The organism is Thioclava sp. ISO4, from assembly GCF_058105145.1.
Genome location: NZ_CM176571.1, coordinates 2,645,024 through 2,701,599, shown reverse-complemented (window position 1 = coordinate 2,701,599; position 56,576 = coordinate 2,645,024). Strand labels below are relative to the sequence as shown.

General features: G+C 65.3%; 53 protein-coding genes (2 of these 53 running past the window's edge). 35 read left to right on the top strand and 18 right to left on the bottom strand.

The window, feature by feature from the left end:
• Positions 1–1,600, top strand: partial view of a GMC oxidoreductase gene (locus AC2TZ7_RS13255; RefSeq protein ID WP_489864594.1) — the 3' portion only. It extends 59 nt beyond the left edge of the window; the window shows 1,600 of its 1,659 coding nt (coding positions 60–1,659); its start codon lies beyond the left edge, outside the window; it ends in the stop codon at positions 1,598–1,600.
• Positions 1,601–1,619: 19 nt separating this feature from the next.
• Here the strand turns inward: AC2TZ7_RS13255 and AC2TZ7_RS13250 are convergent, their stop codons facing one another.
• The gene (locus AC2TZ7_RS13250) at positions 1,620–2,792 is read right to left on the bottom strand and encodes a glycosyltransferase family protein (protein WP_489864593.1); all 1,173 of its coding nucleotides are present in this window, start codon (positions 2,790–2,792) and stop codon (positions 1,620–1,622) included.
• The gene (locus AC2TZ7_RS13245) at positions 2,789–4,051 is read right to left on the bottom strand and encodes an O-antigen ligase family protein (RefSeq protein WP_489864592.1); all 1,263 of its coding nucleotides are present in this window, start codon (positions 4,049–4,051) and stop codon (positions 2,789–2,791) included. Before AC2TZ7_RS13245 ends, AC2TZ7_RS13250 begins: the two co-directional genes overlap by 4 nt.
• Positions 4,052–4,414: 363 nt before the next feature.
• On the opposite strand from AC2TZ7_RS13245, the gene AC2TZ7_RS13240 reads away from it, so the two are divergent.
• Positions 4,415–5,572 (top strand): glycosyltransferase family 4 protein, encoded by a 1,158-nt coding sequence (locus AC2TZ7_RS13240; protein WP_489864591.1) that lies wholly within the window; start codon positions 4,415–4,417, stop codon positions 5,570–5,572.
• Between the two features lie 6 nt (positions 5,573–5,578).
• Here the strand turns inward: AC2TZ7_RS13240 and AC2TZ7_RS13235 are convergent, their stop codons facing one another.
• Entirely contained in the window at positions 5,579–7,042 is a 1,464-nt protein-coding gene (locus AC2TZ7_RS13235) for a lipopolysaccharide biosynthesis protein (protein WP_489864590.1), read from the bottom strand.
• A 130-nt stretch (positions 7,043–7,172) separates the two neighbouring features.
• On the opposite strand from AC2TZ7_RS13235, the gene AC2TZ7_RS13230 reads away from it, so the two are divergent.
• From AC2TZ7_RS13230 to AC2TZ7_RS13220, 3 genes are all read left to right on the top strand, one after another.
• Positions 7,173–8,303 (top strand): glycosyltransferase family 2 protein, encoded by a 1,131-nt coding sequence (locus tag AC2TZ7_RS13230; protein ID WP_489864589.1) that lies wholly within the window; start codon positions 7,173–7,175, stop codon positions 8,301–8,303.
• A 300-nt stretch (positions 8,304–8,603) separates the two neighbouring features.
• Entirely contained in the window at positions 8,604–9,311 is a 708-nt protein-coding gene (locus AC2TZ7_RS13225; protein WP_489864588.1) for a sugar transferase, read from the top strand.
• A 13-nt stretch (positions 9,312–9,324) separates the two neighbouring features.
• Positions 9,325–10,509, top strand: coding sequence for a polysaccharide biosynthesis/export family protein (locus AC2TZ7_RS13220; protein ID WP_489864587.1), 1,185 nt, complete (start codon positions 9,325–9,327; stop codon positions 10,507–10,509).
• Between the two features lie 52 nt (positions 10,510–10,561).
• Here the strand turns inward: AC2TZ7_RS13220 and AC2TZ7_RS13215 are convergent, their stop codons facing one another.
• Positions 10,562–11,545 carry a glycosyltransferase family 2 protein gene (locus AC2TZ7_RS13215; RefSeq protein ID WP_489864586.1) on the bottom strand — a complete coding sequence of 328 codons (984 nt, stop codon included), beginning with the start codon at positions 11,543–11,545 and terminating at the stop codon, positions 10,562–10,564.
• Between the two features lie 16 nt (positions 11,546–11,561).
• Complete coding sequence (locus tag AC2TZ7_RS13210; protein WP_489864585.1) at positions 11,562–13,205, bottom strand: GMC oxidoreductase; 1,644 nt, start codon at positions 13,203–13,205, stop codon at positions 11,562–11,564.
• Between the two features lie 118 nt (positions 13,206–13,323).
• Here AC2TZ7_RS13210 and AC2TZ7_RS13205 point away from each other — a divergent pair, with 118 nt between their 5' ends.
• Positions 13,324–14,244: an aldo/keto reductase gene (locus AC2TZ7_RS13205; protein ID WP_489864584.1), complete on the top strand. Its 921-nt coding sequence runs from the start codon at positions 13,324–13,326 to the stop codon at positions 14,242–14,244.
• A 3-nt stretch (positions 14,245–14,247) separates the two neighbouring features.
• On the opposite strand, the gene AC2TZ7_RS13200 is transcribed toward AC2TZ7_RS13205, so the two are convergent.
• Both AC2TZ7_RS13200 and AC2TZ7_RS13195 read right to left on the bottom strand, forming a co-directional pair.
• Complete coding sequence (locus tag AC2TZ7_RS13200; RefSeq protein WP_489864583.1) at positions 14,248–15,144, bottom strand: hypothetical protein; 897 nt, start codon at positions 15,142–15,144, stop codon at positions 14,248–14,250.
• Positions 15,145–15,326: 182 nt separating this feature from the next.
• Positions 15,327–16,472: a glycosyltransferase family 2 protein gene (locus tag AC2TZ7_RS13195; protein WP_489864582.1), complete on the bottom strand. Its 1,146-nt coding sequence runs from the start codon at positions 16,470–16,472 to the stop codon at positions 15,327–15,329.
• 216 nt (positions 16,473–16,688) lie between these two features.
• Here AC2TZ7_RS13195 and AC2TZ7_RS13190 point away from each other — a divergent pair, with 216 nt between their 5' ends.
• The 6 genes from AC2TZ7_RS13190 (at position 16,689) to AC2TZ7_RS13165 (ending at position 23,417) form a co-directional block, all read left to right on the top strand.
• The gene (locus AC2TZ7_RS13190; protein ID WP_489864581.1) at positions 16,689–17,498 is read left to right on the top strand and encodes a family 16 glycosylhydrolase; all 810 of its coding nucleotides are present in this window, start codon (positions 16,689–16,691) and stop codon (positions 17,496–17,498) included.
• 18 nt (positions 17,499–17,516) lie between these two features.
• On the top strand, positions 17,517–18,656 hold the full coding sequence (locus tag AC2TZ7_RS13185) for a glycosyltransferase family protein (RefSeq protein ID WP_489864580.1): 1,140 nt from the start codon (positions 17,517–17,519) through the stop codon (positions 18,654–18,656).
• Between the two features lie 15 nt (positions 18,657–18,671).
• Positions 18,672–19,676 (top strand): glycosyltransferase family 2 protein, encoded by a 1,005-nt coding sequence (locus AC2TZ7_RS13180; protein WP_489864579.1) that lies wholly within the window; start codon positions 18,672–18,674, stop codon positions 19,674–19,676.
• Positions 19,673–20,620, top strand: coding sequence for a glycosyltransferase family 2 protein (locus tag AC2TZ7_RS13175; protein WP_489864578.1), 948 nt, complete (start codon positions 19,673–19,675; stop codon positions 20,618–20,620). Before AC2TZ7_RS13180 ends, AC2TZ7_RS13175 begins: the two co-directional genes overlap by 4 nt.
• Positions 20,617–23,040, top strand: coding sequence for an AAA family ATPase (locus AC2TZ7_RS13170; RefSeq protein WP_489864577.1), 2,424 nt, complete (start codon positions 20,617–20,619; stop codon positions 23,038–23,040). Before AC2TZ7_RS13175 ends, AC2TZ7_RS13170 begins: the two co-directional genes overlap by 4 nt.
• 113 nt (positions 23,041–23,153) lie before the next feature.
• The gene (locus AC2TZ7_RS13165; protein ID WP_489864576.1) at positions 23,154–23,417 is read left to right on the top strand and encodes a hypothetical protein; all 264 of its coding nucleotides are present in this window, start codon (positions 23,154–23,156) and stop codon (positions 23,415–23,417) included.
• Between the two features lie 53 nt (positions 23,418–23,470).
• On the opposite strand, the gene AC2TZ7_RS13160 is transcribed toward AC2TZ7_RS13165, so the two are convergent.
• Positions 23,471–24,247 (bottom strand): PAS domain-containing protein, encoded by a 777-nt coding sequence (locus AC2TZ7_RS13160; protein ID WP_489864575.1) that lies wholly within the window; start codon positions 24,245–24,247, stop codon positions 23,471–23,473.
• Positions 24,248–24,421: 174 nt separating this feature from the next.
• Between AC2TZ7_RS13160 and AC2TZ7_RS13155 the strand changes: the two genes are divergently transcribed.
• From AC2TZ7_RS13155 to AC2TZ7_RS13145, 3 genes are read left to right on the top strand one after another with little or no spacing between them, the layout of a single operon-like run.
• Positions 24,422–25,360: a YicC/YloC family endoribonuclease gene (locus AC2TZ7_RS13155; RefSeq protein WP_489864574.1), complete on the top strand. Its 939-nt coding sequence runs from the start codon at positions 24,422–24,424 to the stop codon at positions 25,358–25,360.
• Positions 25,361–25,365: 5 nt separating this feature from the next.
• Positions 25,366–26,010 carry a guanylate kinase gene (gmk, locus tag AC2TZ7_RS13150; protein ID WP_078540803.1) on the top strand — a complete coding sequence of 215 codons (645 nt, stop codon included), beginning with the start codon at positions 25,366–25,368 and terminating at the stop codon, positions 26,008–26,010.
• On the top strand, positions 26,007–26,528 hold the full coding sequence (locus AC2TZ7_RS13145) for a gamma carbonic anhydrase family protein (protein WP_489864573.1): 522 nt from the start codon (positions 26,007–26,009) through the stop codon (positions 26,526–26,528). The genes gmk and AC2TZ7_RS13145 overlap by 4 nt, the downstream gene beginning before the upstream one ends.
• Here AC2TZ7_RS13145 and AC2TZ7_RS13140 read toward each other — a convergent pair.
• Positions 26,525–26,878, bottom strand: coding sequence for a hypothetical protein (locus AC2TZ7_RS13140; protein WP_489864572.1), 354 nt, complete (start codon positions 26,876–26,878; stop codon positions 26,525–26,527). The two genes, AC2TZ7_RS13145 and AC2TZ7_RS13140, sit on opposite strands and share 4 nt — an antisense overlap.
• 297 nt (positions 26,879–27,175) lie before the next feature.
• On the opposite strand from AC2TZ7_RS13140, the gene AC2TZ7_RS13135 reads away from it, so the two are divergent.
• From AC2TZ7_RS13135 to AC2TZ7_RS13115, 5 genes are all read left to right on the top strand, one after another.
• Positions 27,176–28,234: a sensor histidine kinase gene (locus tag AC2TZ7_RS13135; RefSeq protein ID WP_489864571.1), complete on the top strand. Its 1,059-nt coding sequence runs from the start codon at positions 27,176–27,178 to the stop codon at positions 28,232–28,234.
• 131 nt (positions 28,235–28,365) lie between these two features.
• On the top strand, positions 28,366–29,511 hold the full coding sequence (locus tag AC2TZ7_RS13130; protein ID WP_098411044.1) for a Ppx/GppA phosphatase family protein: 1,146 nt from the start codon (positions 28,366–28,368) through the stop codon (positions 29,509–29,511).
• Complete coding sequence (locus tag AC2TZ7_RS13125) at positions 29,511–30,245, top strand: RlmE family RNA methyltransferase (RefSeq protein ID WP_098412509.1); 735 nt, start codon at positions 29,511–29,513, stop codon at positions 30,243–30,245. Before AC2TZ7_RS13130 ends, AC2TZ7_RS13125 begins: the two co-directional genes overlap by 1 nt.
• A gap of 125 nt (positions 30,246–30,370) precedes the next feature.
• Positions 30,371–31,342, top strand: coding sequence for a GAF domain-containing protein (locus AC2TZ7_RS13120; RefSeq protein WP_078520769.1), 972 nt, complete (start codon positions 30,371–30,373; stop codon positions 31,340–31,342).
• A gap of 209 nt (positions 31,343–31,551) precedes the next feature.
• Complete coding sequence (locus tag AC2TZ7_RS13115; protein WP_489864570.1) at positions 31,552–31,794, top strand: hypothetical protein; 243 nt, start codon at positions 31,552–31,554, stop codon at positions 31,792–31,794.
• A 137-nt stretch (positions 31,795–31,931) separates the two neighbouring features.
• Here the strand turns inward: AC2TZ7_RS13115 and AC2TZ7_RS13110 are convergent, their stop codons facing one another.
• The 3 genes from AC2TZ7_RS13110 to dctP form a co-directional block, all read right to left on the bottom strand.
• Positions 31,932–33,287, bottom strand: coding sequence for a TRAP transporter large permease (locus AC2TZ7_RS13110; protein WP_489864569.1), 1,356 nt, complete (start codon positions 33,285–33,287; stop codon positions 31,932–31,934).
• A 3-nt stretch (positions 33,288–33,290) separates the two neighbouring features.
• Entirely contained in the window at positions 33,291–34,613 is a 1,323-nt protein-coding gene (locus AC2TZ7_RS13105; RefSeq protein WP_489864568.1) for a TRAP transporter small permease subunit, read from the bottom strand.
• Positions 34,614–34,705: 92 nt separating this feature from the next.
• The gene (dctP, locus tag AC2TZ7_RS13100) at positions 34,706–35,803 is read right to left on the bottom strand and encodes a TRAP transporter substrate-binding protein DctP (protein ID WP_098411040.1); all 1,098 of its coding nucleotides are present in this window, start codon (positions 35,801–35,803) and stop codon (positions 34,706–34,708) included.
• Between the two features lie 476 nt (positions 35,804–36,279).
• Between dctP and adh the strand changes: the two genes are divergently transcribed.
• Positions 36,280–37,806 carry an aldehyde dehydrogenase gene (gene adh / locus AC2TZ7_RS13095; protein ID WP_489864567.1) on the top strand — a complete coding sequence of 509 codons (1,527 nt, stop codon included), beginning with the start codon at positions 36,280–36,282 and terminating at the stop codon, positions 37,804–37,806.
• A gap of 105 nt (positions 37,807–37,911) precedes the next feature.
• Here the strand turns inward: adh and AC2TZ7_RS13090 are convergent, their stop codons facing one another.
• Both AC2TZ7_RS13090 and miaA read right to left on the bottom strand, forming a co-directional pair.
• A complete protein-coding gene (locus AC2TZ7_RS13090; RefSeq protein WP_489864566.1) occupies positions 37,912–38,805 on the bottom strand; it encodes an AraC family transcriptional regulator in 894 nt (297 codons plus the stop codon).
• Positions 38,806–38,913: 108 nt separating this feature from the next.
• Positions 38,914–39,798: a tRNA (adenosine(37)-N6)-dimethylallyltransferase MiaA gene (miaA, locus tag AC2TZ7_RS13085; protein ID WP_489864565.1), complete on the bottom strand. Its 885-nt coding sequence runs from the start codon at positions 39,796–39,798 to the stop codon at positions 38,914–38,916.
• A gap of 118 nt (positions 39,799–39,916) precedes the next feature.
• Here miaA and pyrH point away from each other — a divergent pair, with 118 nt between their 5' ends.
• The 14 genes from pyrH to AC2TZ7_RS13015 all read left to right on the top strand — a co-directional run bounded on the left by pyrH (position 39,917) and on the right by AC2TZ7_RS13015 (position 52,793).
• Positions 39,917–40,648: a UMP kinase gene (pyrH, locus tag AC2TZ7_RS13080; protein WP_078520757.1), complete on the top strand. Its 732-nt coding sequence runs from the start codon at positions 39,917–39,919 to the stop codon at positions 40,646–40,648.
• An 89-nt stretch (positions 40,649–40,737) separates the two neighbouring features.
• The gene (frr, locus tag AC2TZ7_RS13075) at positions 40,738–41,301 is read left to right on the top strand and encodes a ribosome recycling factor (RefSeq protein ID WP_098411035.1); all 564 of its coding nucleotides are present in this window, start codon (positions 40,738–40,740) and stop codon (positions 41,299–41,301) included.
• 135 nt (positions 41,302–41,436) lie between these two features.
• On the top strand, positions 41,437–42,111 hold the full coding sequence (gene uppS, locus AC2TZ7_RS13070) for a polyprenyl diphosphate synthase (protein WP_489866814.1): 675 nt from the start codon (positions 41,437–41,439) through the stop codon (positions 42,109–42,111).
• Complete coding sequence (locus tag AC2TZ7_RS13065) at positions 42,108–42,905, top strand: phosphatidate cytidylyltransferase (RefSeq protein WP_274962170.1); 798 nt, start codon at positions 42,108–42,110, stop codon at positions 42,903–42,905. Before uppS ends, AC2TZ7_RS13065 begins: the two co-directional genes overlap by 4 nt.
• A gap of 3 nt (positions 42,906–42,908) precedes the next feature.
• A complete protein-coding gene (gene dxr / locus AC2TZ7_RS13060) occupies positions 42,909–44,087 on the top strand; it encodes a 1-deoxy-D-xylulose-5-phosphate reductoisomerase (RefSeq protein WP_489864564.1) in 1,179 nt (392 codons plus the stop codon).
• A 3-nt stretch (positions 44,088–44,090) separates the two neighbouring features.
• Positions 44,091–45,431 carry an RIP metalloprotease RseP gene (gene rseP / locus AC2TZ7_RS13055; protein WP_489864563.1) on the top strand — a complete coding sequence of 447 codons (1,341 nt, stop codon included), beginning with the start codon at positions 44,091–44,093 and terminating at the stop codon, positions 45,429–45,431.
• 122 nt (positions 45,432–45,553) lie between these two features.
• Entirely contained in the window at positions 45,554–45,727 is a 174-nt protein-coding gene (locus AC2TZ7_RS13050) for a hypothetical protein (protein ID WP_166741394.1), read from the top strand.
• A gap of 289 nt (positions 45,728–46,016) precedes the next feature.
• A complete protein-coding gene (gene bamA, locus AC2TZ7_RS13045) occupies positions 46,017–48,269 on the top strand; it encodes an outer membrane protein assembly factor BamA (RefSeq protein ID WP_489864562.1) in 2,253 nt (750 codons plus the stop codon).
• Positions 48,270–48,278: 9 nt separating this feature from the next.
• Entirely contained in the window at positions 48,279–49,184 is a 906-nt protein-coding gene (locus AC2TZ7_RS13040; RefSeq protein ID WP_489864561.1) for an OmpH/Skp family outer membrane protein, read from the top strand.
• Positions 49,185–49,306: 122 nt separating this feature from the next.
• The gene (gene fabZ, locus AC2TZ7_RS13035; RefSeq protein ID WP_078520753.1) at positions 49,307–49,768 is read left to right on the top strand and encodes a 3-hydroxyacyl-ACP dehydratase FabZ; all 462 of its coding nucleotides are present in this window, start codon (positions 49,307–49,309) and stop codon (positions 49,766–49,768) included.
• 4 nt (positions 49,769–49,772) lie between these two features.
• The gene (gene lpxA / locus AC2TZ7_RS13030; RefSeq protein WP_098411031.1) at positions 49,773–50,570 is read left to right on the top strand and encodes an acyl-ACP--UDP-N-acetylglucosamine O-acyltransferase; all 798 of its coding nucleotides are present in this window, start codon (positions 49,773–49,775) and stop codon (positions 50,568–50,570) included.
• Entirely contained in the window at positions 50,567–51,382 is an 816-nt protein-coding gene (locus AC2TZ7_RS13025) for an LpxI family protein (RefSeq protein WP_489864560.1), read from the top strand. Before lpxA ends, AC2TZ7_RS13025 begins: the two co-directional genes overlap by 4 nt.
• The gene (gene lpxB / locus AC2TZ7_RS13020; RefSeq protein ID WP_489864559.1) at positions 51,379–52,530 is read left to right on the top strand and encodes a lipid-A-disaccharide synthase; all 1,152 of its coding nucleotides are present in this window, start codon (positions 51,379–51,381) and stop codon (positions 52,528–52,530) included. Before AC2TZ7_RS13025 ends, lpxB begins: the two co-directional genes overlap by 4 nt.
• On the top strand, positions 52,530–52,793 hold the full coding sequence (locus AC2TZ7_RS13015) for a hypothetical protein (protein WP_489864558.1): 264 nt from the start codon (positions 52,530–52,532) through the stop codon (positions 52,791–52,793). The genes lpxB and AC2TZ7_RS13015 overlap by 1 nt, the downstream gene beginning before the upstream one ends.
• Before the next feature lie 21 nt (positions 52,794–52,814).
• Here AC2TZ7_RS13015 and AC2TZ7_RS13010 read toward each other — a convergent pair whose 3' ends face one another.
• The 4 genes from AC2TZ7_RS13010 to AC2TZ7_RS12995 all read right to left on the bottom strand — a co-directional run.
• Positions 52,815–54,185, bottom strand: a complete 1,371-nt coding sequence (locus tag AC2TZ7_RS13010) for an aspartate aminotransferase family protein (protein WP_489864557.1) — start codon at positions 54,183–54,185, stop codon at positions 52,815–52,817.
• 47 nt (positions 54,186–54,232) lie between these two features.
• Complete coding sequence (locus AC2TZ7_RS13005) at positions 54,233–55,708, bottom strand: NAD-dependent succinate-semialdehyde dehydrogenase (RefSeq protein ID WP_489864556.1); 1,476 nt, start codon at positions 55,706–55,708, stop codon at positions 54,233–54,235.
• Between the two features lie 102 nt (positions 55,709–55,810).
• A complete protein-coding gene (locus AC2TZ7_RS13000) occupies positions 55,811–56,296 on the bottom strand; it encodes an Lrp/AsnC family transcriptional regulator (protein ID WP_152844310.1) in 486 nt (161 codons plus the stop codon).
• Between the two features lie 79 nt (positions 56,297–56,375).
• A protein-coding gene (locus tag AC2TZ7_RS12995; RefSeq protein ID WP_489864555.1) for an MFS transporter crosses the window boundary here: on the bottom strand, positions 56,376–56,576 show its final stretch. Its footprint extends 1,275 nt past the window's final position; the window shows 201 of its 1,476 coding nt (coding positions 1,276–1,476); its start codon lies off the right edge, out of view; it ends in the stop codon at positions 56,376–56,378.

The window sequence follows — 56,576 nt, the reverse complement described above, 5'->3', positions numbered from 1 at the left end:
TGCGATCATCGTGGGCGCGGGGGCGGCAGGCGGATTGGCGGCGGCGCTGTTATGTGCGGCGGGGCTGGATGTGCTGTTGCTGGATGCCGGGTTCGCCGCGCCGGCAATGCGGGCGCCGATGAAAAATCTGGTATCCTTCGGGCTGCGCAAGGTCGCGCGGCCCGGGCTGATCCGGATGTTGCCGCGCGCCGTCGTGCGTCGGGGCGAGCGGATGGTGCGCAAGGCGGGCGGGCAGCGCCAGCCGATCCAGACCCAATGCCACGCTTGGCCGACCGCGCCCGATCTCTTCGTGGATGATCTCGACAATCCCTACGCCACCGATCCCGACAAGCCGTTCCACTGGTTTCGCGTGCATGCGCTTGGCGGGCGGATGGTGGTGCCGACGCATGGGCGGCAATATCTGCGCCTCGGGCCGGACGATTTCGCGCCGCGCGACGGGCGCTCGCCCGCATGGCCGTTCGGCAGCGACGAGATCGACCCGTGGTACGAGATGGTCGAGCGGCATCTGGGGCTGTCGGGGGGCGCGACAGGCTCGCGCTGGATCCCGCCGAGCCTGCTGTCAGAGATCCGCAGCCCCGATCCGGCCGAGGCGCAGTTGATCGCGACGATCGGGGCGGCGTTTCCCGGAGCCGAGCCGATGCTGGGCCAATACGCCGCGCCGCTGCCTGCGCTGGAGATCGCCGCGGGCACGGGGCGGCTGAGCTGTCGGCAGGGCGCGGTGGTCGATCATGTCGAAATCGGCGCCGATGGCGAGATCGGCGCGGTCTGCTTTTACGACCGCGAAAGCGCGAGCATCCGGCGCGCCGTTGCGCCCAAGGTGCTGCTCGCGGCCTCCACCATCGAGACGACGCGGATTTTGCTGGCCTCCGAGCGCGGCGGGCAACCCGGCGCGCTGGGGCGGGCTTCGGACGCGCTGGGGCGCAATCTGATGGATCATGTGACGGTGCAGATCGAGGGCAATGGCGCGGGGCTGGTGGGCGATCAGGCGGTGCCCGAGGTCTGGCGCTGTCTTTATCTGCCGCATTTCGAGCAGCGCCACGGCGCGCAGAACACGCCCGAGCGCGGCTTCGGCGTGCGCATCTACCGGGTGCCGAAAACCACCGGGGAGTCGCATTTCACCGCCGTCTCGGACTCCGAGATGCTGCCGCGTCGCGAGAACCGGGTCACGCTGAGTGCGCAAAAGGATGCTTTCGGGATCGCGGTGCCGCATGTCTCGATCGAGCACAGCCCCGAGGAACGCAGCATGGCCGAACGCCAGATCGCGGCCTTGCGGGACTTGGCGGCGGCCTTGGAGGTCGATGTCACGCGGCTCTCCGAGGGGCCGGGGATTCCGGGCGCCTCGATCCATGAATGTGGCACGGCGCGGATGGGAACGGCGCCCGAGAATTCCGTCGTCGACCCGCAAGGCCGGGTCTGGGAGACGCGCGGGCTCTATGTCATCGACGGCTCGGTTTTCCCCTCCGAAGGCAACCAGAACCCGACGCTCACGATCATGGCGCTGGCCGCGCGGGTCTGCGGGCGGATCGCTGGGTTCGGGCCGGATATGCGCTTGCCGGACATGGTAGAACCGGAAGAGCTGCGCGCGGCGAAGATCGCCTGAACGCGGGCGGCGGTCGCGCCTAGGACTGCGCGGCTTCCCTTGCCGCCGCGCGGCGCCGAAACCCCACCAGTTTGCGCGTCGTGACCAGCGGCGAGGCGGTCCGCATGCCGCGGCTCAACCGGCGCGCGGGCGTCGCCGCCAGCGCATCCAGCCGCGCACCGATCTGGGCTATGTCGAACTCCGCGCGGCACCACGCGCCTGCTTGCATCGCCGCCAGACGGTGCCCGTTCGGAGCCTCGCGGATGCGGGCCACCACCTGCGCGACCTCCCGCGGGTGGCAATAAAGCGCGTGCGGCCCGAAGGTCGGGCGCAGCGCCGGATCGAGCACGCAGCGCAGCCCCATCATCATCGCCTCGGCCACGGTGCGCCCGAAGGCTTCGCGCCAGCGCGCGGAGTGGAAATAGGAAAACAGGTCGAGCCCGTCGAGGTACCCCGCCACATCCTCGGTGCCGAAGGGCAGGATGTCCCAGCCCGACACATCGACCCCGCGGCTGGCGAAGAACTCCACCTCTGCGCCGAGCACGCGCGGATGCAGATCGCGACGCGCGGGCAGGGAGGCTGCGATATCCTCCGCCGCATCGGGCCATTTATCCTCATGCGCGCGCCCGTGCCGCCCGATGGTCCACAGGCCCGGCTGGAGTTTCTCGCGCTTGGGCTGCCATTGGCCGGTGTCGAAACTGTTGGGCCAATCCTGCGCATGGAGCGCGAGGAAGGGCTGGAAACTGCGCAACTGCGCCCGCACCAGTCCCGAGACCGGCAGCCATTCGACGGTCTTCGGCTCGGGCAGCAGCCGCGCAATCGCCTGATCGGTGCCGAGCGGGTCATAGGCCAGCGCGCCATCGCCCAGGAAGGGCGGGTGATGGGCGACGACGAAGATCCGCTCGCTTTTCGGCAGACGCGGCGGGCGCGGTGCGCGGCCCAGCTGTGCCCGCCCGAAAATCTGCGGATTGTGCAGGAAGGTCATCGCGCTGCGATCGGGGCTCAGCACCACATCGTCGAGATCGGCCAGCTCCAGCAGGGTTGGATTGGGGACTTCGGTCGGCAGGTAGAAGGCACCGGCCTCGAAGAACTCGATGCCGACGCGCATGCCGCGCGCATGGCAGGCGAGCACATCGGTGCGGAAAGCCTGCGCCGTGCCGCCGGTGAAACGCGGGTCCATGACCAGCGTGATGTCGACAGTACGGGCGCTCATCGGGCAAATCGATCGGAGAAACGGGCAGGGCCCGTGATGGTTCGAGCAACTCCCGAACGGGGCGCGGGCGCGCGCAGCGACAGCTGGTAGCGCCGCGCCACCACGATCGCCATGAACATCAGCACCGTATCGGCGGCGAATTCGGCGAAGAACATCACCTCGCTGTTCACGAGGATCACCTCGCGCACCATGTAGCCCGCCCAGAACAGCGACTCGAAGCTGGGCGAGCGGATCGCCCAGAGCACCAGAAAATAAAGCGTGTAGAGGAACAGGCCCAGCTGCATCGCGCCGCCGATCAGCCCGATCTCCACCGTGTTCGAGATGAAGGTGTTGTGGAAATGGAAGCCCACCTTGTCGGCGATCCCGAACTCCGCCCAGAGCCGCTCGGCCAGCGGGTTGCCGACCACCCAGACGCCGCGAAACCCTTCGCCCAGCAGCGGATGTTTCGCGATCTCGTCGAAGGCGGATTGCCAGAGCGTGGTGCGCCCCGTCAGGGTCAGATCCTTGCCGGTCAGCCGGACCATCAGCTGCGAAAGCTCGTCGAAGAAGCCGGAAACCGCGATCGCGATCAGCGCGATCAGCAGGACCGAACTGCCCGCGACCAGTAGCCTCTGCCACGGCCCGAGCCGGTTGAGGAACTTGATCGCCACCATCGCCGTGCAGGCGCCCATCGCGGCGAGGATCGCGCCCACGGAATCGGCCACGATCAGCAGGAATGTCCCAGCCACCAGCGCCACCACGCCGGGCAGCAGGTAGCGCCGCCCGCGCCGGTCGAGCGTGATCGCCAGACCGACGAGCATCGGGATCATCGCGAATTGCGCCAGTTGGTTCTTGGAATTGTAGAGGCCGAGCCACGCGCCCGAGCCGCTGATCCGGCCGATCCCGAACTGGCAGACCGCCAGGATCAGCCCCGTCACCAGCAGCACCCGCAGCACCGTCGTCGTCGAGAGCCGCAAGCCCGCCGCGACCGCCATGCTCGCCGTCAGGGCCAGTTGCAGCCCGTGCCGGATCGTCTGCGAGGGGTAGTTCGACCACAGGAAAGACAGCAGGCACCAGCCGATCATCACCCAGATCGCGGCGGTGGCGTAGCCTTCGTCGAGGATGCGCTGCGGCTGCCAGAAGACCAGCGCCGCCATCGCCGCCAGATAGATCAGCGCCGCCTTGGATCCCATCAACGGAATCCAGTTCAGCGCGATCAGGCCGATCGCGAATGCGAGCGCCTCGGGCGAGAACGTGATCGTGTCGCGGCGGGAGATCATCTTGCGTCGAAACACCTCTGAGCGGGCGCGAGCGGCACCCCTTTCCCCGATCCTCGCGCGACCCGGCAGGGCGGGCCAGAGCTTTGCCGGCTCCCGGGCGGCCCTTGCCCCGAGTGGCGAAACTATCGGCGGGTTTCATGACGAGGTGATGATCTCGCGGGCAGTCGTGAAAGCCCGATTGATGCGCGCATCGGCCCGAAACCGCACAACAGCGCGTAAGAAACAGGCGCGCGGGTGCTGCGATGCAGAAAGCGGGCGGTTTTTCTTTGCTGGCGGGGCTTGGGCGGTCCTAGCTTGAACCCTGCGGCCCGCGAGGGGTGTCAAAGGCCGCGCAATGTGCCGTGACGAGTCGATGGGGGCGTCATGACTATCAAGACAGAATCGAGGCCGCTCAAGGTGCTCGCGCCGGTGGGCTATCCGTGGGATTTCAGCGGGCCGCGCCAGTCGCGTCACCGGATCGAGCGCAAGATTTTTGTGCCGTTCAACCGGATACGTTCGGAATATGACGGGGTGACGCTGTTCGATCCGGTCTCGGCGCATCGTTGCGACCTGATCCACGCCTTCAACCGTATCCCGCTCGGGCGCAAACCCTTCGTGATCGGCTTCGAATCCGACCTGCCGCGGGTCTTCGGGCGCGAGGGCTCGGGCTACGAGGCGATGTTGTATCGGATTTTGCTGTCGGATCGCTGCCGCGCGATCGTCGCGATCTCGCAATTCGCCTGCGAGAGCTTCCGGCAGACGGTCGCGAAATCCCGGCTGTCGCCCACCGATCAGGCACGGCTTCTGGACAAGCTGGAATGTCGCTACCCGTCGCTGCACCCGGGCAAGGACGCGCATGAGGAGATCGCGCTGGAGCCGCCCTACCAGATCACCTTCGTCGGCGGGCATTTCGCGCGCAAAGGGGGATGTTCTGTCGCGCGAATGGCGGAACTGGCCCTGAAACGCGGATTGCCGTTCCATTTCAACGTGATTTCCAGCCTCACCTGCGGCGGGTCGATCTGGAGCGATCCGGAGCGGCAGGAGGTGTTTCAGCCCTATCTCGATCTGCTCAACCTGCCCAATGTCACGCATCACGCGCGGATGCCGAACGCTCAGGTGGTCGAGCTTTTGCGCAATAGTCACGCGGCGGCGCTGCTGACCTTCTCGGACACGTTCGGCTTCTCGGCGGTGGAGGCGATGATCCACGGCACGCCGGTTCTGGCGACCGATCAGCGCGCGCTTCCCGAATTCATCGAGGATGGCGTCTCGGGGGCGCTGGTCGGGCGTCCGCGTACGCCGGGCGATGACGAATGGCGGCCCGAATGGTCGCAGCGCGGCACTGTCGAATGCGAGGCGATGTTCGTGGCCGAGACCGAGCGGATGGCGCAGGAGGGGATCGCGCGGCTCGAAGAGATGTTCGCCGATCCCGAAGCCTACCGTGCGATGCGCCGCGCCGCCCATGCGCAGGCGCGGGCGCTGTTCGATCCCGAGGATGCGGCGGCCTATTGGGATGGGCTGTATGAGCGGGCCGCGGCTGGCTGAACGCGGTCAGCTTGTGCGGCTTTTGCGGAAATGATCCGCCATGCCGAGGATGTCGCGCAGGAAAACGGGCGCGCCGAGCCGCAGCAGCCCGAGATAAAGCGCGCCTCCCGCCAGCACCAATACCGGCAGCGTGAACAGCGCGGGCAAACCCAGACCGTCGAACCACAGTTTCAGCACATAGACGCCCGCGGCCATGCCCAAAGCGGTGATGAAGCTCGGCAGCAGGCGCGCGAGCATCTGGCGATGGCCAAGGCCTGCGCGGCGGTTGATCTCCATCTGGAAGGGGACCAGCAGCACGATGCTCGCCACGCTGAAGAAGAGCGCGAGCCAGAGCACCGAGCCGAGATAGACCCCCAATGCGAAAGCGGGCACCAGCACCACCAGCCGGATGATCGCCCAACGCAGGATGCGGTCGGTGCGGTTGTCGGCCATCAGCAGATCGGTCCCGTTCACCACGAAGCTCTGGGTCATGCCGGTGAAGGTGAGCACCGCGAAGGTGGGGGCGATCTCGATCCATTTCGGACCGAGCAGCACGAGGATCAGCGGCTCGGCCGCGACCGCGAGGCCGAAGGTCATCGGAAAGACCATGAAGCCCACCGCGGTGATCAGCTTCAGGTAAAGCGCCGAGAGCCATTCCCGGTCATGCGTCACCCGCGCCATCGCCGGGTAGGCGGCAAAGGCCATGCCGCGCGCGATCACCTGCACGGGCAGCTGCATCAGCTGATAGGCGCGGCTGTAGAGGCCGACCGCGTCGGTGCCGAGGAATTTGCCGACGAGGATCGTGTCGGTCTGGGTGTTGAAATAGGACACGAGGCTGGAAATCGTCAGCCGCGTCGAGAAGCCCATCAGCGGCGCGATCTCTGCCCAGTGGAAACGCGGCGACAGCGGCAGTTTCGCGAAGACGAGGATGGTCAAGAATTTTGTCACCGCCAGCACGATCTGCTGCAGGATCAGCGCCCAGACGCCCGCGCCCAAAAGCGCCGCGCCGATGGTCACGACCGCCGCCACCGCGACCGAGAGGATATCGGCGATGGCGACATGGTGCAGCCGATGTTCGCGTTGCAGCCAGGCGACCGGGATCGACAGCATCACCTGAAACAGCATCGCGATGCCGATGGCACGGGCGAGGGGGGCGACGGCGGGCTCGTTATAAAAGGCGCTCAGCGGACCGGCCGTGCCAATGGCGATCAGAAGAAACCCGGTGCCGAGCAGCGCGGTCGCCCAGAACGCCGTGGACCACAGCATCTTCGAGGGATCGCGCGTGCGCACCAGCGCTGCCGAGAGGCCGACATCGCCGAACAGCAGCAGAAACCCGAACAGCGTCATCGCCATCGCCGCGAGGCCGAAACTTTCGGGGCCGAGGATGCGCGCCACGATCGGCGTGACGACGAGAATGTTCAGACCCATTCGAATGACGATCGCGACCATGTTGATCGCGGCTCCGCGTGCAGAGCTTCGGGCCAGACCCATGCGCATACCTCTCGGGGCAAGATGACCGGCGGCCCGGGTCATCGCGATCCGGGGCGGGATATTGCCTTTGACAATGTTGACTATGCAGGTGCAGAATTGTCTAGGTTTTTTCGATGATCGGAACGGTGCGGTGAGATCCAGGGTCAGTGTCATCATCCCCACCTTCAACCGCGCCGCGCTGATCGGCGAGACGATCGAAAGCCTTTTGTCCCAAGACCGTAAGCCCGACGAGATCCTCGTGATCGATGACGGGTCGAGTGATGACACACAGCAGGTTCTGGCCGGTTACGGCGAAATGCTGCGGGTGCATCATCAGGAGAATTCCGGCAAGGCGAAGGCGCTCAATCGGGCGCTGAAAATGGTCACGGGCGATCTGATCTGGATCGTCGATGACGACGATATTCTGCTGCCCCATGCCTGCGCGGCGTTGGCCGGCGCGCTCGAAGCGGACCCGCTCGCGATGTTCTGCGCGGGGCGGCATTGCGATTTCGAGCGCGATCCCGAGACGGGCGAGCATATGCTGCGCCCGGCCGGTTACATGCGCGACTCCGCCCCCGACGAAATTTTCCCGCATCTGTTGGAAGGCTGCCATATCTTCCAGCCCGGTCTGATGGTGCGCCGTGCCGCTTACGAGGCGGTGGGGGGCTTTCGCGAGGACCTGATGCGCTCGCAGGATTACGAGATGATCCTGCGTCTGTCGCGGCGTCTTCCAGGGGTGCAACTGGACCAGATCGTGTTTCACCACCGCGAACATGAGGGCGCACGGGGCGAGGCAGGCAAGGAATTCGCCGCGCAACAGAATGCCGAACGCTGGGCTGCGTTCAATCGCCGCATTTTCACCGAGATATTTGACAGTATGGCCGATCGCGAGCTGTTCGGGCCGACGCTCTGGGCGCAGATCCCCGACGCGGAGCGGCCCCGGCTGATCGAGATCGCGAAAGCCACGGTCTTTGCCCGACAGCGGATGTGGCCCGAGGCGATGGCCCATCTGCACGCTGCGGCCAAGCTGGGCGATGCGCCGCTCTCATCCGAGGAAACCGCGCGGCTGCAACGTCTTACGCTCTCGACGCTGGGCGCGCCCGAACTGATCGAGGACCCGGCGCTGCAGGCGCAGCTGCGCTCGCTCGGGCGGCTCGGTCCCACCGGAAAACGGATGCGCGCGATCCTCAAACGCTCGATGGTCTGGCAATTGCGCCGTGCCCTGCGAGAGCGGAATTTGCCCCAAATGTGGCGAATCGCGTCCTTCTTTCTCCGCAGCTGAACTGAAGCGTTCAGCCAGTATACGCGGGACTTGACGCCGATGACCCCGTCAAATCCGTTATTCGACCGCTGAATATTGCGTCAAAACTAAGGCAAGCTCCTATTTTCTGCGCCTGCATCGCCGCAGCTGCATTTTGCGACTGCAGAAAACCTCCATTCATCAAAAAAACGTTGGCCAATGTGATCGTCCGGTCAACATCATTAACCCAATGTAAAGAACATCTCAGAACGAGACGCGATCATGAGGCAAGACAGGAAGGGCGGGCATTAAGGGGGGAAAACTGAAACATGGAGTGGGGAAATGTCCTTCAGTTCGATACGAAACTTCGATGCCAATGCTGTCGTCATCAATCCGTCGGTGCCTCTACCTAAAGCGCCGCGTAGCTATGAGATCCCGGTGGGCGGGCGCGTGAAACGTGCTCTCGACCTTCTTATCGTCCTGGCGATTGCGCCGTTTTTCGCGCCGCTGTTCCTCGGGCTTTGCCTGATGATTAAGCTGTCCGACGGCGGACCGCTGTTCTACGGCCATCGCCGGATCGGCTTCGGCGGGCGGGAATTCCGCTGCTGGAAGTTCCGTTCGATGGTGACCAATGGCGATGAGGTGCTCGAACGTCACCTCATGCTGAACCCGGATCAGCGCGCGATCTGGCAAGAACAGCGCAAGCTCGACGACGATCCGCGGGTGACCTCGATCGGCGCTGTGCTGCGCAAGCTCAGTCTCGACGAGCTGCCGCAGATCATGAATGTGCTGACCGGCGAAATGAGCATCGTCGGCCCGCGCCCGGTGGTCGAAGACGAGCTGGAAAACTACGGCCAGTCGCGGTTTCACTACCTGCAAAGCCGCCCCGGCGTGACCGGAATGTGGCAGGTCAGCGGGCGATCCGATGTGACCTATCGCGAGCGTGTGCGGCTGGATCGCTTCTATGTGAGCAACTGGCGCCCGATGCTCGATATCTGGGTGCTGTTCATGACGATCCCGGCGGTGCTCTTTGCGAAAGGTGCGCGCTGAGGTGGTGCGCTCCATGAAACTCCGGCTGGCGCTGATACTGGGCATGGTTCTGCCCGCCAGCGCCGGCTTTTCCGAGACCATCGTCGCGGGCGACGCGCTGTCGATCCGCGTGATGGCGTGGGATCCGATCAGCGCGGTGATGCGCGAATGGGATAGCTGGCCGACCGAGTATACGGTCGACGAGCAAGGTATTCTCACGATGCCCTTTCTCGGTCCGATGAAGGCCGAGACCACGACCCCGTCCGATCTGTCGGAAGAGATCGCCAATCGGCTGATCCAGCAGCTCGGCATCACCGATATGCCGGGCGTCTCTGTCGCGATTGCGCAGCGCCCGCCGGTCTATGTGTCGGGGCTGGTGCGCACCGGCGGCAAGGTCGATTTCCGCGAGGGGATGACCGCGCGCGAGGCCTTGGCGCAGGCGGGCGGCATCCCGATGGCGGGCCTCAGCGACACCGATCCGCTGCGGGCGCGGCTGGAGGCGGAAACGCTGCTCAGCGATCTGCGGCAGAAGGAAGATACGCTCGGCGCACGTCGCGCCCGGCTGATCGCCGAGGTCGACGGGGCCGAGACGATCGACTTCCCGCCACTGCAGAACGATGCGAGCGGCGAGGTGCTGCGCGACCGCGAGCGCAAGATTTTCGAGCTCGACCGCGAAGAGACGAAGCGTCGGATCACCCTGATCGACGGGCGGCTGGAGCTTCTGAACTCCGAGATCGCGGCGCTCGAAAAGAAATCCGCCTCGCTCGAGGAGCAGCAGGCTCTGGCGCAGAAGCAGACCGATGCGATGAATACGCTGGCCGACCGGGGGCTTGCCGCCAATGCGCGGCTTCTGGATGCGCAGCGGGTCGCGGCGACGGTCGAGACGCAGGCGCTCGACGTGCGCAGCGCAATCCTGCAGGCGCGTCAGGACATCGCGTCCGCTGAAGCGGACCGGCTGGATGCGGTCGAAGGGGCGGCCGCGGCGCGGCTGGAAACCTTGCGACAGGTCGAGGCCGATCTGGACGAAATCCGCGGCAAGCGCGTCTTGCAGGAGCGGATCGTCGGGCTTCTGACCGCGATCGAGCGGCCCGAGGATGCGCTTCAGGTGCGGGTCCATCGCAAGGGCGCAAGCGACGCCGAGGTGCTGGCGATGGATGCGCCCTTGATGCCCGGCGATATCGTGGAGTTCCAACTGCTTCCGGCGCAGGTCAAAGGCTAGAAACCGAAGATATTCCAACGCGAAAGGCGGCTCATCACGGGCCGCCTTTTCCCTATTCCAGCGGCAGGAGATAGCGCTGATCGGGCAGGGGCGGCGCCTCCCTCTTGCGCAGGGCCGCCAGCTTGTCGCGCGCGACCCCGCCGAGCACAGGACCGAGGTTCGACAAGGGCCGCGCCGAATGACGCAGCGCCGCCGCCAGCCCGGCACGCCGTTTCACGTCGAGGAAATCGCGCAGCAGATAGCGCGCCCGGATCTCCGTCAGATAGGCGCGGAACAGCGGCGCGGCTTTCGGATCGCGTGCGACCATCGGGGCCAGTTGCTCGGCGGCGCTCAGCAGGTTTCCCAGATCTTCGGCCCTGTGGCGCCCGCTGAGACTGTCGCGGCGCACCCGCGCGACGTAGCCGATATCGCGCTGCAGCCGGAACCGCGCGCCATCGAGGAACATCCGCAAATACAGATCGCAATCCTCGCCGAGCCGCAGCGCCGCGTTGTAGCGCAGCCCGTGCCGGTCGAGGAACGCGCGCGAGATAACCGGTTTCAAAAAGCCCAACTCGCCGCGCGGCTGACCGGGCAGCGAGAGGTTGCCGCGAATGAAATCGGCCAGATCGAGGGCACGCGGCGGCTGATTGGGCGCTGCGGGCAGCTCCTCTGGCCTCAGCAGATCGGGCCGCGCCTCGGGCACGAAGACGATATTGTCGGCGACGATATCGGCCTTCGAGGTAAGATCGAGCCGCCCGAAACGCCCCGGCATCAGGTAGTCGTCGGCGTCGAGGACGCTCAGATAAGGCGCGGTGCTCTCGGCAATGGCGATATTGCGCGCCGCCGCCGGGCCGATGTTGTGGCTTTGCGAGATCACCGTCAGGCGCGGATCGCCTGCTGCCGCCTCCTGCGCGGTCTGCGCCGTGGCGTCGGTGGAGGCGTCGTCGATCACGCGAAGCTCGGCCACTTCGGGCTGCGCGAGCGCCGAGCGCACCGCGTCCGCGATCGTGGCCTCGGCGTTATAGGCGGGGATGATGACGCAAATTTCGGCGCTCAACGCTCTCTCCTTGGGCTCAGGCGGTGACGGTTTCGGCGGCAGGCATATCCGCCTCGGGCGACGAGTTGCCCGCGATCCGGGCGCAGGCCCGCGCGGTCAGGGCCATGATCGTCAGGGTCGGGTTCTGGTTGCCCTCGGAGGGGAAGGCCGCGCCGTCGATCACATGCAGGCCCCGCGCATCCCAGCATTCGTTGAACGGGTCGAGCACGGAATTCTCCGGTGCCGTGCCCATCCGCGCGGAGCCGCATTCGTGGATCGCAGCGCCGGGTACGCTCGGCCCCGTCGATATGCTCGTCAGACGCACGCCGAGGATTTCCGCGAGTTCCAGAACCGCGCGACGTTGCTCGGCGGCGCGGGCCAGTTCCTCGGGGGAATGGGTGACCTCGATACGGGGGATCGCGAAGCCATAGGCGTCCTTGCGCTCCGACAGGGTGATCCGGTTCTCGCGGCGCGGCAGCATCTCGGAATCCGACACGGCGGTGAAATAGGAGATATCGCCGTGTCCGGGCGTCCGGTAGAGGCGCACGCCATAGCCGCGATCGAGGGGGCTGTCCGGGGCATCGCGCCGCTCGAAATGCGGCAGGTAAAGGCAGCGCCCGACTTCCATATCGGCAGGTGCGCCCGGGCCGATGGCATGGCCGATCCCCTCCGCCTTGATCGAGACGTGATCCATCAGATAGCGCCCGAGCGCGCCCGAGGCCGCGCCGATCCCGCCGGGTCTCTCGGTCTGCGAGGCCAGCAGGATGCGCGTGCTCTCCACCGTCGAGGCGGCGAGCAGGATATGCGGCGCGCTGATCGTCTGCTGCGAGCGGCTGTCGCGGTCGTAGAAACTGACCGAACGGGCGCGGCCCGAGGCATCCACCTTGACATGGCTGACCACCGCGCCGCTGCGACACCACAGGTTGCCGGTCGCCGCCGCCTGATCCAGCGCGGGCATCGGCGGCGCGTAACGCCCGAGCATCGTCGTCACGCCGGGATAGGCCTCGTCGAGAAGCGCCATCACATCGGCCTCCGCCGCGTCGGGCTGGCGTTCCTCGGCCAGAAAGCTGTCGGGCACGAAAGGCGTGTTTTCGCGCCCGCCCGAGAGCCCCAAACGCCGCTCGACCATCTCATACCACGGCGTCAGCGCATCGGGCGCGAAGGGCCAGTTGGGCGAGGCCCCGTCGCTCGGGGCGAAATCGGCGGGCCCGTGGCGCAGGTATTGCCGCCCATGCACCGGCACGACCATCCGCCCGCCAAGCGCGCGCACCCGGATCCAGTTGAAGGGCGCATCGGGCGCGGTCTCGTAAGGGTTGTCCAGATCGTCGACGAACAGATCGGGCGCGGTGGGCCAGGCGTAGCATTGCGTCTGCACCGGCTGCCGCCTGCGGCCCAGATCACGCAGGAACCCCTCGCCGCGTTTCATCACCCGGTAGGGCAGCAACCGTGCCATGCGCGGGGTCGCGATCCGCCGCATCGCCGCCGAGACCAGCGTGCGCATCGGCGCTTCCGCCAGCGACGGACGATAGCCCGCATCGAGCACCAGAACCTTCATCCCGGCTTCGCAGAGCAGCGCCGCCGCCAGACCGCCCGCCGCCCCGGCGCCGACTATAATCGCATCAAAAGCGCCGCGTCGTTCGACAGTTTCGAGGTTTGTTTTTGCAATTGCAGCATCAAGCATCCCGAGCCCCCCGTTTTGCTTGGTTTTCTTCCCCACATTCGCAAGTCTCGAAACAGACGGGCCTCCGCGCAAGCAATCGCGCGCAAAGGCCCGGGGGTTTTCGCAAACGAGGTAATCGGTGGGCAGGATCGGCTTCGGAACAGCGCATCTTTACGCAGGAAAAGGACGCGAGGATGCGGTCGCGCTGCTGCGGGCGGCGCTGGAGGCCGGGATCACCTGGATCGACACCGCGCCGCTTTACGGGCATGGCGCGGCGGAAGCGATCGTGGGCGAGGCGATCGCGGGACGGCGAGATCAGGTCTTCTTGTCGAGCAAGGTGGGTATCGCACCGTCGCGGATCACACTTGGCTTCCGCGTTCACGGCAAGCTCGCCCATCTGGCGGGACGGGTGCCCGGGGGCGCGCGGATCGTGCCGCCGCCTGCACCGCGCAGCCCGCGTTTCGGGCGGTTCGGCCCGGAGCAGATCCGCGCCAGCGTCGAGGCGAGCCTGCGCGCGCTGCGGACCGACCGGCTCGATCTTCTGACTTTGCACGAATGCATGTCTGAGGTCGCCAATGACTCTGCCGTGCTGGAGGTTTTGCAAGAGCTGGTCACGGCGGGGAAGGTGCGCGAGCTCGGCACCGCGACGCAATTCGAGACAAGCCGCGCGATTGCCGGGCAGGGGGCGGGTTTGCCTTACAGCACTTATCAGATGCCCGCCCAAGGCTGGGAAAATCCGGTCGGTGATTTCGCCTGCCCGACGGGCGCGCAGATGGTCGTCCATTCGCTCATCGGGCGCGGGGTCGGGGCGCTCGAGGCGCGGCTTTCGCAGCCGGGCCCTGCGCGGGAGAAGGCCGTCGCGCTTGGCATCGACCCGGATGCGCCCGATCTGGGCGCACGGCTGATGGCGCATGCAGCGGGGATCGAAGGGATGCGCGCGGTGCTGTTTTCCTCAACCAACCCGGCGCGGATCGCGCGGATGGCGCAGGCGACCGAGATCCCTTCAGAGGCGGCCCTTGCAGGCGCGCAGCTGATGGGCTGGGCGCAGGCCTCCTCCTGAGGGTCAGGACAAGGCGGGCCGTCCCATCGACTGCAGCTTGCCGCGCACCCGCGCCCGCAGCTTGTCGAACTTCCAGCCCGCATGGATCGCCTTGCCTTCCAGGGGCTTGAGCGGCGCGCCGCGTTCCAGCATCCGGCGCGCGATCGTGTAGGTCGGATGGGCCGCGTAATCGCCGCAGAAATGGACGATCGCGGGCGAGACGTCGCGGCCCTCCTTCACGAAATGCGCCCGGCCACGGATCGGGTCGATCTCGATCTCGCCGGTGGAGTTCAGCGGCGTGCGCATCAGCCCCGCCGCGTCATTGTAGAGATCGGTCGCGCCCATCTCGACCAGTGCCAGCCCGATCAGCGTCTCCTCGCCCGGACCGGCCTTGTCGAAATCGAGAATGCCCAGTTCCCGCTGGCGTTCCAGCAGCAGCCGCGCGCGCGAGAAGACCTCTGCCGCATGGGGGCTCTTGCGGAAGAAATAGACCCCGCCATTGTATTTCGGAAAGACCTCGCCGCCGAGCTTATCGAGGGCTGCCCCCACATCTTCCAGCCACAGATCCTGATCGCCGCGCTTGAGATAGGTGTCGCAGACCGGCGTGAAATCCCAGTCCTGCATCGCCGAGATATGGTCGTGGAACGGGCGCACCGCGATGCAGTCGCTATCGATGAACAGGGTCTCGGCATAGGGCGAGTAATCGTAGAGCATCGTCTTGAGCAGCGTGCCGGGCATATCGAGCCGCTCGATCCCGATCTGGGTGTCGTAGAGGTCGGTCATGCGCACCTGATCGGTCACGAGGCAGATCGGATGACCCGGCATGTGGCGTCTGAGGGACCGCGCCAGCGCATCGGCCTGATCGAGATAGCGCTGCGCGCCGAAGGCCATGGTAATGAAGCCAACCGGTTCCTTCAGCATCCCGCGTCTCCCCGTTCCTGTCGCTGCGCCGTTTCGTATTGGGAAAGCGTGGGAGGGCGGTGGCGATTCCTGCAAGCGGCAACGCCCCGGAGGGCCGGTCGGGCGCGGTTTTGCGCGGTAACTGCCCAACCACGCGGCGATTTTGTGGAAATTGCGTAGAATGCAGGTGCAGAACGGCTGGCTCAGTCCTGACCGGAGGCGATCCAGCCGAACCATGCACCTGCAGCATCCTGCGGGTCGACGTGCAGCTTGTGACGCGCCATCAGCGCCGATATCTCGGCGGCCGGATCGGCGGGAGGCGCGGGCCAGCACGCGCCTGCGGGGGGCGGTTCGGGCACCACCAGTTGCGCGCCTTTTCCGGTCACGCCAAGGCTCAGGTCCCGCGCATCTCGCGGCGTGGCCTGCGGAGCCTTTGCGCGACGCCGAGCCTGCAGGCTTTCCACGAGATTGCCGAACAGCCCCGGAGCCCGCGCCAGACGTATCGTCGCCGGGCCCCAGCGATGCGCTTTCAGGTCATCGACCAGCCGCTGATAGCGCAGCATATGCTCCAACGCCCGCCTGCGGGTCTCGAGCGCTTCCGAGAGCGACGGCGGGCAGCGCTGGCTCAGCCGCGCCTGCGCAACCAGCATCGCTTCGAGCGCCTTGCAGGACAGCCGGTAAGACAGCGAGGCCGAATGCCTGCGATAGAGATACATCGGGTCCGGCAGCGCCATGAGACGCGCGCCGCCGATCAGCAGGCGCAGGTAGAAATCCAGATCCTCGGAGATCGAGAGGCTGGTGTCGTAGCGCAGATTTCCTATGGTTTTCCGCGCGATAAGCGGTTTGAGATAGCCCAGTGGCGGCAAGGGCTTGGCCGGATCGTCGGAGGCCAGCATGTCGCGTGCGGTGACCTCGCGCGGGCAGGTCAGCTGCAAGGGCTGCAACAGCGTGCGCCCGGCGGCATTCGGCGTCTGGGAAAAGAACACCATGTCATCCGCGACCATCTGCGCATCGAGCCGGGCCGCCGCCGCCAGCAGTCGCGAGAGGCGCTGCGGATGGATCAGATCGTCGCTGTCGACGATCGCGACCCATTCGCCCCGCGCCATGTCCAGCGCCTGATTGCGCGCCGCAGCCGCCCCTCCGTTGCGCGGCATTTCGTGAAAGCGCAGCCGCGCGTCGCGGGCGGCCCAGTCGCGGGCGATCTCGGCCGAGCCATCGCCCGAGGCATCGTCGATCAGCAGCAGTTCGAGATGCGTATGATCCTGTGCCAATACGGAGGCGATGGCGCGATCCAGATAGGCCGCACCCCGGTAGTTCGCCATCACGATCGAGATCAACGGAGCAGTCATGGATTGGACATTAGGAACGGAGTCGGGCCGCGCCAAGTGAGGTCGAATGCTGCGCCTGCAAAATGCATCGCCATTCGCGCATTGCCCCCTTTCGGTGCTCTATTTTTGGGCGGATGGTGAAAATCATGCGAAAAAGCGATGCGCGGGCCCGAAGGTGCTTAGCTGGAGGGGGGCCGAGGGCCACGTTTGAAGCAGATGCTGATGAAGGGGATCTGCATGTTTCGTGGGATGATCAGGCGCGGCCTCGTGGCCGGGTGCGCGCTGGCTGTGGCCATGGGGGCGACACGCGCCGCCTCGGCCGAGGACGCGGACAGAAAGGGCCTCGTGACCACGCCCTTCGAGGAAACCTTCGCCCGCGTCGCGCCAGCGCGCTGGTATATCTCAGACGGCTGGAGCAATGGTGATCATCAGAACTGCACCTGGTCGCGGCGCGCCATCGGGCTTGCGCCGGAGGGCGGGGCCACGCTGAAATTTCTGCCGCTCGCGAACGGGTCGATGCCCAATCTCTGCGGCGAGATCCAGACGCAGGGCTGGTTCAGCTACGGCACGTTCGAGGCGCGCGTCCGCAGCGGCGCGGGGGCGGGGTTCAATGCCGCTTTCTTCACCTATACCGGGCCGGTCCACGATCAGCCCCATGACGAGATCGATTTCGAGATCCTGACCAAGCAGCCGGATTACGTCTGGACCAATCGTTACGTCTCTGGCGACGAGGGAGACGAGGGCGGGCGCGGCATCGACATCACGGCGCCCGCGCAGGACGGGTTCCACGATTACGCGATCATTTGGGAGCCCGACCGGCTGCGCTGGTTCGTCGATGGAAAACTGGTGCGCGAGGCCACCGATCACATCCCGACGCATCGGATGAAGGTCTATTTCAGCCTCTGGGCGACGGAGACGCTCGACCGCTGGATGGGGCGGTATGAGACGCCCGACAAGCCGGTCGAGATGGTGGTCAAACGCTTCCGCTACACGCCGCTGGGCACGGGCTGCAGTTTCGACGGCTCGATCCTGTGCGATCTGAAGTGACGAGGGATAGGTGGGGCGATGAAACTTCTCTATCTGGCGCATGATCTGGACGATGCCGCGATCTGGCGGCGGGTGCAGATGTTGGAAGCGGCAGGGGCCGAGGTGGTGATCGCGGGGTTCAAGCGGCTGCCCGGTGCGCCGCAGCGGCCCGCCGAAATCCTCGGTTGGACGCAGGATGGCAAACTTGCGGCGCGGGCGCTGAGCGTGGCGCGCGCCTATCCGCAGATCCGCAGGCGGGTGCGGGCGCTGGTCTCGGACGGGGTGGATGTGATCCTCGCGCGCAATCTGGAAATGCTGGCGCTGGGGCGGCATGCCCGAGCGGCCTTCGCGGATAAGCCCGCACTGGTCTACGAGTTGCTCGACATTCACCGGATCATGCTGGGTCAAGGCACCGCGTCGCGGGCGTTGCGGCGGATCGAGCGGGGACTCTTGGCCGAGACCGATCTGATCGTGACCTCCTCTGAGGCCTTCGAGAGCCAATATCTCGAACCTTATCAACACAATACGGTGCCGGTGCATCTGGTCGAGAACAAGCCGTTCCTTCCCGAGAGCCTGATCCCGCAGGGCGCGCGGCTTGCGCCGGTCACGCAGGGCCAGATCACCATCGGTTGGTTCGGCATCCTGCGCTGTCGCTGGTCGCTGGAGACGCTCGACGGGCTGACGCGGCGCAATCCGGGGCGCTACCGGGTGGTGATCAGCGGGCGGCCCTCGCTCGACGTGATCCCCGATTTCCATGCGGTGATCGAGGCCAATGACGCGCTGGAGTTTCGCGGCAGCTACGCATGGCCCGACGATCTGCCCGAGATTTACGGCGCCTGCGATCTGGCTTGGCTGCTCGATCGCTTCGATCCGGGCGGAAATTCGGATTGGCTGCTGCCCAATCGCCTTTACGAGGGCGGGCTGTTCGGCGCGCCGCCGATCGGGCTGGCGCATACCCAGATCGGGCGGCGGATGGCGCGGGAGGGGATCGGCGTTCAGGTCAGCGCGCCCGAGATCAGCGCGGTCGAGGATGCGCTTGCCCCGATCGGCCCCAAGGAACTCGAGGCGCTGCGCTCCGCGCTCGCGGCCCGTGAGCGCGCAAGCTGGCTGGCGAGCGCGGCGGATGGGGCGGCGATGCTGGCGGCGTTGCGCGCGCCGATCCAGTCCCATGCGGCCTGAGCGAAAGGAAAGACGATGAGCGATCCGAAAGTTCTGGTGATTGTGCCCACGCTGAACGAGGCGGCCCATATCGGGGCGGTGCTCGATCAGCTGACCCCTTTCGCGAAGACAGGCGAGGCGCTGGTCGTGGTGGTCGATGGCGGCTCGCACGATGGCACGCAGGGCATCGTCACGCAGCGGATGGCGCAGGCCGGCTGGCTGCGCCTGATCGACAATCCGCTGAAATATCAAAGCGCTGCGATCAATCTCGCCGTGGAGGCGTTCGGGGCGGGGTGCGACTATCTGATCCGCATCGACGCCCATTCGATCTACCCGCGGGATTATTGCGAGACGCTGATTGCGGAGGCCGAGGCGACGGGGGCGGCCTCGGTCACGGTCACGATGAACGCGGTCGGGCAGGGGCTGCTGCAAAAAGCGATCGCGGTGGCGCAGAATTCGCGTTTCGGCAATGGCAGCTCGGCCCATCGCAACCGGAGCGAGGGCGCTTGGGTCGATCACGGTCATCACGCGCTGATGCGCTGCGATGCGTTCCGCGCGGTGGGCGGCTACGATCCGGGCTTCACCCATAACGAAGATGCGGAGCTCGATCACCGGCTGCGGATGGCGGGCTACCGGATCTGGCTGAGCGCGCGCACCGGGATCGATTACCTTCCGCGCCAGAACCTGCGCGCCTTGATGCGGCAATATTACCTCTTCGGGCGCGGCCGGGCGCGCAACCTAGCCAAGCACCGGATGCGGCCCGCGAAGCGGCAGATGATCGTCGCGGCGCTGCTGCCCGGGCTGGCGCTGGCGGTGCTGTCGCCGCTGCATTGGGTCTTCGCGCTGCCGCTGCTGCTCTGGGCGCTGGCCTGTGTCGCGGTCGGCGTGATGCTCGCCCGCGAGACGCGCAGCCTGACCGGATTTCTGGCCGGGCCCTTGGCCGGGCTGATGCAGGCGGCATGGTCGGCAGGGGTCTGGGCGCAAAGCCTGACGGCGGGCGCCAAGGCGCAGCGCTGGACTGCGAAGGAGGGCAAGGCATGAAGGCACCCCGGACCGTCATCATCGGCGTTTGCACCTATCGCCGCGCTCAGCTGCGCGACACGCTGGCCTCGCTTGCGGCACTCGCCTCCTGCCCCGATCTGACGATTCAGGTGATCGTTGCGGATAATGACGACACGCCCTCCGCGCGGCCGGTTATCGATGCGATCGGCGAATGGTTTCCGCATCCTCTGATCTATCTGCACGCCCCGGCCCGCAATATCTCGGTCGCGCGCAACGCGATTTTGCAGGCGGCGCGGGCGCAATGCGCCGATCTGCTGGCCTTTCTCGACGATGACGAATGGGTTGAGCCCGACTGGCTGATGCGGATGGAGCGGCGGATGCACGAGGCCGCGACCTCCGCCGTGGTGGGCCCGGTCCGCGCCAAGCATCTGGAGACTGCGCCGGGCTGGATGCGCCGCTCGGCGATCCATGACACGACGCCGGATGTCGATGCGCGCGGGCATGCGCATACCGGCTACACCTGCAACATGCTGATCCATCTGCGCGCGCCTGCGTTCGACGGCTTGAGCTTCGATGAAGCGCTTGGGCGCAGCGGCGGCGAGGATACGGCGTTTTTCGCAGCCTATCAGGCGCGCGGCGGCGAGATCGCCTTCGCGCCCGATGCGGTCGCGCATGAGATCGTGCCCGAGGCGCGCGCGACGATGCGCTGGCTGATGCGGCGGCGCTACCGGATGGGGCTGACCCATGGCGAGGTGATCGCGGCCGGACGCCCGCTGTCGGGACGGCTTGCACAGGCGGGGCTGGCCGGGGCCAAGAGCGCAGCCTGCCTCGGTCTCATGCTTGCCGGAATTTTCTCCGAAACGGCGCGCAATAAGGCAATCCTGCGCCTGAGCCTGCATGTCGGGGTCGTTGCCGGTTGCCTTGGGGGCAAGCGCCCCGAACATTATGGCGGGGCGGCTCCTGCAGTCCGGAGGGCGGAATGACGCGAGAAGGTTTTCGATACCAGTCGGGCATGGACCCGTTGCGCGACCCGATCTCCGCGCCAACCGCAACGATCAACCTGTCGCGGGTGCTGGCCGCGCTGCGGCGCAGGCGGCGCTCGATCGCGTTCTCGGTGGCGGGCTGGCTCTGTCTGGGGATGTTCTACCTCGCGACGACGCCGCGCTATTTCGATGCCTCCTCGCAGGTGCTGCTCGACGCCAATATCGACCGCACGATCCGGCAGGTCTCCACCACCAGCGACATGAGCACCACCGACGGTGCGATGGAAAGCGCGCGGCTGGTCATCACTTCGGATGCTGTGATCTCGCGCGTGGTCGACCGGCTCGACCTGCAGAACGATCCGGCCTTCATGAGCCCGCCGCAGCCGCTGACGCGGACGATGATCCGGGGCGCGATCGACACGGTGGCGACGCCGATCCGCAAGCTGCGCGATCTGTTCGATCCGGGGATGCAGGATACGGACGCGACCGCTGCGGACGGGCAGTCCGCGCCACCCGCTCCGACCAAGACGGTCGAGGCCCAGAACCGCGAGGCCGCCATCGACGCGCTGCGCCGCTCGATCGTGGTGTATCGGGTGGGGCGCAGTTCGGCCTTCGCGATCAATTACCGCTGGACCGATCCGAAGGTCGCCGCCGAAATCGTCAACGCGTTCGCAGATGTCTATGTCTCGGACGTGCTGAACGCCAATTACGCCGCGACCGAGCGGATGACCGAATGGATGAGCGCGCGGCTCTCGCAGCTCGAAGAGGACGCCCGCGCGGCCGGTCAGGCGGCGGAGCAATTCCGCGCCCGCAACGGGCTGGTCTCGGCCCGCGACAGCACGATCTCGCAAGATGCGGTCAGTTCGCTCAATGTCGATCTGTCCGAGGCGATTGCCGAACAGGCGCGCGCGGCGGCGCAGGTCTCGTCGCTGAAGAAGATCGTCGAGGGCGGGCGCGACGGGCTGGTGGTCGATGACGTGCTGGTGGGCCTGCCTGCCAGCGACGATCCCGATTTCACCAAGCTGCGCACTGCGATGATGGGGGCGCTGACGAACCTCACCCGCGCCAAGCTGGTCTATGGCGACGACGCCGCACAGATTGCCGCCAGTCAGAAGCGTGTCGACAATACCGGCGATCTTCTGTTCGCCTCGCTGCGCCGGCTTCTGGGGCAGGCGCGCAGCGATCTGACGCTGGCCTCCGCCAAGGTCGACGCGCTGCAATCGAGCCTCGACAAGGCGGTGGGCGACGATGCCAAGAACGGGCCCGCGCTGGTCCGCCTGCGGGCGCTGGAGCAGCGCGCCGATACGCTCTCGGCGCTCTATCAGAGCTTCCTGAGCAAGTTTCAGGAGATCGATCAGCAAAAGAGCTTCCCGGTCTCGAATGTGCGTATTCTCAACCTCTCCGAAGTGCCGCTTTATGCCTCGGGGCCCAGCACCAAGACGATCCTGATGCTCTGCATCGTGCTGGGGCTTCTGACCGGGCTGGTGATCGCGGCGACCCGCGAATGGAGCGATCGCTTCGTGCGCACGGCGGAGCATGTGACCGAACATCTCGGCGTGCATTTCCTCGGCTACCTGCCGCGGATCGAGAAGCTGTTCGAGAAGCCGCGGTTTTCGGTGCGCACGCTGACCGCGCGGCTCGAACGCGAAACCAAACCGCCGCAGCAGGGCAAGAGCAACACGAAAGCCGCGAAGGTGATCTACGCCCCCGAGGCCACGATCTACTCGCTCAGCAACATGCGCTCAAAATATACAGAGACGCTGCGCAATGTCCGGCTGGCGAGCCGTCTGTCTGCGCCGCGCGACGACAGCTGTCTGTTGGGGCTGACCTCGGCCAAGCCGGGCGAGGGGAAGTCGATCACTTCGCTCAATCTCGCCGCGGTGATCGCCTCGACGGGCAATTCGGTGGTGCTGGTCGATGCCGACCCGCATCTGAGCGGGTTGAGCCGCCATCTTGGGCTGAAATCCGAGAAAGGTTTGCTGGATATCCTGACGGGCCGCTGCACCTGGGAAGACGTGCTGCTGCGGATCGGCGATACGCAGGTCGATCTGATCCCCGGCCTCGTGCCAAAGGATTTCCCGCATTCGAGCGAGATCATGGGCAGCGCCGCGTTCCACCAGATGCTCGAAGCGCTCAAGGATCAGTATGATTACGTCATTCTCGACCTCGCGCCGATGGCGCCGGTGATCGATGTGCGCTCGATCCTGAAAGACCTCGACCAGCTCGTGATCGTCTCGGAATTCGGCCGCATCAGCCGCGGTCTGCTGGAACATCTGATCGACTCCGACCCGCTGATCCGCGCGAAACTACTGGGGATCGTGCTCAACAAGGTCGATTTGACGCAGCTGAAAGCCTATGTCGACGACAGCGACACCGAGGCCCATGCGAATGATTATGAAGCCTATTACGGGCGGTCCTGACCGGATGCAGGCCGCGCCGGGGCGATCGGAGGCGCGCTAGGCCATTGTTGTCACATTCACGGTATTCGTATATTCTGAAATACCTATTCAACTTTCGAGAGTTCGTCGGCGGGATGCGTTTTTCGAATTACCTGGTCGGTCTTGTCATCTACCTGACGTTCCAAAGCGCTCTCGCTTATCTCGCCGGGCTTGGCGTCTGGTGGATTCTCGGGCTTGCTCTGGCCGCTCTCCTGCTGTCGCAAATTCTCTATCTCGGGGTCGTGGCGATGATGGCCCAGAAAGAGGCGATGCGCCGCCGCGAAAGCGATGCGTCGCATGACGAGGCGTCGGAACTTGGCGAGAACGCCAAGTCCAAGGTCGACGCCTACAGCGAATAATCCAAGCAAGACATGGCGTTGCAGGCCGATGTTGAGAGCCTGCGCGGATCGTCTTACCCCTCCTGACGCACCACCCTGAACATCGCGCGGCGCTCGTCCGGCGTCATCTCCGCCAGATGCTCGGCGCGGGTTTTCTGGCGTGGCGTGTACGGCGTCTGACCCTCCGCAAAGCCAGAGCTGGCGGGCATCGGTGCGGGCTGCTCGAATTGGGGCGCGGCGCGGAAATCGCGTCCGGCAGGTTTGGGCTGGGGCTCGTTCAGCGGCGGCATTTCCAGCGGCTTGATCCGGGCGCCCGTGACGGTGAAACGGCGCGGGGCGCGGCCTGCATCGTGAATGTCTTCCGCCTCGCCGGTATTGCGCAGAGGCTCTGCCACGAAACATCCCAGCACCCGCGTCACCGCCCCGAAATCATCCGTCAGCGGCAGCATCACCAGATGGCCCGCCAGCCCCGGCTTGCCGATCCCGGCCTCCGAGACCAGCTGCGCCTCGGCGATGGCGGGGCGCGCGAAAACGGCCTCGGTCAGATCGGCGATCTGCTTGCGGCCGTCGGGTGCGAAAAGCGAGGTCAGGGGCATTCCGCGCACCTCCATCCCCATCAGGTCGCAAATGTGCTGCCCTGCGAGACGAAACCGCCCCATGCCCGGCGCGACCCGTTCGAGGATGAAGGCGAATTCCAGCGCGCGGTCGATGCCGCGCGGATCGATATCGGCGCGCGTGGGCATCGGGCGCCCGGCCAGCAGCGCCTCCCAATATGCGCGCAGCTCGTTGCCGATCCGGCGACCTTTGGCCGAGGCGGGGGATGCGGCGTTGCTGTCGGTCTCGCGATCCATTTCAATCACCCTTGCTTCGTCCCGCGCGGCACGGGCGCGGGGTGGCTGTCTCGCGCCCGGCGATCCGGCGGCACATGCCGCGTTGCGGTTGACCGTCAGGGCGAAATCGTTACTGAACTCTTACCGGGGCCAAGTTAGGCCATTTTTTCGTCATATGGGGAAAGAAACTCTTAAATGGTTAAACCCGCTCCAGAGCCGCGCCCGGAGGGGGCGCCCGCCGCCGCCGCGACTGTTTCGATGACCGGATTTGCCGCCGGACAGGGGAGCGGCGCGGGGCATGACTGGAGCTGGGATCTGCGCTCGGTCAACGGAAAAGGGTTCGACCTGCGGCTGCGGCTGCCCGATATCGAGGGGCTGGAGCCCGCGCTGCGCAAGGCGGTCGGCGACCGGGTCGCGCGGGGCAATGTCACGCTGAACCTCAAGCTCACGCAGGCCGCAGGCAGCGCCGCGATGCGGATCGAGCCCGACGTGCTCAATGCCGCCCTTGCCGCCGTAGACAAGGTCGAGCGCGCCGCCGAGCGCAAGGGCGTGGCGCTGGCGCCGCTCAAGCCGAGCGATCTGATGGCGATGCGCGGAGTGGTCGATCACTCGGGCGGCACGATCGAGGATCCCGCGGCGCTGCTGGCCGCGCTGCTGGAGAGTTTCGAGCCTGTCCTCGAGAGCTTCGTCTTGATGCGCCGCGAAGAAGGCGCCCGGACCGGCGCCTTGCTGGCCGCGCGCATCGACGAGATCGCCACGCTGACCGACGAGGCCGCTGATGCCGCCGCGGCGCGCGCCCCGAAAGCCGCAGAGACATTGAAGGCCGCCCTTGCGCGGGTGATGGAGGCCACCGAGGCCGATCCCGACCGGGTCGCGCAGGAACTTGCCCTGATCGCGATCAAGGCTGATGTCACCGAAGAGATTGAGCGGCTCCGCGTCCATGTCGAGGCGGCTCGTGCGCTTCTCGCCGAGACCGGGCCCGTGGGCCGCAAGTTCGAGTTTCTCGCGCAGGAATTCGTCCGCGAGGCCAATACGCTGTGCTCGAAATCGGGCGATGCGGAGTTGACGCGGATCGGTCTGGCGTTGAAATACGCGATCGACCAGCTGCGCGAGCAGATCCAGAACGTAGAGTAATTCCGATGCCCGATACCAGCCGCCGCGGCCTTCTCATCATCCTTTCTTCGCCCTCCGGCGCAGGCAAATCCACGCTGGCCAAGCGGCTGATGACCTGGGATCCGACGCTGCGCTTCTCGGTCTCGGCCACGACGCGCGATCCGCGCCCGGGCGAGAGCGACGGGGTCGAGTATTTCTTCAAGTCCCGCGCCGAGTTCGAGAAGATGGTCGATCAGGGCGACATGCTGGAACATGCCGAGGTTTTCGGCAATTTCTACGGCACGCCGAAAGGCCCGGTGGAGGCCGCGATGGGCGAGGGGCGCGATACGCTGTTCGACGTCGATTGGCAGGGCGGGCAGCAGATCCGCAACTCCTCGCTGGGCAAGGACGTGGTCTCGATCTTCATCCTGCCGCCCTCGATCGCGGCGCTGGAAGAGCGGTTGCGCAGCCGCGCGCAGGACAGCGATGCCGTGATCAACGGCCGGATGGAAAAATCGCTCGCCGAAATCAGCCATTGGTCGGAATATGACTATGTTCTGGTCAATGACGATCTCGACCGCGCCGAAGAGCAGTTGCGCACGATCCTGACCGCCGAGCGCAGCCGCCGCGACCGTCAGACCGGACTGAATGAATTCGTGCGAAAACTGAACAGGGAGTTCGAGACGAGATGATTTACGAACTGGACGGGATCGCGCCCGAAATCGCCGAAGACGCATGGGTCGCGCCGGACGCCAATCTGATCGGCAAGGTAGTGCTGGAGGCCGAGGCCTCGGTCTGGTTCGGCGCCACTCTGCGCGGCGATAACGAGGAAATCCGCGTGGGTGCGGGCTCGAACCTGCAGGAGAACGTCGTCTGCCACACCGATATGGGCTTTCCGCTGGTGATCGGCGCGAATTGCACGGTCGGGCACAAGGCGATGCTGCATGGCTGCACGATCGGGGACGGCTCGCTGATTGGCATGGGGGCGACGGTGCTCAACGGCGCGAAGATCGGCAAGGGCTGCCTGATCGGCGCGGGCGCGCTGATCACCGAAGGCAAGGAAATCCCCGATGGCAGCCTCGTGATGGGCGCGCCGGGCAAGGTGGTGCGCCAGCTCGACGAGAAGGCGCTGCAGGCGCTTCTGGGCTCGGCCGCGCATTACCGCGAGAATGCCGCGCGCTTCTCGAAGGGGCTCAAAGCGATCGGCTAATTGTCGCGAAACTGATCTATCGGCAGGGTGAATATGTCGAAGTCGATCTCGGGATGCGCGGCGCGCACCTCCTGCCGGATCGCGGCGATATTCGGCAGCGGGCGGGAATAGGCCCGCAGCTTGCCGGTGAAGCCGAACGCGTCGAGCCGGTTTGCGAGATCGAGAATGTCGAACCTCTCCGACAGAAGAGGGGCCAGCACCAGTTCGGGGCGTAGCTTCACCATCTTTTGAGCTGTGATCTGGTCGTATTGCAGCACCTGGATCGCCTGGCCGGAGATCTCTTTGAGCGAAGACGGCAACTCACGCGCGGGGTCGACCAGCAGCAGGTTGCTGGTCTCAGACGCCTTCACGCATTGAAAGAGAACGGCTTGTAAAGCGAGACGGGAACGGGGGGTCCTTGACATAGTAATAGTGCAAACCTCATCGCCCCCGCGGTGTAAGTTACTGGGCCCGGAAAGGACCCTTGAAATACACGCCAAGGTTTAACTTTTTTCCCTCCTCTCCACAAGCTATTGATTGCGAACTGCGAAGCGTGAGTTGCAAAACCACTGTGCGCTTGGACTTTTTGGGCATGGCAAGGCTTTACAGCTCGCGCCGCTTCGCTCAAACCTTGCCGCGACAGCGATGGCAGGTTGGGAGGCATGGCAATGAGCCAAGGGGCGATCGGACAGGTTCTCGATGCGCTGCCGAGCGCGGTTTTGCTGATCGGGCGCGACGAGCGGATCGCGCAGGGCAACCTCGCCGCCAACCGGCTTTTCGGCACGCAGTTTCTGGGGCGTCCCTATGTGACGGTGCTGCGCCAGCCCGGTTTCGGTGCGGCGGTGAGCGCGGCACTTCGCGGCGCGCGGCCCGATCCGGTGCGCCTGCGGCTGCATCCCACGGGTCAGGCCGAGACGATCACGCTGGTGCATTTCTCGCCGCTGCCGCCCGCACCCGAAGGCCCGCTTTCCACGAATTCGGTTCTGGCGAGTTTCGAGGACATCACGGCGCTGGAGACCGCCGAAGCGATGCGGCGCGATTTCGTGGCCAATGTCAGCCACGAGCTGCGCACGCCGCTGACCGCGCTGATGGGCTTCATCGAGACGCTGCGCTCGAGCGCGCGCGACGATGCGGCGGCGCGGGATCGGTTCCTGTCGATCATGGAGCGCGAAGCCGCGCGGATGAACCGTCTGGTGGGCGATCTTCTGTCGCTGAGCCGCGTCGAGGGCGAGGAGCGGATGCGGCCCACCGGCAGGGTCGATCTGGCGCTGGTGCTCAAGGGGGTCACGCAGACGCTCGAACCCGTCGCCGAGGCGGCACAGGTGAAGCTGATCTCCGAGGGCGAGACCGGGGCCTTGCCGGTGCAGGGCGACCCCGATCAGCTCACGCAGGTCTTCTCGAACCTCGTGGAGAACGCGATCAAATATGGCGGGCAGGGCGGCGAGGTGCGTCTGCGCGTCTCGGCGATCGCGCATGAGCCGGTGCTGCGCGGCAAAGCCTATCGCGTCGATGTGATCGACCGCGGCGAGGGGATCGACGAACAGCATCTGCCTCGCATCACCGAGCGCTTCTACCGTGTCGACACCCACCGCTCGCGCGAGAAGGGCGGCACCGGGCTGGGGCTCGCCATCGTCAAGCATATCGTGGCGCGCCACCGTGGCCGGTTCCGCGTCGACAGCAAGAAGGGCGAGGGCAGCTGCTTCACGGTGATCCTGCCTGCGGTCTGAGGGCGCGCTGGCGCGACCCGGTTGCGGCCCGCGAAAAGCGCGGAGCTTCTATCACTTCCGCGTCGCGCTCCCTTGAACCGGGAGGCGCAAACCGATAGCTTTAGAGCAACTTCAAATCGGAGGGCGTAATCATGGCGCCCAAGCGTCCCCGGTCGGCGGGCGCGCTCCCGACAGCTGCATCGCCCGCGCGGGCGGTGAAACCGGCTCAGGTCGAGTCCCCCGCGACCAAATCCGCCAAGTCCGGCGAGGGGCTATATGCCGCTCTCGACCTTGGCACCAACAGTTGCCGGATGCTGATTGCCCGTCCAAGGGGTTCTCAGTTTCAGGTGGTGGATAGCTTCTCAAAAGCCGTCCAGCTGGGCCAAGGTCTTGAAACCTATGGCCGTTTGTCGCGCAGCTCGATGTCGCGCACCGTTCAGGCTTTGCAAATCTGCCGCCGCAAGATCGAAACGCACGGGGTCACCCGGATGCGGCTGGTGGCGACCGAGGCCTGCCGCCGCGCCAAGAACGCGCGCGATTTCATCCGCTATGTGCGCCGCGAGACCGGCCTGCCGCTGGAGATCATCCCGCCCGAGGAAGAGGCGCGGCTGGCCGTGATCTCCTGCGCCTCGCTGGTGTCGCCCAATTCCGAGCAGGTGCTGGTGGTCGATATCGGCGGCGGCTCGACAGAGCTGGTCTGGATCGACCTCGAGGACGTGCCGCCCGGCGACCGCGCCCGCGCGATCATGCGGCTCTCGAAAGGGTTCAACCAGCCCGACGGCCCCGATCCGGCAGCGCGGGTGGTGGACTGGATTTCGGTGCCGCTCGGGGTCGCGACGCTCAAGGATCAATTCGCCGATGTCGAGGACGATGCCGCGCGGTTTGCCCTGATGAGCTGGTTCTTCGAGGAAAAGCTCGCCGATTTCACGCCCTATGCGGCGGGCAGCCCGCAGGATGGCTTCCAGATCATCGGCACCTCGGGCACGGTGACCACGGTCGCGGCCTGCCACCTCAACCTGAAGCGCTACGACCGCAACCGGGTGGACGGGCTGACGATGACCTCGGGAGAGATCGACGCGGTGATCCGCTCCTTCCTGCAGCTCGGACCTGCCGGGCGGCGCTCGGATCCGCGGATCGGGCGCGACCGGCACACGTTGATCATGTCCGGCGCAGCAATTCTCCAGGCCCTGATGCGGGTCTGGCCCACCGACCAGATGTCCATTGCCGACCGTGGCCTGCGCGAGGGGCTCCTCTATGCGCAAATGGCCGGAGACGGCGTGTTAGAAGAGATGAAATGATGGCGAAGACACCCAGCGGCAAGAACACTTCCGGACGTGGGCAGCGCGACCTGCGCGTGCGTGTGAAGACGGCGAGGGGGCGCAAGCTCTCCTCGACCCTCTGGCTGGAGCGGCAGCTGAACGACCCTTACGTGCAGCGCGCGAAGAAAGAGGGCTATCGCGGCCGTGCGGCCTACAAAATCCTCGAGCTGGACGACAAGTATCGCTTCCTCGTGCCCGGCGCGCGGGTGGTCGATCTGGGCTGCGCGCCCGGCGGCTGGTGTCAGGTGGCGGTCAAGCGCGTGAACGCTCTTGGCGAGAAATCGGGCAAGAAGGTCGGCACCGTGCTCGGCGTCGATCTGCAGGAGGTCGATCCGATCGCGGGCGCCGAAATCCACGTGCTCGATTTCCTCGAAGAAGGCGCCGACGACAAGGTCAAGGAATGGCTCGGCGGGTCTGCGGATGTGGTGATGTCGGATATGGCGGCCTCCTCCTCGGGGCACCAGAACACCGACCACCTGCGCATCATCACGCTGTGCGAAGCGGCGGCGGAGTTCGCCTTCGACGTGCTCGAAGAGGGCGGCACTTTCGTCGCCAAGGTCCTCGCAGGTGGCGCAGAGCAGGGGCTGATGACGATCCTGAAGAAAAACTTCACCAAGGTCGCGAATGTGAAGCCGCCGGCCTCGCGCTCGGACAGCTCGGAGAAATTCGTGGTCGCACAGGGATTTCGCGGGCGGCGGCACGAGGAGGACTGAGCCGCGACTGTCTCACCCCCGAGACAGGTGTCGGCCCGCTCAGCGGGAATTTACGTTGTGTAAGGTCCGAATCGGCCTAACCTGCTTGAGCTTTCATAGGCTGCGCAAGAGAGGGAGGCTTTCGCATGCCGTCACTGCATACAGGCGTTCCGCGCCAACATGCCGATATCGTGCGCGAGGTCGTCTCTTCGCCGAAATCCGCCACGCGGGCGGGGTTCGCGGCCAGCTGGCGCCGCTCGATGATCCATCACCGTATCGACCCCGAAACCGGCGGGCGCAACGAGCGCCTGACCCAGGCCGAGATGCGCGAGCGGCGCGAGCGGGCGGGTCTGATGATGCGGATCGCCTCGCCGGTGCTCGACCGGCTGTCGCGCGCGGCAGGCGATGCGGGCTGCACGGTGCTTCTGTCGGATGCGGGCGGGCTGGTGCTCGATGAACGTCTGCGCGACGCGGATGTCGATGATTTCCATTCCTCGAACCTAGCGCCCGGCTCGGACTGGTCCGAAGGGGTCGAGGGCACCAACGGCATCGGCACCTGCGTGGCCGAGGCGCGCCCCGTCACCGTCTGGCGCGATCAGCATTTCCGCACCCGCAACACCGTGCTGACCTGCATGGGCTCGCCCATCTTCGGCGCGCAGGGCGATCTGGCGGGGGTGATCGACGTCAGCTCCGCGCGCTCGGACATGACCGAGGGCTATGCGCGCCTCGTGGCGCTGACCGTGCAGGACGCGGCGCATCGGATCGAGGCGGACCTGTTCCGCGCCTCCTATGACGGCGCGCGCATCCTCTCGACCGGCTCGGGCGAGACCGGGGCGCAGGGCGTGATGCTCCTGGCGCTCGACCGCGACGATCTGGTCGTCGGCGCGACCCGCGCCGCGCGGCGGCATCTCGGGATCGAGGCGGGGCAGATCGGCCAGCTTCCGGCGTCGGACCTGCTGGAACACGGCATCCGCAACGGGCTGGAAGAGGCGCAACGCTCCGAAATGGCCCGCGCGCTGGCCCGCAACGGCGGCAATGTCTCGGCGGCGGCGCGCGATCTCGGCATCGGGCGGGCGACGTTCTATCGCAAGGCCAAGGCGCTCAATCTCGGCGTCTGAGATAAGACGTGAATCGGGCAGGGGCCTTTGTCGCGCTTGACGTCGACCTTCGCGAGACCACCTCATCCAAGAGGGTCATGTCACACTGTTTGTCGAAGGGCTCGAACCCGGATATTGATGTCACCGTGCCGTCGAGGTGACGAGACGTGGAGCCACAGATCGTCCGCCTTTGCCGATAAGCCCGAAGGAGGTCCGCCATCACTGCGCAAATGCTTGCTGCCCTCATCCTGTTGCCGTTCCTGTTCATCGCGATCTACGCGGGCGTCCACGAGTTCCTGCGTTACAAATCGCAGGGCCGGGCGAATTACGGCCTGATCTTCGATGAGGAGACGGGAACCTCCTATGTGACCGGGATTGATGACGCCGAAGAGGGGTTCGACCCTGAAGATTTCGATCCCAACGACTACAACGATCCCGAGGTGGGCGGGGCAACCGATGAGAGCAAATCCTGAACGTTGCCGCCCCTGAGCCTCGCCGATCGAGCTCTGATCGCTGGTGATGCGAAAATTCCGCGGCAGGTCACGCAGATAGAAAAAGCCCCGCGACACGGCGCGGGGCTTTTCGTTTGTTCTCAACTGAGGTCGAGCGATCAACCGTAGACCAGTTTCGGCAGCCAGATGATGATCTCCGGGAAGAACATGCACAGCAGCAGGCCGACGATCTGAAGCGCCAGGAACGGCAGCGCCGAGCGGAAGATATCGCCCATCGGAATTTCCGGCGGCGCCACCCCGCGCAGATAGAACAGCGCATAGCCGAAAGGCGGCGACAGGAAGCTCATCTGCATGTTCACGAGGTAGAGCACCCCGAACCACAGCACGAGATCGTCGGGATCGCTCAGCCCGAAGGCCTCGGCCCCGAGCGCCTTCACGATCGGCACGAAGATCGGCACGCAGAGCAACAGGATGCCGACCCAGTCGAGGAACATCCCGAGAATGATCAGCACGAGCTGCATGATGATCAGGATGCCCCAAGGCCCGAGCCCGGTCGCCTGCAGCGCGTTCTGCACGAATTGCTGGCCGCCCTCGAGCACGTAGAGCCCGACGAAGATCGTCGCCCCGAACATGATCCAGATGACCATCGCCGAGGCCTTGAGCGTCGTGACCGCGGCCTCGCGGATCGTCTGCCAGTCGAGCTTGCGGTGAATCGCCGCCACGATGATCGCGCCGAACGTACCGATGCCTGCGGCTTCCACCGGGGTCGCGACGCCGGTGAAGATCACGCCCAGCACGATCACGATCAGCGAGATCGGCGCGGACATGTTGCTCATCAGGCGGATTTTCTCGCGTCCCGAGATGCGCTCTTCCATCGGGATGGGCGGGCCCATCTCGGGGTTGATCGCGCAGCGGATCAGCACATAGGCCACATACATGCCCGACAGGAGAAGGCCGGGAATGACCGCGCCGATGAACAGCTCGCCCACCGATTGCTCGGCCACGACCGCGTAGATGATCGCGAGGATCGACGGCGGGATCAGGATGCCGAGCGTGCCGCCCGCCATGATCGAGCCCATCGCGATCTTCGCGTTATATCCGCGATCGAGCATCGCCGGCAGCGCGATGATCCCCATCGTGACCACGGCTGCCCCGATCACGCCCACCATTGCGGCGAGCACGGTCGAGGCGATGATCGTGGCCGCAGCCAGACCGCCGCGCACCCCGCCCAGCACCTTGTAGATGACGTCGAACATCTCGTTGATGATCCCCGCCCTCTCCAGCATTGACGCCATGAAGATGAACAGGGGGATCGCCGAAAGCTGATAATTCGTCATCAGCGGGAAGATGCGGCTCGGCACGATGTTGAGCGCACGTTCGTCGCCCAGCACGAACAGGAAGACACAGGCCAGACCGCCCGTGACGAAGGCCAGTGGAAGCCCTGCCATCAGCAGGACGACCAGCGAGCCGAACATGATGAGTGTCAGCCACTCGATTCCAATCTCAAGTCCCATTTATCAGCCCCTGCCCATTACGATCCGCAGATCTTGTGCGAATTTCGAAATGCCCTGCAGAACAAGCAGCAGAGCGCCGATCACCATGACCCATTTCATCGGCCACAGAGGCACCTCCCATTCGTTGAAGCTGATCTCGCCCCAGCGGACATTCGCATCGGTCCACTGTGCGAAGTTCCAGTTCGCCAGCATCTCGCCGGTCGGAATTTCGCCGCGCGCCCATTGCGAGATGAGCCCGTTGCCCGTGGGCACGGCGATCGCGTCCATCGCGAAGATCCACGACGTTACGAGCAACGTGCCCGCGAAGATGAAGAAGAAGACCGAGGTCAGCAGGTCGACCCACGCTTTGCGCGGTTTCGACAGCGGCGCGTAGAAGATGTCGACGCGCACATGGCTTTCGGTCAACATCGCATAGGCGCCCGAGATCAGGTATTGCATCCCGAACATCAGATACATCGCCTCATGCGCCCAGTTGGTCGGGCTGTTGAAGACGTAGCGGCTGATGACCTCGAAATAATAGACGAAGACCGCGATGATCGCCCAATAGCTGACGAATTCGCCCGCCTTGAGCGACAGCCGGTCGATCCAGCCCGTCCAGCCTTGCGAGATGTGACGGGAGTCGTCTTTCATCTCCTCGTCTTCGAGCGCTTCGAGGCGCCGCTCGATCTCGCTTTCCTCCTCATGCTCGGGCAGCGTGGCATTCGCCCGCCGCACCAGCATCGGAAGCAGGAGCGCATCGATGACGATCCCTGCGAGCAGCACCCAGAAGGCATATTTCGAGATGCTGCGCCATTTCGCGAGCACGGCTGCAGCCGCCTCCCTCTTCGGGCGCGCCTCGACGAGATCGGCCTGCGCCTGTTCGATCACGGCCTCGCCATCGGTGATCCGCTTCTCGGCGCGATCGACATTTCGCTGCGCGCGCTTCTCGGCAAAGCTGCCCTCTTCGGCGGCGGCGAGTTCCTCGCGCAGCTTGGGCAGATCAGCCTTTGCAGTGTCGACGCGTTCCTGTTCGCGCTCCAGCGAGCGCTCGGCCATGCGCACCACGTTCGACATGTCCGAGACTGTGCCGCGCGCGTCGTGACCTTGCGCATTCGCATAGAGAATGGCGATGAAGACCGGGATGAAGAGAAAGCCCAGCAGGCTTTTCACATAGAAGCGATGCAGTCCCAGCATCCCCCCGGTCACGAGAATGAAATAGCCCAAGGAGAGCGAATAACGCCGCTCCGTCTTGCGTGGCCGGTTGGCCAGCGTGGCCGCAATGATCGGGAAGAGGATCAGCCCCGCCCAATAGGCCCAATGCGGTAGAGTGAAGTCGATACTGGGCATTGCCCACCCCCTGTTGCCGGGACGCGCCCGGCCATCAGTTGAACCGGGCCCGCGCCAAAGGGCGGGCCCGTCAGACTGTCTTTGCGATCAAATCAGAGCTTCAGTTCCAGACCGTCGACCAGATCGGGCGTCACATAGCCCAGCGAGCCGGACATCATGTAATCGAGCTGCGTCTTGAAGATCCGCGCGCTGTCCTTGTCGCGATTGGCGTATTTGAACCAGATCGGAACGGCGACTTCGGTCATTAGCTCCACATCGTCCTGGCTCAGGCGCGTGACCTCGGTGCCGTCGGCTTCGAACTTGGCCCAGGCCTCCTGGTCGGCCTTCTGGATCGCCGCGTGATGCATGTCGGAATAGACGTGGGTCTCCATCTCGACGAATTGCTGCATCTGCGGGCTGAGCTTGTTCCAGGCATCCATGCCGACGGTGATGTCCATGATGTCCACCGGCTGGTAGAGCGACATCATGCCGGGCGGGCCCATCGAGATGTAGCTGGTCACCTGGCTGAAGCCGAGCGCGTAGTTCACCGCCGGGCCCACATAGTCGGCCACGTCGATCGTGCCTTTTTCCAGCGCCGGGAAGATTTCCGAGCCCGGAAGCACGGTGGTCTCCGCGCCGATCTCGCCAAAGACATCGGCGACCATGCCGCCCGGAAGGCGCATCTTGCGGCCCCGGAAGTCGTCGATCGAGCGGATCGGCACCTTGGAGTGGATGATGTTCGGGCCGTGATGGACGGGGCCCACGAAATACATGCCCTGCGCCGCATAAAGCTCGCGCGCCATCTCCAGCCCGCCGAGGCCGTAATAGAACACGTCGAATTCATGCGGGTTGCGCAGACCGAGCGGATAGGACGTCAGGAACACACCCGCCGGGATGATGCCCTGCACGTAGATGGTGAACGGGTTGACCGCGTCGAGCACGCCGTTCTTCACCGCGTCGTAAAGCTGGAAATCCCCCACGACGTCATTCGCGCCGAAAGGCTGGAAGGCGAGCTCGCCGCCGGTCTTTTCCTGAATCGTGGCGCACCAGTCCTTGAAGGTCTGAAGGCCGACGCCGCCCGGCCACGACGTCTGGATTTTCCAGGTCGTGCCATTGGCTTGGGCCGAGGCGATATGCGGCGCGGCAAGGCTGGCAGCGCCCGCCGCTGCGAGCGTACGCAACGCATGTCTGCGAGTGGTCAGATTTTTCATGGTTCCTCCCCGTTTGGTTGCGACCCCGACAGATGCGGGGCCGAAGTGAGAGAGAGGTCGAAAACACGCGATGGCTCTCCTCCAAGAATATCGCGCACCCGTGAGGCGGCGTGATTAACCTGCTTCCGGCTTCTCCTCAAAAGCGGAAACTCTCTTTCCTCTCCCTGTACATGCGAGGTTTGCACGGGATTTGTCTTTTCGCAAGTATTCACGAAATTGCGTGTGTTCGTGATTACGGTGCGGCGTCGGGCATGATCATTCTCAAATCTCGCCATCTCTGCCCGTCGGAATGACCGCCGCGGGCGAGGGCGCCACCCCAGCAAATCTTCAATGCTGCGGCTGCACCTGTCTCAAGCGCGAGACAGATGATACATTCCACCAGCGCAGACCGGCTATGCGCAGGGCGCGCGGTTGGGCAGTCTGATCTCCATGGCGCGCAGCCCTGTCGGCTGCGTTCAATTCTGGGAGGAAGACCAATGGCCAACGACATGACGCCCGAGTTCAAAGGCGTTTCGGTGTCGCCGTTCCGCGACCGTTACGACAACTTCATCGGCGGCAAATTCGTGCCCCCGAAAAACGGCAAGTATTTCGACAACATCACGCCGATCACCGGCGGCAAGGTCTGTGAAGTCGCGCATTCGTCGGCGGAGGATATCGAAGCCGCGCTCGACGCAGCCCATGCCGCGAAAGACGCGTGGGGCAAGACTTCGGCTGCCGAGCGCTCGAACGTGCTTCTCAAGATCGCCGACCGGATCGAGGAAAATCTCGACCTGATCGCCGCCGCCGAGACCTGGGACAACGGCAAGCCGATCCGCGAGACCACGGCGGCCGACATTCCGCTCGCCGTCGACCATTTCCGCTATTTCGCGGGGGTTCTGCGCAGCCAGGAAGGCACGATGTCGGAAATCGACGCCGATACCGTGGCCTATCACTTCCACGAGCCTCTGGGCGTTGTCGGCCAGATCATCCCGTGGAACTTCTCGGTGCTGATGGCGGCGTGGAAGCTGGCGCCGGCGCTGGCGGCGGGTAACTGCATCGTGCTGAAACCGGCCGAGCAGACGCCGGCGGCGATCCTCGTGGTGATGGAAGTCATCGCCGACCTGCTGCCCGATGGCGTGCTGAATATCGTCAACGGCTATGGCGCGGAAGTCGGCGCGGCGCTCGCGAGCTCCTCGCGGATCGCCAAGATCGCGTTTACCGGCTCCACCGCGACGGGTCGCAAGATCATGCAGGCCGCGACCGAGAACCTGATCCCGGTCACGCTGGAACTGGGCGGCAAGTCGCCGAACATCTTCTTCTCGGACGTGATGGCCGAGGATGACGCCTTCCTCGACAAGGCGGTCGAGGGCTTCGTGCTCTTCGCCTTCAACCAGGGCGAGGTTTGCACCTGTCCGAGCCGCGCGCTCATTCAGGAAGACATCTACGAGAAGTTCATGGAGCGCTGCATCGCCCGCGTCGAAGCCATTAAGCAGGGCGATCCCCGCGCGATGGAGACGATGGTCGGTGCGCAGGCCAGCCAGGAGCAGCATGACAAGATCATGTCCTATCTGAGCATCGGTCGCGAAGAAGGGGCCGAGGTGCTGACCGGCGGTGATGCCGCGCGCTTCAATGGCGATCTGGCGAACGGCTTCTACATCCAGCCGACGATCCTGAAGGGCCACAACAAGATGCGGGTCTTCCAGGAGGAAATCTTCGGGCCGGTGGTGTCGGTCACGACCTTCAAGGACGAGGCCGAGGCGCTCGAGATCGCCAATGACACGATGTACGGCCTTGGCGCCGGTGTCTGGACCCGTGACGGCTCGCGCGCCTATCGCTTCGGGCGCGGCATCGAGGCCGGGCGTGTCTGGGTCAACAACTACCACGCCTATCCGGCCCATGCGGCCTTCGGCGGGTATAAGCAGTCGGGCATCGGGCGCGAGACCCACAAGATGATGCTCGATCACTACCAGCAGACCAAGAACATGCTGGTCAGCTACAACCCGAACAAGCTCGGGTTCTTCTGATAGGGTTTACCTCCCCAAACCCCCGGGCCGCGTCTGCAAAGGCGCGGCCCTTTTTTGTGTCACCGGGTCGGGGAAGATCGGGCAGGCGGCCTATCGCGGCGCGGGTCAGCTCGCGCGGCGGAAGGCGTTAGGCGTGCTGCCGGTGCCCGCTTGGAAGGCGCGGGAGAAATAGCCCGGGCTGCGATAGCCCAGAAGCTGTGCGATATCCTTGATCGGGACGGGCGTGTCGCGCAGCAGGCGGCGCGCCTCGTAGAGGCGTCGCTCCTGCATCAGTTCCAGCGCCGATTTCCCGCAGGCATCGCGGCAGGCGCGCGACAGATGCGTGGGCGTGACGCCCAGTTCGCGCGCGATATCCGCGACCGGCGTTCCCGCGCGATACTCGCGCTCGACCAGAACGGCGTAGCGCGTGACCAGCCGGCGCGCGGCGCTCGGGCGGATCGCCTCGTTTGCATTGCTCGCGATCTGCCGCTCAAGCCAGACGCTCAAGAGGCCCAGATGGCTGCGCAGCGCACGGTCGGCGGCGGGGCGCGTGCTCTCGCTCTCGCGCTGGATCGCCTCCAAGATCGACCCGATTTCGCCCTGCGCGATCGCTTCGCGGATGCGCAGGTGATGGGCGGCGGGCGGCAGGGCGATGTCGCTGTCGCGGCCGAAGAACAGGGCCTGACCGTGGGTCTGGTTGGAAATCTCGAAACCGTGCATCACGCCCGGCGGGATGAAGATCGCGTTATTGGGGCCGTAGCCGCGGGTCACGCCGCCCAGCGTGATCCGGCCTTGCCCGCGCGAGAACCAGAGCAGGCAGGGCTCGGAATGGGCGCGCATCGCCTCCACCCGCCAGCGCCCACCCTTTGCCAGATGCGCGATCTGCACCAGCCGCGGCTCGCTCGGGGGAGCAGGCAAGTCGGTCGCGGTCTGCGCCGGGCCGGGCGTGCCGCTTGTACCGGGCTTCACGGTTTTGGCCTGCGACATCTGGGAGAGGGGCGGTGTCGAGAAGAGCTTCACGATGCTTTGATCCTACGCGATTTCGGCGGGAGGATAGACCGCAACGCTCTCGTGGACCAAGGAGTTTTCCACAGAAGTCCGGGTGCGCAGTTGCCGCAGGGTCACAGTCTACGCGATCTTGTGCCACGCCTTCATGCGGCCACGAAACCAAGTGCGTTGCCGCTTGGCATATTGGCGACTTGCCGCTTGTGCGCGCTCTCGCGCCTCGCTCAGATCGAGCTCGCCATGCAGATGCGCGATCAGTTCCGGCGCCCCGATCGCCTTCGCCCAGAGCGCGTTCGGATCCCAGATCGGCTCTACCGCGCGGACCTCGTCGAGCGCGCCCTGTTCGAGCATAAGATCGAAGCGGCGGTCGATGCGCTCCGCCAGCCAGTCGCGATCCGGATCGAGGTGAAGCGGCGCCACGGTGTCGAGCGGCAGGAGCGGTGGCGGGGTGCGGGCCTGCCACGTGGCAAGCCCCTCGCCGGTGGCGCGCTGCACCTCCCACGCGCGCTGCACCCGCATCGGGTTCTGAGCGTCGATCTTCGCGCGGGTCGCGTCGTCCAGCTCTTCCAGCATCCCGGCATGGCCCTCCGAGAGCCGCCGCTGATCGGCCTCGGCACGGATTTCCGGTGGCGTTTCAGGGATTTCCGCCAGTCCTTGCGTCAGAGCGGTGAAATAGAGCCCGGTGCCGCCCACGATGATCGGGCGCGGCCCGCCTGCGTGGAACGCTTCCAGATACGGGGTGACGTCGCGCAGCCAATGGCCGACCGAATAGTTCGCGCCGGGATCGAGATGACCGTAGAGCGCATGCGGCGCGCGGGCCTCTTCCTCGGGCGAGGGGCGCGCGCTCAGCACTCGCCAGCACGACCAGACCTGCAACGCGTCGGCATTGATCACCACGCCGCCCTCGGCCTCGGCGATCGACAGCGCCAGCGCCGATTTCCCGCTCGCCGTCGCTCCCGCGATCAGCACGGGCGTTCGCGGCGATATTTCGGGCAGGGCAGGCGGCATTGGTGGCTCTTGCAGGCTTTCTGGCGGGCTCGGGGCTCTACGCTTTCGCAAGAGGTTGAACCCCGGCTCTATTTGGATCATTTTGCGCGCCAATGACAACAGCCCATCGGAGGATCAGATGAGCACCGAGACGCATCCCGCGGCCAAATACAATCGCGTGCTACTGAAGATCTCGGGCGAGGCGTTGATGGGCGACCAAGGCTACGGCCTGCATCCGCCGACCGTCTCGCGTATAGCGCATGAAGTGAAATCGGTGCGCGATCTGGGCGTCGAGATCTGCATGGTGATCGGCGGCGGCAACATCTTCCGCGGGCTTGCGGGCTCGGCTCAGGGGATGGAGCGCACGACGGCCGACTACATGGGGATGCTCGCGACGGTGATGAACGCGCTGGCGATGCAATCCGCGCTGGAAGGCCTTGGCGTCTTCACCCGCGTGATCTCGGCGATTCCGATGGATCAGGTCTGCGAACCCTATATCCGCCGCCGCGCGGTGCGCCACCTCGAGAAGAAGCGGGTGTGCATTTTCGCCGCCGGCACCGGCAACCCCTATTTCACGACCGACACCGCCGCCACGCTGCGCGCCAACGAGATGTCCTGCGAGGCGATCTTCAAGGGCACCAAGGTCGACGGGGTCTATGACAAGGACCCGCAGAAATTCGACGACGCCAAGCGGTACGACACCGTCAGCTACGATGAAGTTCTGCAAAAGAACCTCGGCGTGATGGATGCCTCGGCTATCGCGCTCGCACGCGACAATAACAAGCCGATCATCGTGTTCTCGCTTGACGAGCCGGGTGGCTTCCGCGGCATTCTGGCAGGCGAGGGCACCTACACGAAAGTGCAGGGCTGAGCGCCGCGCGACGGTCACAAATGCTAGTTTTCGCCTGCGAGCTGCGCTAAAGCTCGGCCCGAGGCTCAACAAGAACGGGGAAATACCCAATGTCCGACGATTTCGAGATCGACACCGATGACCTTGCACGCCGCATGGATGGCGCAATGAGCTCGCTCAAGCATGAATTCGCGTCGCTGCGCACGGGCCGCGCCTCGGCCTCGATGGTGGAGCCGGTTCAGGTCGAAGCCTATGGCCAGATGACCCCGATCAACCAGGTCGGCACCGTGAACGTGCCCGAGCCGCGGATGGTCACGATCAACGTCTGGGACAAGTCGATGGTCGGCAAGGTCGAGAAAGCGATCCGCGAATCCGGTCTGGGCATCAACCCGCAGACCAATGGCACGATCATCATGCTGCCGATCCCGGAGCTGAACGAGGAACGCCGCCGCGAGCTGACCAAGGTCGCCGCCCAATATGCCGAGCACGCCCGCGTCGCGATCCGCAACGTGCGCCGCGACGGCATGGACCAGATCAAGAAGGCCAAGGCCGACGGCATGTCCGAAGACGACGTGAAGATCTGGGAGAGCGAAGTTCAGGACATGACCGACGCGCATATCGCCAAGGTCGACAAGGCGCTCGAAGACAAGCAAGCCGAGATCATGCAGGTCTGAGGCAATCGCCTCAGCCTCCCTGCGTCTTGAGCGAAAAGGATCACATTGCCGATGGCCCCTAGCATTCCCGATATCGCCCAGACCCCGCAGGGGCATGACGGGGGCGCCCCGGCGCCGCTGCATGTCGCGATCATCATGGATGGCAACGGGCGGTGGGCCACCCAGCGGGGCTGGCCGCGTCTGGCCGGTCACCGCAAGGGGGCCGAGCAGATCAAGAAAGTCGTGCAGGCCGCGCCCGATCTCGGCATCCGCTACATGACGATCTACGCCTTCTCGACCGAGAACTGGAAGCGCTCGACGCAGGAAGTTCTGGGCCTGATGAAGATGTTCCGGCTGATGATCAAACGCGAGGCGGCGGAGCTGTCGCGTCAGGGCGTCGAGCTGCGCTTCATTGGCGATCGCACGCCGCTCGACCCGCTGCTGCGCGAGACGATGGACGCGATCGAGACGCGCACCAAGGGCAATTCCAAGCTGACGCTCGCGGTTGCGATCAATTACGGCGGGCGCGACGAGCTGAAACGCGCAGCGCAGTCGATCGCGCGCGACGTCGCCGCTGGCAAGTTCGCGGCCGAGGATATCGACGACGCGATGATCTCGTCGCGGCTCGACAGCGCCGGCATGCCCGACCCCGATCTGGTGATCCGCAGCTCCGGCGAGACGCGGACCTCGAATTTCCTGCCGTGGCAGGCGGCCTATTCGGAATATGAATTCACACCGACGCTCTGGCCCGATTTCACGCCGGACGAGCTGTCCGACATTCTCGATCGGTTTGCCGGGCGCGAGCGGCGCTTCGGCGGGGTTGCCTCGTGACGGAGACGCCGCGGTCCGGCAAATGGGGCGATCTCGTCCCGCGGCTCGCCTCCGGGCTTGCTATGGTCGCGATCGGCCTCGCTGCGATCTGGTGGGGCGGTCCGGTTTTCGCGGCGCTCTCGGTGCTCGTGACGGGTCTGATGATCTGGGAGCTTACCGCGATGCTGCGCCCCGAACGCCCCGGCAAGGCGGTCGGTCTGGGGCTGGTCGCGGCGGCTGCGCTGACTTTCGTCTTGGCGATCCATGAGCCTTATGGCCTTCTTTATCTGCTGATCGTGCCGATCATGGCGGCGGTGATCTGCACCGGGCGGCGCTGGCTTGGCGCGGGCTATGCGCTGGCGATCATGCTGACGGGCTATGGGCTTGTCGCACTGCGCGAAGGGGCGGGGCTCGGCGCGATCACATGGATCGTCGCGGTGGTCGTTGTCTCTGATATCATGGGATATTTCGTTGGTCGCACGGTCGGCGGGCCGAAATTCTGGCCCAAGGTCAGCCCGAAGAAGACATGGTCGGGCACGGTCGGCGGCTGGGTCGGCGCGGCGCTCGTGGGCTTTCTCTTCGCCCAGATGGGCGGCGGGCTCGCGATGATCTGGATTTCGCCGCTTCTGGCTTTCGCGGGCCAGCTGGGCGACATCGCTGAAAGCGCGATCAAGCGCGCGACCGGCGTGAAGGACAGCTCCTCGCTGATCCCGGGCCATGGCGGTGTGCTGGACCGCTTCGACGCGCTAACCGGCGCGGTCGTGTTCCTGATGCTGATCTCGCAGGTGATGACCCTGCCGCTCACGGAAGGCTGAACGATGCGGAATGTTTCGGTCTTCGGGGCGACCGGCTCGATCGGCGAAAGCTGCTTTGATCTGCTGATGGCACAGGGCGGGGCGGAAGCCTACGACGTGGTCGCGCTGAGCGCAGGTCGCAATGTCGCGCGGCTGGCCGAACAGGCTGTGGCGCTGAAGGCCGATCTGGCCGTGACCGCGTTCGACGAATGTCTACCTGCGCTGCGCGATGCGCTGGCCGGGACCGGGATCGAAGTCGCTGCCGGGCCGCAGGCGCTGATCGAGGCGGCCTATCGTCCGGCGGATTGGGTTCTGTCGGGGATCGTCGGCGCGGCGGGGCTTGCGCCCGGCTTTGCGGCGCTCTCGCAAGGCGCGACGCTGGCACTGGCCAACAAGGAGTCGCTGGTGACCGCGGGCCCCTTGCTGATGGCCGAGGCGCGCGCACATGGCGCGACGATCCTGCCGGTCGACAGCGAGCATTCGGCGATTTTCCAAGGGCTTGTGGGCGAGGATATCGCCGCGGTCGAGCGGGTGATCATCACCGCCTCGGGCGGCGCGTTTCGCGACTGGCCGATGGAGAAACTCGCCCATGCCACTGTGGCCGAGGCCTCGGCGCATCCGAATTGGGACATGGGCCAGCGGATCACGATCGACTCCGCGTCGATGTTTAACAAGGCCCTGGAAGTCATTGAGGCGAAAGAGTTCTTCGGTTTCGCGCCGGAGCAGATCGAAGTCCTCGTCCATCCGCAGAGCATCGTCCATTCGCTGGTCGGTTTCCACGATGGCGGGCTGATGGCGCATATGGGCGTGCCCGATATGCGCCACGCGATCGGCTATGCGCTCAACTGGCCCGCGCGCAAACCGCTGCCGGTCGAGAAGCTCGATCTGGCGAAGATCGGACAGCTCGATTTCCGCACCCCGGATCTGGAGCGGTTCCCCGCGCTGCGTCTGGCGCGCGAGGTGATGGAGACGGGCGGTCTGGCGGGCACCGTGTTCAACGCCGCCAAGGAAGTCGCGCTCGATCTGTTCATCGCGGGCCGGATCGGATTTCTCGACATGGCCACGTTGGTCGAGAAGGTTCTGGGCGAGATGTCGCGGGACCAGGGTCTTGGAATCGCCGCAAAAGACCTCGATATGGTTCTGAGCTGCGACGCCGAAGCGCGGGCGCGCGCGCTGGCGATTTGTGAACACGGAAGGATCTGAGTTTTGGACCTGCTGCCCCAATTCGGCAATCTTCTCTATACCGTTGTGGCCTTCGTCGTCGCGCTCTCGATCATCGTCGCGGTGCATGAATACGGCCATTACATCATCGGGCGGATTTCCGGGATCAAGGCGGAGGTCTTCTCGCTCGGCTTCGGGCCGAAGCTGATCAGCCGCGTCGACAAGCATGGCACGCGCTGGCAGATCGCCGCAGTGCCTCTTGGCGGCTACGTCAAGTTTCTGGGCGATGCGAACGCGGCCTCGGCCGGGGTCGATTCCGAGGAAATGGCCCATCTGAGCCCCGAGGAACGCCGCCACACGATGCATGGCGCGCCGCTTTGGGCACGCGCCGCGACCGTGGCTGCCGGGCCGGTCTTCAATTTCATCCTGTCGATCTGCGTGATCGCGGGGCTGAGCCTCTGGACGGGGCAGGCGACCGAGACGCCCGCGATCCAGACCGTCGTGGCGCTGCCCGGCGGCTCGGGCGATCTGCAACAGGGCGACGTGATCGTTGCGGTGGCGGGCAAGCCTACGCCGGATTATCAGGCGCTCTCCGATGTGGTCGATCAACTGCCCGCAGGGCCGACGCTCGATTACACCGTGACCCGCGACGGCAGCAAAATCGACGCGACGGGGCCGCAGCTTTTCCCGGCGCGGTTTGCCGGCGTTCAGCCGGGCTCTGCCGCCTATGATGCCGGGCTGCGCGCGGGCGACGTGATCACCGCGATCGACGGCAAGCCGGTCTATCGTTTCGTCGATCTGCAGGACGCGGTGAAGGCGGGTGAGGGCAAAGCGGTCTCGCTCGATATCTGGCGGCCCGAAGGCGATACGGGCAAGACGTTCTCCGTGACGCTGGCGCCGCGCCGCACCGATCTGCCGGTGGGCGACGGGCAGTTCGAGACGCGCTTCCTGATCGGGGCCACGGGCTCGTTCATGTTCGAGCCGGTGACGCAATCGGTGGGCCCGGTGGATGCGCTGGTGGGCGGTGCAAGACAGACCTGGGGCATCATCACGCAATCGGTCTCGGGCATTCAGGCGATGATCGCGCAGCGGATTTCGAGCTGTAACCTGACCGGCGCGCTGCGCATTGCCGAGACCTCGGCGGCGGCGGCGAAATCGGGCGTGCTCGATTTCATCTGGTTCATCGCGGTTCTGTCGACGGCGGTGGGCTTCCTGAATCTCTTCCCGATCCCTGTCCTCGATGGCGGGCATCTGATGTTCCACCTCTACGAGGCGATCACGGGCAAGCCGCCCTCCGATCAGCTGATGAACGTCTTCATGTCGATCGGGCTGGCGCTGGTGCTGACGCTGATGGTCTTCGGGCTCTGGAACGATCTGACCTGCTGAGTGGGGGCGTGACGGGCACGTGACGGGCGTGGCTGCCGCGGTTTCGCCATAATTGCCTCGCAATGCGGTCATGAAGACAGGGTAGGACGGCTTCAGCGCAACTCGCGCGAAGGAGGCCACTCATGTCCGAGATCATCGCGCATCACTATCGCGAACTTCGCCCGTTGGTGGAGATCGTCGGGGACCGGCTGCTGTTCATCGCGGCGGTTCTGGTCGCGCTGTTCGGCGCGGCGCTGATCGGCATTCAATTGATCGACATCCTCGGCGGCGACGCTTCCAGCTTCCAGCGCATCTGAGCCGGACCGAAACGGGCGCGAAACGCCCGTAAAAACCGTACATCATCGATCCCGGGGCCGCCTTCGCGGCCCTTTCTTTCGTGGCAAGATGAGCGCGCTCCACAAAATCTCGGGTCTGAGCGGCCATCGCAGCTTTGACATCGCGTACGCCCTTCGCTACCACCCTAATCAAAGGGAAAAAGTGAACTTCCGGCGGGAGAGGGCGATGTCTATGAGCGTGCAAACTATGCTGAGACTCCATGCAACGCGAAAGGCACTGCGGGCCAGCGTAGTATTTCCAGCAGTTGCAATGAGTTGCCTTGCGGTTCCCGTGATCGCTCAGGCGCAGCAATACAGTTTCTCGCAGGTCCAGATCACCGGCAACGAGCGCGTCGACGCGGCCACGATTCTGTCCTTCGCCAGAATCGCGCGCAATCAGCCCGTGAGCGACGCCGATCTGAACGCCGCTTACCAGCGCCTGACGAATTCCGGCCTGTTCGAAAAGGTTGCTATCACGCCGCAGGGCAACACGCTCAAGATCGCCGTGACCGAGTACCCGACGATCAGCGTGATCAATTTCGAAGGCAACAAGATCATCAAGGACGAGCAGCTCGCCACGATCATTCAGGCGAAGCCGAACCGCGTCTACAATCCCGCTCAGATCGAAGCCGACGCCCAGCGTCTGGCGCGCGCCTATTCCGAGGATGGCCGCATGGCCGCCCGCGTCGTGCCGAAGGTCATCCGCCGCGACAATAACCGCGTCGACGTCGCCTTCGAGATCAAGGAAGGCAAGGTCACCTCGATCGAACGCCTGACCTTCACCGGCAACCGCTCCTATTCGGACCGTCGTCTGCGTCAGGTGCTCGAGACGAAACAGGCGGGGATTTTCCGCACCTTCGTGAAGAACGACACGTTCAACGCCGGCCGCATCCCGGTCGACCGTCAGAAGCTGATCGATTTCTATCAGGCGCGCGGCTACAAGAACGTGCAGGTCACCGGCGTGTCCTCGCAGATGTCGCGTCAGCGCGACGCGTTCTTCATGACCTTCAACATCATCGAAGGGCAGAAGTACCACTTCAACTCGATCAGCACGAATTCCGAGATCGACGGGGTCGCGCCTGACGATTTCGCGCCGCTCACCCGAATCCGGCAGGGTCAGACCTTCTCGCCGAAGGCGATCGAGCTCGCCGTGACCCGGATGGAGCAGCTCGCGATCAAGAAGGGCATTCAATTCGCCCGCGTCGATCCGCGCATCACCGAAGACCCGCGCACCCAGTCGGTCAATGTCGATTTCGTGCTGGTCCGTGGTCCGCGCGTCTTCGTGCAGCGCATCGACATCGAGGGCAACACCGCGACGCTCGACCGGGTGGTCCGGCGCGAGTTCCGGACGGTTGAAGGCGACCCCTACAACCCGCGTGAAATCTCGAACGCCGCCGACCGCATCCGCGGCACCGGCTACTTCAAGTCGGTCGACGTGAACACGAAGCCGGGCAGCAGCTCCGATCAGGTCGTGGTGGATGTGAACGTCGAAGAGCAGCCCACAGGCTCGCTCGGTTTCGGCGCCTCCTATTCGAATTCGGACGGGATCGGCTTCAACGCCTCGCTGGAAGAGAAGAACTTCCTCGGCCGCGGGCAGTATCTCGGCGTGTCGCTCGGCACGACCAAGGACAATAACAGCTCCAGCTTCCGGTTCATCGAACCGGCGTTCCTCGGGCGCGACGTGGCGCTGAAGTTCTCGGCGGCCTACACGACGTCGAGCTCGGCTTCGAACACCGCTTACGACACGCGCCGCATCAGCATCGAACCCGCGCTGGAATTCCCGGTCTCCGAGCGGGGCCGGCTGGAGGTGAGCTACAAGATCGGCGAAGACACGCTGAACAACGTGCCGACCGCCTCCTCGGAGATCCTGCAGCGTGAAGAGACCGACATGGGCACGCAGCGCTACAGCGGCCCGGGCATCCGATATACCTACGACACGTCGCGCGAGCAGATCGATCCGCGCTTCACCTGGCGTTTCAACGTCGATCAGCAGTTTTGGGGCGTCGGCGGCGACGTGAAAGGCGGCCAGACCACCGCGAAAATCGTCGGGGAACGCAAGATTTTCAACGAGGAAGCCACGCTGCGCGCCTCGCTCGAAGGCGGCGCGGTCGATGCCACGGGTGGCTCGACGATCCTGCAACGCTTCTCGGGCAGCCAGATCCGCGGCTTCGAGAGCTACGGCATCGGTCCGCGTGATCTCAATGCGGGCAACACCGACGCGCTCGGCGGTAACTACTACTGGGTCGGTAAGGTCGAAGCGGAATTCCCGATCGGTCTGCCCGAGGAATACGGCATCACCGGCGGTGTGTTCTGGGATGTGGGCTCGGTCTGGGGTCTGGACGACACGACCGGCACCGGCGGCAACGAGGTCGACGACTCGATGCATATCCGCTCGGCGGTCGGCGTCTCGATCTTCTGGAAATCCGCGATCGGTCCGCTGCGTCTGAACTTCTCGCGGGCGATCAAGAAAGAAAGCTACGACAAGACCCAGAACTTCGATCTGTCGCTTTCCACGCAGTTCTAAGGGCGCGCGATGCGTCTGAGCCGCTTCACGCTATCCATTATCGCAGCCGCGCTGGCCTTCGGGCCCGGCGCGGCTGTCGCGCAATCGGCGGGCCAGGCCTCCGATGCGCAAGTGCCTGCGCCCGGGCCGCGCGTGCAATCGAGCGCGGTTCTCACCCTCGACTGGGAGAAGCTCTACGACAACTCTCTCTGGGGCAAGCGGGTGCAATCCGAGATTCAGGCCGCGTCGAGCGCGCTGCGCAAGGAAAACGACCGGATCGCCAGTCAGCTCGAGGCGGAGGAGCGCAAGCTCACCGAGGAACGGCTGACGATGCCCTCGGATGAGTTCCAGCAAGCCGCCGATGCCTTCGACAAGCGGGCGACCGATATTCGCAAGGCCCAGAAGGCCAAAGCCGATGCGATCCAGAGTCAGTTGAATCAGGAACACCAGACCTTCGTGCAGACGGTGGTGCCGCTGCTCGACGAGGTGCTGAAGGCGCGCGGTGCGGTCGTGGTGCTCGATTCCCGCGCGATCATCCGCGGGCTCGCGCAGGCCGATGTGACGGCTGAACTGGGCGCGCGGGTCGACAAGGAAATCGGTGACGGGGCCGGGCGCGTGACGCCCTTGGTGCCGCCGACGTCGAACGATGGCTCTGGCAACGCGTCGACGGGGGCGGGCACTGCACCGGACGCACCTGCGCCGCCAGCGCAAACGACGCCGGCGCCGCCCGCTCCGGATCAGGCTGGAAATAACGCGACGACGGATCAAAGCGGCGAAGCAGGCGTTTTCGTGGATACGACCCCGAATACCGCGCCCAAGGGCGACGGCAATTCGACGCTCGACGGGGCGACCCGCGACGCGCCCGGTCTGCCGCTTGGCCTGCCGGTCGTGAATGGCACTCAGGGCACGCAAGGCGACGCCACGACGGCGCAATAGCAGGCGCGCGCTGCTTGCCAAGCGGGGCCGCGATTGCTAGCAACAATCCAAAAGCGACGATCGCGTGATGCGGCAAACTGATACCGCCGCAGGCGCATTGCGCCCAAGAACGAGGACAGCTCATGACCGAACCCGCCCCCTATACCGAAGCCGATCTGTCGCTCATCAAGCGCATCATTCCGCATCGTTATCCGTTCCTGCTGATCGACAAGGTGCGCGACATCGTCCCGAACAAGGGCGCGGTCGGCATCAAGAACGTCACCGCGAACGAGCCGCATTTCCAGGGCCACTTCCCGGAAGAGCCGATCATGCCCGGCGTCACCATCGTCGAGGCGATGGCGCAGACCTCTGCCGTGGTGGTGGGCATCTCGCTCGACGTGATCGACAAGCCGCTGCTGACCTATTTCATGGGCATCGACAAGTGCAAGTTCCGCCGCAAGGTCGTGCCGGGCGACGTGCTCGAACTGCATGTCACCGTGAAGCGCGGCGGCGGCAAGATCTGGAAATTTGAAGGCCGTGGTACGGTGAATGGTGAATTGGCCGCAGAGGCCGAGTTCACCGCCATGATGGACCTTCAGGGCTGAATGCATGAGCATTGACCCAAGTGCGCAGATTCACGCGTCCTCGGTGATCGAAGCCGGCGCGGTGATCGGTCCGGACTGCCGGATCGGCCCGTTCTGCGTGGTCGGCCCCGAGGTCGTGCTGGGCCGGGGCGTGTCGCTGCAAAGTCATGTCGTGCTGCAGGGCGCGACCGAGATCGGCGACGAGACGGAGGTCTATCCCTTCGCCTCGCTCGGGCAGATTCCGCAGGACCTGAAATTCAACGGCGAGAAGACGCGGCTGAAGATCGGCAAGCGCAACCGCATCCGCGAATATGTGACGATGAACACCGGCACCGAAGGTGGCGGCGGGCTGACCGAGATCGGCGATGATGGCCTGTTCATGTCGTCCTGCCATGTCGCGCATGACTGCAAGCTGGGCGACCGGGTCATACTGGTGAATTCGGTCGCGGTCGCGGGGCATTGCGTGCTGGGCGATGACGTCATCGTCGGCGGTCTGTCCGGCGTGCACCAATTCGTCCGCATCGGGCGCGGCGCGATCATCGGGGCGCTGTCGATGGTGACAGCTGATGTGATCCCGCATGCCTTGGTCGCGGGACCGCGCGCGGGGCTCGAAGGGCTGAACCTCGTGGGGCTGAAGCGTCGCGGGACGTCGCGCGAGGAAATCTCTGCATTGCGCAAGACCGTCGAGGCACTCGGTCAGGGCAGCTTCCGCGAAAGCGCGCGAACCCTCTCGGAAGAGGGCGTCGAGGGCGAGTTGGCGCGCGAAGTGCTCGATTTCATCCTCGGCCCGTCCGACCGCAGCTTCCTGACGCCCGGCAAATGAGCGGGGGTACGCATACCGCGCTGATCGCCGGGGCTGGCCGTCTGCCTGCGATCCTGACCGAGGCCGCGCCGGATATTCTGGTCTGCGAAATGATCGGCGCGCCTTGCGATCTGGACGGCGAGCATCTGCGCTTCCGGATCGAGCGGCTGGTGCCGTTTCTCGACGAGCTGGCCGATCGCGGGATCGAGCGGGTGGTGTTCGCGGGCGCGATGCAGCGCCCGGCGATCGATCCCGAGCAGTTCGATCCCCGTTCGGCGCAGTTGGTGCCGCGGCTCGCGATGGCGATGCAGGCGGGCGACGATGCGACGCTGCGCGCGGTGATCGAGGTCTTCGAGGAGTTCGATCTGGAGGTTGTCGGCGCGCATGAGATCGCGCCCGCGCTGCTGCCCGAGGCGGGGGTGCTGTGCGGCAAACCGACCGTCGTGGACGAGGAAGATGCCGAACGCGGAGCCGAGATTGTGGCCGCGCTTGGGGCGTCGGATATCGGTCAGGGGGCGGTCGTCGGGCGCGGGCTTTGCCTTGCGGTCGAGACCCTACCGGGCACCGATGCGATGCTGGAATTCGTGCAGCACCACAAAGGCTTGCGCGGCGATCTTAAAGCGGTGAAGGGTGTCTTCTACAAGGCGCCGAAACCCGATCAGGACCGTCGTGCCGATCTGCCTGCCATTGGTGTCGACACGGTCAAGAACGCCGCCGCCGCTGGCCTCTCGGGCATCGCCTTCGAGGCGGGGGGCGTGATGCTTCTCGATCGCGACGCGGTCATCGAGGCCGCCGACGCCGCGGGCCTCTTTCTCTGGGCGCGGGAGCCATGAGGCTCTACGTCATCGCGGGCGAGGCATCGGGCGACAAGCTCGGCGGCGCCCTGATGGCGGGGATCAACGGGCTTGCGCCGGGCGTGGACTGGTCCGGCATCGGTGGCGAGGAGATGGGCGCGCAGGGGCTGACCAGCCTTTTCCCGATGGAAGAACTTTCGGTCATGGGGCTGATGGAGGTCCTGCCGAAATACCGCCATCTGAAACGGCGCATTGCCGAGACCGCGGATCACGTGATCGAAAGCGGTGCCGAGGCGCTGATCACCATCGACAGCCCCGATTTCTGCCTGCGCGTGGCGCGGCTGGTGAAGGAAAAACGCCCTGATCTCAAGGTGATCCACTATGTCGCGCCCTCGGTCTGGGCATGGCGTCCGGGGCGCGCGGCGAAGATGGCGCAGGTGGTCGATCATGTGCTCGCGCTGCTGCCTTTCGAGCCGCCCTATATGGAAGCCGCCGGGATGAGCTGCGATTTCGTGGGCCATCCGGTCGTGGCCGAACCGCGCGCGACGGGGGCGGATGCGGCGGCCTTCCGCGAGACCCATATGATCGGCGAAGATCAACCGCTGGCGCTGTGTCTGCCGGGATCGCGGCGCGGCGAGGTCAAGCGGCTCGGGGCGCGGTTCGACGAGGCGCTGATGCAGCTGCGCGACCGCGAGCCGGGGCTGCGCGTCGTGCTGCCGACGGTGCGGGGCGTCGCGCCGATGGTGCGCGAGATGACGGCGCGCTGGCCGGTCGCACCGATCGTGGTCGAGAATGCCGACGACAAGCGCGCGGCCTTTGCCGCCGCCGATATCGCGCTGGCGGCCTCGGGCACGGTCAGTCTGGAGCTGGCGGCGAACCGGGTGCCGATGGTGATCGCCTATGACGCGAATTTCCTGACCTGGCACGTGATCTCGCGGATGCTGAAGATCGACACGGTGACGCTGGTCAATCTGGTCTCCGAGACGCGGGTGATCCCGGAATTCCTCGGGCCCGAGTGCAAACCGCGTGACATATCCGCGAAGATGCTGGAATTGCTGGAAGAAGACGCGGCCCGCGATGAGCAGATGGCCGCGATGGAAGAGGTGATGCGCCGTTTGGGCGAGGGCGGCGAGCCGCCCGGTCTGCGCGCGGCGCGTTCGGTGCTGGAGTTTCTCGGGAGGGCGTGATGCGCGTCTTTTTGACTGTTTTTCTGACAATCTGGGCCGGGGCCGCCTTGGCCGAGACCGATCCGTCGCAGCTTTTCGCGCAATCCTGCGGACGCTGTCATCGCGACGCGGTCAGGATGGTCGCTAAGATCGACTGGGCCGCAGATATGCAAACGCCCGAGGCGCGGCGCGACTGGTTCGACGGTTTCATGGTGCGTCACCATTCACCCGATGCAGACAGCCGCGCGGCGATCGCCGAATGGCTGGCAGGGATCGCCTCGTAAGACGACCCCTGCCGAGAGGCCTTAGCCCAGAACCGATTTCACGGCATCGGCGGTGACTTCGACGATCTTGTCGGCCTCCGCCTCGGTGAGGCACAGCGGCGGGGCAAGGCCAAGGATATCGCCCTGCGGCATCGCGCGCCCGATCACGCCACGCTCGACCATCGCGCCTGCGATCTTCGCGCCGATCTTGTCGGAGGCGTCGAAGAAGCCGCGGTTGTCGCGATCGGCCATGAATTCCACCGCGCAGAGCATCCCTTCGCCGCGGATATCGCCGACATTCGCGTGCTCGCCGATGGCGGCGCGCATCTGGTCATTGAGGTATTTGCCGACCGAGCCCGCATTCTCGACGAGGCCCAGCTTGTCGATCAGTTCGAGGTTCGCGACGCCGGCCGCCGCCCCGATCGGGTGCGCCGAATAGGTCCAGCCGTGGCCGATCGGACCGTTCTCGTCGGTGCCTTGCTCCAGCACTTTCCACATCTTGTCGGAAACGATGGTGCCCGAAAGCGGCGCATAGGCCGAGGTCAGGCCCTTCGCGATGGTGATCAGGTCGGGCTTCATCCCGTAGTGATCCGAGCCGAACATCGAGCCCAGACGCCCGAAGCCGGTCACGACCTCATCGGCGATCAGCAGGATGTCGTATTTGTCCAGAACCTTCTGGATCGCGTCCCAATAGCCTGCGGGCGGGGGCACGATGCCGCCCGTGCCGAGAACAGGCTCGCCGATGAAGGCGGCGATGGTGTCGGGGCCTTCGCGTTCGATCAGCTGCTCCAGCTCGGACGCGCAATAGGCGGTGAAGGCCTCTTCCGACATCGCCTCATCGGGGCGGCGGAAGTAATAGGGCGCCTCGGTGTGGATCACCTGGCTCAGCGGCAGGTCGAACTTCTTGTGGAACAGCTCCAGACCCGTCAGCGAGCCGGTCATCAGACCCGAGCCGTGATAGCCGCGCCAGCGCGAGATGATCTTCTTCTTCTCGGGGCGGTTCAGGATGTTGTTGTAATACCAGACCAGCTTGATGTTGGTCTCGTTCGCATCGGAGCCCGACAGACCGAAATAGACCTTCGACATGTGATCGGGCGCACGGTCGAGGACCATATGCGCCAGCGTGATCGAGGCCTCGGTGCCATGGCCGACATAGGCGTGGTAATAGGCCAGTTCCTTCGCCTGCTCGGCGATGGCCTCGGAGATCTCGGTGCGCCCGTAGCCCACGTTCACGCAGTAGAGGCCCGCAAAGGCGTCGAGCAGCTTGTTGCCGTCGCGATCCTCGATGAACACGCCCTTACCGCCGGTGACGATGCGGGTGGGGGACTCGCCGCGCGCGTGCTGGGCGAGATGGGTCGAGGGGTGGAAGAAGCTTTCGCGATCCCACTTGTCGAGTTGGTCATTGGTCAGCAATTTTCTCTCCTTCTTCTTGTCTTGGGCCGTCCGGGCGGGCGGGGCGATCAGCCCCAGTCGCGACAGACGTATTTGATTTCCATGAACTCTTCCATTCCGCGGCGCGAGCCTTCGCGGCCGAGGCCGGATTGCTTCATGCCGCCGAACGGGATCGGCGCGCCGGTGACCTTAGTGCGGTTGACCGCGACCATGCCGAATTGCAGCGCGCGGGTGGCGCGGTAGATGCGTTTCGGGTTCTGACTGTGGACGTAGGCGACCAGCCCGTATTCGGTTGCGTTGGCTTTGGCGAAGACCTCTTCTTCCGTGTCGAAGACGGTGATCGGGGCGACCGGGCCGAAGGTCTCTTCATGCATAATCTTGGCGTTGTCGGGCACGTCGGTCAGCACGGTCGGCGCGAAGAACAGCGGACCGCGATCGAGCCGCTTGCCGCCGCAGGCCAGTTTCGCGCCTTTCGCCAGCGCATCGGCCACATGCTCTTCCTGTTTGGCCACGGCCTTTTCGTTCATCAGCGGGCCGATATCGGGATCGTCCATGCCGATGCCCACGCTGAGCGCCTGCGTGGCCTCGGTGAAGCGGCGGCAGAACTCGTCATAGACTTGGCGCTCGACATAGATCCGGTTCGCGCCGAGGCAGTCTTGGCCCGAGGTCGCGAATTTCGCCTTGATGACCTCTTCGACGGCCTGATCCAGATCGGCGCCCTTGAAGACGATGACCGGCGCGTGGCCGCCCAGTTCAAGGACCAGCCGCTTCACGGTTTCCGCCGATTGGCGATAGAGCAGGCGGCCCACTTCGGTCGAGCCGGTGAAGGAGAGCGCGCGGACACGGGTGTCGTCGCACCACGGCTCGACGATCTCGGGTGCGTGGCCGGTCAGCACGTTGAACACGCCTGCAGGAAGGCCCGCGCGCTCGGCCAGTTCCGCCAGCGCCAGCGCGGAATAGGGCGTCTCGTGCGAGGGGTGGGCGACGACGGTGCAGCCAGCCGCGATGGCGGCGGCGGCCTTGCGGGTCAGCATCGCGGCGGGGAAGTTCCACGGCGTCACGAGGCCCACCACGCCCACGGGTTCCAGCCACAGCTCGACCTCGGCGTCATGCAGATGCGAGGTGACGCCCTCGATATTCGGACGCTTGGCCTCTTCGGCGTAATATTCGATGAAGCTCGCCGCGTAGTCGATCTCGCCCAGGGCTTCGCTCAGCGGTTTGCCCTGTTCGAGCACCATGATCCGCGCCAGATCGTCCTTCGCCGCGATGATCAGGTCGAACCAGCGGCGCAGGATGGCGGAGCGCTCCTGCGGCAGCGTCATCGACCAGTCGAGAAAAGCGGCTTGGGCGGCATCGACTGCCGCGCGCGACTGGCTGCGGTTGAGCGCGGTGATATCGCCCAGACGTTCGGCGTTGGCGGGGTTGGTGACGGGGATGACCTCGCCCGTCTCGCCGGCGATCCAGCGGCCATTCACATAGGAAAAGCTGCGCAGCAGGCGCTTGTCGGCAATATCGGGGCGGGCGGAAATGGCGGTATCGAGCATGAGAGACCTCCTTGGTTGAGATCACTCTGCGCCCGATTTCACAGGGTAATAGTCCGAATGGACTGCGCGGGCCCCGGATTTGGGCTGAAATAGCGCCGTCCGTCAGTCCATTTGGTCTGCGAAGAGATCGAAGGGGGGCATGGCGGCGTTCTTCACCTCTTTCGTGACGATATAGGTGAAGTAGCGCGCGATGCCGATCCGGGCGTCCAGCATCGAGTCGATCAGCCGCTGATAGGCGTCGATATCGCGGGTGACGATCTGCATCAGGTAATCGAAGCCGCCGCCCAGAGCCCAGCAGCCCACGACCTCGGGGTGCTGATCGAGCGAGCGCTCGAATGTCTGGAAACTGGCGGCCGTGTGGTCGGCCAGTTCGGCGGCCACGAACAGCGTCACATGCGGCCCGAGTTTCTTGAGGTTGAAGGTCGCGCGATAGCCCGCGATCAGCCCCGCTTTCTCCAGCTTTTTCAGCCGGTCCCAGGCGGGCGTGGGCGAGAGGTTGATCTTCTCGGCCAGCGCCGCCTTGGTGATGCGGCCCTCGCGCGCCAGCACGCGCAGAATTTCGATATCGCGGGGGTCGAGCTTGATCATGGCGCCACGCTACACCGGCTCAACGCCCTGCGCATCCCCGATTTTTTGGCCCGATCTTTAGCGCCAAGCCCGCGCCGGCTCACTCGGCGGGTTCGCGTTGTTCGGACTGCGGCGCGCGGAAGCGTTCCTTGGCCGACCCGTAGGGCTCGACGGTCCGGCGTTTGCGACGCAACCCGTCGGCATCGCCCCGGCGCAGGCGCAGGAAATAGAGCGCCGAGAGCGGCCCCGTCGCGCCCGCAATCGCAAAGCCCCAGAGGAAGGCGTGGATCGGGATCATCTC

Bases quoted from the DNA above. Each gene is read 5' to 3' on its own strand.
- AC2TZ7_RS13240 (WP_489864591.1), top strand. From the start codon at position 4,415: ATGACTATCAAGACAGAATCGAGGCCGCTCAAGGTGCTCGCGCCGGTG.
- lpxA (WP_098411031.1), top strand. From the start codon at position 49,773: ATGAGCATTGACCCAAGTGCGCAGATTCACGCGTCCTCGGTGATCGAA.
- AC2TZ7_RS13250 (WP_489864593.1), bottom strand. From the start codon at position 2,792: ATGAGCGCCCGTACTGTCGACATCACGCTGGTCATGGACCCGCGTTTC.
- fabZ (WP_078520753.1), top strand. From the start codon at position 49,307: ATGACCGAACCCGCCCCCTATACCGAAGCCGATCTGTCGCTCATCAAG.
- AC2TZ7_RS13160 (WP_489864575.1), bottom strand. From the start codon at position 24,247: ATGGATCGCGAGACCGACAGCAACGCCGCATCCCCCGCCTCGGCCAAA.
- AC2TZ7_RS13175 (WP_489864578.1), top strand. From the start codon at position 19,673: ATGAAGGCACCCCGGACCGTCATCATCGGCGTTTGCACCTATCGCCGC.
- AC2TZ7_RS13195 (WP_489864582.1), bottom strand. From the start codon at position 16,472: ATGACTGCTCCGTTGATCTCGATCGTGATGGCGAACTACCGGGGTGCG.
- AC2TZ7_RS13015 (WP_489864558.1), top strand. From the start codon at position 52,530: ATGCGCGTCTTTTTGACTGTTTTTCTGACAATCTGGGCCGGGGCCGCC.
- AC2TZ7_RS13145 (WP_489864573.1), top strand. From the start codon at position 26,007: ATGATTTACGAACTGGACGGGATCGCGCCCGAAATCGCCGAAGACGCA.
- dxr (WP_489864564.1), top strand. From the start codon at position 42,909: ATGCGGAATGTTTCGGTCTTCGGGGCGACCGGCTCGATCGGCGAAAGC.
- AC2TZ7_RS13110 (WP_489864569.1), bottom strand. From the start codon at position 33,287: ATGGGACTTGAGATTGGAATCGAGTGGCTGACACTCATCATGTTCGGC.
- AC2TZ7_RS13225 (WP_489864588.1), top strand. From the start codon at position 8,604: ATGTCCTTCAGTTCGATACGAAACTTCGATGCCAATGCTGTCGTCATC.
- AC2TZ7_RS13005 (WP_489864556.1), bottom strand. From the start codon at position 55,708: ATGCTCGATACCGCCATTTCCGCCCGCCCCGATATTGCCGACAAGCGC.
- adh (WP_489864567.1), top strand. From the start codon at position 36,280: ATGGCCAACGACATGACGCCCGAGTTCAAAGGCGTTTCGGTGTCGCCG.
- AC2TZ7_RS13220 (WP_489864587.1), top strand. From the start codon at position 9,325: ATGAAACTCCGGCTGGCGCTGATACTGGGCATGGTTCTGCCCGCCAGC.
- AC2TZ7_RS13120 (WP_078520769.1), top strand. From the start codon at position 30,371: ATGCCGTCACTGCATACAGGCGTTCCGCGCCAACATGCCGATATCGTG.
- AC2TZ7_RS13165 (WP_489864576.1), top strand. From the start codon at position 23,154: ATGCGTTTTTCGAATTACCTGGTCGGTCTTGTCATCTACCTGACGTTC.
- AC2TZ7_RS13135 (WP_489864571.1), top strand. From the start codon at position 27,176: ATGAGCCAAGGGGCGATCGGACAGGTTCTCGATGCGCTGCCGAGCGCG.
- AC2TZ7_RS13125 (WP_098412509.1), top strand. From the start codon at position 29,511: ATGGCGAAGACACCCAGCGGCAAGAACACTTCCGGACGTGGGCAGCGC.
- AC2TZ7_RS13000 (WP_152844310.1), bottom strand. From the start codon at position 56,296: ATGATCAAGCTCGACCCCCGCGATATCGAAATTCTGCGCGTGCTGGCG.
- AC2TZ7_RS13180 (WP_489864579.1), top strand. From the start codon at position 18,672: ATGAGCGATCCGAAAGTTCTGGTGATTGTGCCCACGCTGAACGAGGCG.
- miaA (WP_489864565.1), bottom strand. From the start codon at position 39,798: ATGCCGCCTGCCCTGCCCGAAATATCGCCGCGAACGCCCGTGCTGATC.
- bamA (WP_489864562.1), top strand. From the start codon at position 46,017: ATGAGTTGCCTTGCGGTTCCCGTGATCGCTCAGGCGCAGCAATACAGT.
- AC2TZ7_RS13190 (WP_489864581.1), top strand. From the start codon at position 16,689: ATGTTTCGTGGGATGATCAGGCGCGGCCTCGTGGCCGGGTGCGCGCTG.
- uppS (WP_489866814.1), top strand. From the start codon at position 41,437: ATGGATGGCAACGGGCGGTGGGCCACCCAGCGGGGCTGGCCGCGTCTG.
- AC2TZ7_RS13210 (WP_489864585.1), bottom strand. From the start codon at position 13,205: ATGCTTGATGCTGCAATTGCAAAAACAAACCTCGAAACTGTCGAACGA.
- gmk (WP_078540803.1), top strand. From the start codon at position 25,366: ATGCCCGATACCAGCCGCCGCGGCCTTCTCATCATCCTTTCTTCGCCC.
- AC2TZ7_RS13130 (WP_098411044.1), top strand. From the start codon at position 28,366: ATGGCGCCCAAGCGTCCCCGGTCGGCGGGCGCGCTCCCGACAGCTGCA.
- AC2TZ7_RS13245 (WP_489864592.1), bottom strand. From the start codon at position 4,051: ATGATCTCCCGCCGCGACACGATCACGTTCTCGCCCGAGGCGCTCGCA.
- frr (WP_098411035.1), top strand. From the start codon at position 40,738: ATGTCCGACGATTTCGAGATCGACACCGATGACCTTGCACGCCGCATG.
- AC2TZ7_RS13155 (WP_489864574.1), top strand. From the start codon at position 24,422: ATGGTTAAACCCGCTCCAGAGCCGCGCCCGGAGGGGGCGCCCGCCGCC.
- AC2TZ7_RS13025 (WP_489864560.1), top strand. From the start codon at position 50,567: ATGAGCGGGGGTACGCATACCGCGCTGATCGCCGGGGCTGGCCGTCTG.
- AC2TZ7_RS13235 (WP_489864590.1), bottom strand. From the start codon at position 7,042: ATGGGTCTGGCCCGAAGCTCTGCACGCGGAGCCGCGATCAACATGGTC.
- dctP (WP_098411040.1), bottom strand. From the start codon at position 35,803: ATGAAAAATCTGACCACTCGCAGACATGCGTTGCGTACGCTCGCAGCG.
- lpxB (WP_489864559.1), top strand. From the start codon at position 51,379: ATGAGGCTCTACGTCATCGCGGGCGAGGCATCGGGCGACAAGCTCGGC.
- AC2TZ7_RS13170 (WP_489864577.1), top strand. From the start codon at position 20,617: ATGACGCGAGAAGGTTTTCGATACCAGTCGGGCATGGACCCGTTGCGC.
- AC2TZ7_RS13040 (WP_489864561.1), top strand. From the start codon at position 48,279: ATGCGTCTGAGCCGCTTCACGCTATCCATTATCGCAGCCGCGCTGGCC.
- AC2TZ7_RS13115 (WP_489864570.1), top strand. From the start codon at position 31,552: ATGCTTGCTGCCCTCATCCTGTTGCCGTTCCTGTTCATCGCGATCTAC.
- pyrH (WP_078520757.1), top strand. From the start codon at position 39,917: ATGAGCACCGAGACGCATCCCGCGGCCAAATACAATCGCGTGCTACTG.
- AC2TZ7_RS13050 (WP_166741394.1), top strand. From the start codon at position 45,554: ATGTCCGAGATCATCGCGCATCACTATCGCGAACTTCGCCCGTTGGTG.
- AC2TZ7_RS13200 (WP_489864583.1), bottom strand. From the start codon at position 15,144: ATGCTGAAGGAACCGGTTGGCTTCATTACCATGGCCTTCGGCGCGCAG.
- AC2TZ7_RS13105 (WP_489864568.1), bottom strand. From the start codon at position 34,613: ATGCCCAGTATCGACTTCACTCTACCGCATTGGGCCTATTGGGCGGGG.
- AC2TZ7_RS13185 (WP_489864580.1), top strand. From the start codon at position 17,517: ATGAAACTTCTCTATCTGGCGCATGATCTGGACGATGCCGCGATCTGG.